This window comes from Paenibacillus sp. VTT E-133280, from assembly GCF_002264385.1.
GTDB lineage: Bacteria > Bacillota > Bacilli > Paenibacillales > Paenibacillaceae > Paenibacillus_AQ > Paenibacillus_AQ nitricinens.
Window position 1 is genome coordinate 1 of the sequence record NZ_NFUX01000043.1, and the last position, 57,671, is coordinate 57,671.

Here is a 57,671-nt window from a genome sequence, read left to right on the forward strand (position 1 = left end):
ATATTTCTCGCTTAAACGCTTACCGTCCTTCCAAGGACGCCGAAGGCGTATATGCTTGATAGGAACGCTGGGCAGTCACCGACCTTTTAAAGCCGGCATATAGTGTTGGTATACAGAGGAGGTGCATCTCCATGGTAGCCCAGTTGATATGGATTGCGGCTGTTTATGTATCCGCTGCAGTGATTATTCATATGCTGCATAATCGGCAGAAGGTGCGGCAGACACCGCAGTCCGTGAAATGGATTCATTATATTTTGATTACTCGCAATCATGCATCTGTTGTGGAATGGTACATTCGGACGCTGACATTTCAAGCATTTTTAACCGGAAAACGATTTCGAGTAACGTTCATGGATGATGGCTCGAGCGATGGAACCCTTGGAATTGTTTCCAGGCTGGCTGATAGTGGCTGCTCTATCGATCTTGCAACATCTACGTACACTTTTCAGATGAGTGAAGAAGAGCTTCAGCAACAAGGGATTGTGGTAGACTTGCGGTTGTCAGGGCAATCTGTTTCGTTGCCCTTTATGGGGATGGCAGGAAGTAGGGGATGCGAATCAAAGCGCGACAGATTTTAAGTGAATATGTGAGTAACGGGTGAAGCACACTCTCCAAGAAATGGGGGAGTGTGCTTTTTGCGTTTGAGGCAGGGAAAGTGGAGTGGGCAAAAGCGACTAATGGTGAGAGTTAAGAGTTAAGGAGGCGGTTTTTATGCGAGTGGGTGTGTATGTCTTGGAATGTAGAGGGATCTGGAGTGTTTGGATTTCTTTAGATCTTACAGTAGATGTATGGTGGTGGTCTGGGGCTGGATCAGAGAGTCAAGGTAGGGGCTTAATAACGGAGGACAAGCTGGTTTTATTATCTCCTGCGCTGCCACTGGGATGGGCGGTGAAGCTGCGCGATTATTTTAAACCAAGAGATGGAATGAGGAACTGGGGAGCTAAGGAATGGGGTGAATACGTAAGCACTGTTCTTGAGCCTGAGTTGAGGGAGGAAAGGGAAGCGGGAGGAATGGGAAAGGAAGGGTGGCCTAATGATGGGGTATCGCTATGGCGGGTTTCTGAACTAAGAAAGATTTTTATTGAACAGGATAAGAAGAACAATGAAGGAGGAAATTATTGCGGAGGAAATGATCTCGATTATGCTTTACTTGAATCGGAAGCAGAACAACTATCGTGGGCGGTGGCCGGCCGCTCTTTACTGCAGCCGGAAATAGAAGCGCTGCTGGCAGAAGGATTGCCGAAGCTGATGGGTCGTTGGCGCCAGGCGGCACAACTGGCGCATTTGCAGGGGCGGCTTACGTTTGCCGCCGCCGTTGGTAGTCACGCCCCGGCTACGCTTGGGGCGTGGGCCCGCCAGCTCCCTGCGGGTGCTGGCGCTCTGGCCCGTGCGGCGGCTAGGCTGCCGCACGTATTGTGGCGCGGCGCTGTCGCCCGCCGCGCGGTTTCGCGCTGCCTGCGCTGCGGCAGCGCCCCCACCGGCCGCACGGCATGCGCCGCGTGCGGCCTTATGGGCTGCGCCTACTGCGAGGCCTGCCTCGCACTTGGGCGCAGCCGGGCTTGTGCGCTGCTGCTGCGCAGTGCAGCGCTTTCGGCCGTGCGGTGCACGGCCGCCCTTGACCCCACCGCGGCCGCAGGCCGGTGGGGGCTTAGCCCAGCGCAGGCGGGAGCCGCTGGCGCTGCGCTGGGTTTTCTGGCGGAGCGGCGTGAGCGCTCCGCCAATTCGTGCCCAGAGCGGTTCCTGCTCTGGGCGGTGACGGGAGCCGGGAAGACAGAAATGATCTTCCCGCTCCTAGAGGCCGTGCTCGCCGCCGGTGGGCGGGCGCTCGTAGCGACGCCGCGCCGCGACGTCGTACTCGAGCTCGCGCCGCGGCTCGCTAAGGCTTTCCCGGCGGAGACTATCGCCGTGCTTTTCGGCGGCAGCACAGAACGCTGGGTGAATGGTCGCTTGACGCTCGCGACCACCCATCAGCTGCTGCGCTTCCATCGAGCCTTTGATCTCGTTATCATAGACGAGCTGGACGCATTTCCTTATCACAATGATCCTATGCTGGCTTATGCCGCTGAAGAAGCCTGTAAGGTAGACGGCTCTTTTATCTACTTATCAGCCACACCACCACAAGAAATGCAGCGGTTGGTACGCTCAGGTAGACTTCCACATGCCAGAGTACCTGTTCGCTTCCATGGTCATCCCTTGCCTGTACCGCAGCATTTGACTATGACATCCGTTCATACATGCCTAAAGCGTGGAAATTTACCTAGATCTCTCGTACATACGCTTCGTAAGTCACTCGAGCGCAAGGCGCAAATCTTTTGTTTTGTTTCTCGTATCGCTCATATTGACGGGTTGCTGGCTCTGCTTCGCCGGAGCTTTCCCGGCGTAGTTATCGAGGGGACTTCCTCCAAAGATTCATCCCGGGCAGAAAAAGTAATTGCTTTTCGTAACCGCGCTGTTTCCTTGTTAGTAACGACTACTATCCTGGAACGTGGAGTTACAGTACCACGCAGCGATGTATTTATTTTAGATGCAGACAGTGATCTTTTTGACGAAGCCTCATTGGTTCAGATGGCGGGACGTGCCGGGCGATCTAAAGATGATCCTGCTGGGCGTGTTGTATTCGCCTCTCCACAGTGGACCCGATCTCAGCGCGGAGCGATCTCTCAGATCCGTACTATGAACAAAATCGCTCGTAGCAAAGGATTTATTAGTAAGGAGACGCCGACATGAGTGCTATGTTCTCATGGTTAACCAAAGCTCAGTCACTCTTCTCCCCCTCGGCATCTCCATGTTTAACCTGCGGCAAGCGCATCTCTGGATCCTCACCATTTCCTGGAGTTTGCAGGATTTGCGCAGAATCTATTCCATGGATACGTTCCCCGCGTTGCTTGAAATGTGGTCGGCATGTGGGCTGTCCTGACTGTACCCGCAGCACCGAACCATCACCGATTATTTGTAACAGGAGTGCAGTTGCTTACAATAGTGTTATGCGAGAATGGCTAGGTCAGTATAAATATAGCGGAAATGAACGATATGCCCTTTTACTTGGCCTTATGCTGGATAGAGCCTATCTAACCCTAAAAAAAGAGAAGCAGAGCACTCTTTTATCCCGTGAACCATCCATCATCCATCGCTCTTGGTCTGCTGATTTGTTAGTGCCAGTGCCTGTCAGTGATTCCCGGCTTATGGAGCGGGGGTTTAATCAAGCAGAAAGATTGGCGGATGTGCTGTCTAGACGTAGAAAGGTTCAACAGCTTCCACTGCTAATCCGTACACATCATACGGGAAAGCAAAGCTTTAAGAGCCGGGCGGAACGACTAGCGGATATGAAGCACGCTTTTGCGGAGAATCCGGCAGTAACAACACAGTTTGCGGATTTGATGAAACGGGAGGTACCTCTAAATCGTCCTGTTCGGATTGTTATTGTTGATGATATTTATACAACGGGCAGTACCATTCGTGCATGCGCTGAGATCATTCAACAAATAGGTTCAGATTATGGTTATACGATAGAGGTATATAGCCTAACTTGGGCACGTTCCTGAGGAGAGCGAAATGCATGATTGTGAACAGCCCATTCACTTTTTGAAGAGATCCATGCCCGTAATAGCGTTTCTTCCGTCCCATAGACGAATTCTTTGCAATCATGTAATCTAGGAGCATAAGGATATTATGCATTGTACAGAATGTACGGAGAGGAGCGGCTGCTTGTTATGAATCTAGACAATTGTCCAAGGTGCGGCCGGTTGTTTGTTAAGAATCTTATGGGGTTGTGCCAGCCCTGCATCAAAGAGCTGGAGCATGAATATGAGATCTGCGTCGATTATTTGCGGGAGAACAAAGGAACCAACATTCAAGAGCTGTCCGATGCTACGGGGATTTCGATTAAGGAGATCACTCGCTTTATTCGAGAGGGCCGGATATCTATAGCAAATGCTCCTAATATGATGTATCCCTGCGAGGTGTGTGGAACACTGATTCGCGATGGGCATATGTGTGATAGCTGCCGTACTCGGCTTAGAAAGGATCTCACCAATGCCGCCAAGGAAAATGCTGCTGAGGATACTACCAAAAAGACAACAGACGGCGCATATCGTGCCATAGACAAGTTGCGTGACCTATAAAATCTGCAAAAAAACGTTTGCAGCTATAAAGTATGTTTCAGTCTACGCCGATAAACTTAGTAAAGATTATCGGCTTTTTTATATTAGGAGGAAGGTGAAGTTATGAAAATTAACGAGACCGGACGAATTAACGCGATGAATCCGTATCAACGCAGCGCGGATGCGCAAAGGCAGGAACAAATGAAGAAAAGTTCACGCAAGGATGAGGTTTCGATTTCTGATGAAGCAATTCAGCTCTTGCAAGCACAGAATTCTGGTAATGATGCTGAACGTGCACTTAAGATCGACAGTTTGAAGCAACAGGTCTCCGCAGGTACCTATCAAGTAGATGCAGCTAAGCTAGCAGAGAAACTCGCCCCTTACTTTAAGCAATCCTCCGAGAATTAGGTGAAACCATCCATGGCATTGACGACATTAATAGAACTATTGGAGCGGCTGGACGAAGTGCATAACCAAATGCTGGAGCTGGCCGCTGAGAAAAAACAGACGATTATGGACAACAAGGTGGATGCCTTAATCGACATCCTGAACCGTGAGTCCAAGTTAATGAAGCTGATTGGACAGCTCGAGGAACAGCGAATCGCGGCAGCATATACCGTTCTGCAAGGCGTAGGTATTCGTTCCAACCTGAACCTGAACCTAACTGAGCTGTCCAGACTTATATTTGACCCTGAAGATAAGGCACGACTGCTGCATATTCAGCAGAAGCTTTCTGGCACTTTGCACCGCTTGAAAGAAGCAAATGAGCTTAATCAGAAGCTGATAGAGCAGTCGCTTACTTTTATAGATTATTCTTTGGATCTGCTGGTCGGAAGACCGAATCAGGATATCACGTATCATCGTCCGTCTGACAAAGGCAATGGCGTAAATCGGTCGGGGATATTTGATGCACGAGGCTAGAATTGTACTGATGAAGTGTTCTGTCAGAGCAGAACATAAGGAGGAGTAAGCAGCATGACATCCACATTTCATTCAATAGAGACGGCGAGACGCAGCCTTTTTACTCAGACCGCAGCTCTTAATACGACTGGACACAACATCGCAAATGCGAATACCGAGGGTTATACTCGTCAACGTGTAAATATGAAGGCTGCTTTGCCTATTGAAGCGTACGGATTTAATAAATCTACCGTTCCTGGTCAAATGGGCACAGGGGTGGAATTCTCATCTATCGATCGGATTCGGGAAATGTTTCTGGATGATCAGTACCGTGGTGAGAATTCTGCATTTGGTAACTGGAAACTTCAAGCAGATACCCTCTCTAAACTAGAAGCGATTGTTAACGAACCATCGGATACAGGTATTCGTACAGTTCTAGATAACTTCTGGAAATCATGGTCTGACCTTAGTAAGAATCCTGAGGACCCTACTGCTCGTAAGATTGTAGTGCAAACTGCACAATCTTTGACCGATGCCATGAACTATATGAGCACGCAATTAGATAATCTTGATCGGGATCTAACTACTAATATTGACGTTAAAGCCAAAGAAGCTCAGGGTTACCTGACCGCTATCGCAGATCTGAATAAATCGATCTATAAGATTGAAGGTATGGGCGATCAAGCGAATGATTTACGCGATCAACGCGATCTGATGGCGGACAAGCTATCTAAGATTGCTAATATTACCGTTGTAGAGACGGAAGCTGGTTATAACGTTTCACTGGGTGGACAGCCACTGGTAGAGGGTGGAGAAGTTACTGCAACCGTAGATAGTGCATTCCTTAATAATGCTTATGCCGCTGGAACGTTGAAGGGCGGCGAGGCTTACGGAATGATTTTCTCCAAAAATACTTATGTTACCGACTACAAGAAACAACTCAACGATATGGCTAGTACGATTGCTACGGGTGACGTTGAAATTACAATACCGGCAGGTTCCAATCTTCCTGAGGGTACCATATTGATAAATGATGCCAAGATTAAGCAAGCAGATGGCACTGTAGTTACTCTGGCCGCTGGTCAAGCAATGCCTAAGGGAGCAACGATGTATGAGGACGCTAAAACCATTGTCAAAGGTTTGAACGGACTTCACAAGTTAGGTTATGCGATGGATGGAAGCTCCGGTCGTGATTTCTTTGTAACCTCTGGTGACGCTGGAACGATCAAGTTAAATCCGGAAATTGCTGCAGATGTTAGCTTATTCGCAACCTCGCTCCGTACAACTGTTGATGCTGATGGTAAAACGCAGGTCGTTAAAGGAAATAACACCTTGGCTCTTTTATTGACGAACCTCAAGGATAGCAAATTCACTACGCCAGACGGTAAAGTTAGCAATACTGTGGGCGGGCTTCTAGGCTCTATGGTTGGCCAATTGGGTATTCAATCGCAGGAGGCAGCGCGTCAAACTGATAACTCAGATTATCTGGTAGAGCAGGTTAACTCCCGTCGTCAATCAGTCAGTGGCGTTTCACTGGATGAAGAAATGTCGAATATGCTCGTATTCCAGCATGCTTATAGTGCCGCTGCGCGTTTTATGACTACTTTTGATGAACTGCTCGACAAATTGATTAATTCCACCGGCACAGTCGGCAGATAAAAGGAGATATAGCGTATGTTGAGAGTAACCTCTAACATGATGAATTCACAGCTTCTGCTTAACCTAAACCGTAATGCACGTACGATGAACGAGACACAGCTACAGCTTTCGAGCGGACGAAAAATTAACAAGCCCTCCGATGATCCGGTAGGGATTACGTATTCCCTGCGATATCGTGCGGAGCTTTCATCTAACGAGCAATATACCAAGAATGTAGATAGCGCACTCTCATGGCTGGATTATAATGATACAGTTCTAGGTCAAGCTGGGGACGTTGTACAGAAGATTCGTGAATTGACAGTAAAGGCTTCGACAGGAACTAACCCGCAGTCAGCACTTGATAGTATCAATTCAGAGGTTATGCAGCTGAAGGAACAGCTTGTGGATATTGCTAACAGTACGTTGAACGGTAAATATATTTTTAATGGTGAGCAATACAACACGAAACCTTATGATTTTGCTAAAGGTGCAGATGGTACATATGATGTATCTAAGCCAATTACAACAGATACCGGGCAGATTCAGTTTATTGTAGGCGAAGATGTGCGTATGCCTATCAGTACGACTGGTAATGACGTATTCGGTAAGACTGGGGATGCGGATAATCTGTTTGCAATTATTAATAATCTTTCAGTTGGGTTAAAGGCTGGTGATCTTAAGGCTGTATCTGGTCAACTTGATATAATCGATACGCGCATGGAGACTATTTTATCGGCACGTTCAGAAATAGGGGCAAAGACTAACCGCGTTGAATTGATGCAGGATCGGCTTAGTGATCTGAATATTAACCTGACGGATCTGCAGGCAAAGACAGAGGATGCCGATTACGAAGGATTGATTATGAATTCGAAGATCCAAGAAAATATCTATAATGCTTCCTTGTCTGTGGGTGCAAAGATTATATCAACAACCCTCGTAGACTTTATCAGATAAACGGAGGTGGTTTTCGTTGCTTCAGCCGATCTTGCAAATTCGTCAGACACCTGCTGTGATTGGGATTGATGCTGACCCGGGCACATACTCGATAACCCAGCCTAAGGCTGAGGTCAATGTAACAACCACTCCGGGGCAATTAACGGTTCAATCGACTCGGCCTGAGCTTACCGTAGATCAATCTCGAGCATGGGAGGCCTATAACGGTGGAAAGATGCTCGATATGAATAGAAGGATTTATTCTGGAATTCAGCAGTTGTATCTTCAGGGCATTGCCAGAAAGGTCGAGCAAGGGAATCGAATGGCTCAGTTTTTTAGACCGGGTAATACAATTGCAGAAGTGTATGGCACTGATACCGAGCCGAATTCGTTTCCAGAGATTCGTGGTCCAGCGTCCTACGATAATGTGGATATTCATATTGAAACGAGAGCCCCACGAATCGATTTTCGAGCTGCGAAAGTGGATATTCAGGTGGAGCGACGTAATCCGGAAATTGAATATACTCGTGGAAAGTTAAACATATATATGCAGCAATACGCTTTGATTCAGTTTATTCCCCCAGAATTGAATGTTCAATTGTAGCTTCTTAAGCTATAGATGTGCCAGAAAGCGCCTCTATAGCTTTTGTGCTATATATAATGTAATAGGATTTCTTAAGAAGCTAGTTTTGCACAGCAAAACTTTTGAGGAGTGGACAACTTGATTATAGAAACACTATCTTGGGGTGAACTGGAAGTAGATGCAGAGCAGATATATCATTTTCCAAAAGGATTACCCGGTTTCGATGAAGAAACAGACTTTGCATTGATTGCGATGGCGGAGATGCCCTTTTGGTATTTACAGTCAGTGAAAAATAAGGAATTATCTTTTCTGTTGGGTGATCCATTTGTTTTTCATCCAACTTATGAATTTGAATTGCCGGATGATGAGGCCGAAGAGTTAGAGATTAAATCTGATGTGTTCGTCCGTTGTATCATTACATTGAAAAATAATGTTGAGAAGTCTACAATTAATCTTCTAGCCCCCATTGTATTGAATCCTGTAGGGCGTTTTGGCAAACAAATCGTATTGCATAAAGCGCCTTATCATACGAAGCATAGCCTTCTGCAAGAGCAGTCGGTTATCGATGGAAAGGATGGTGGATGATATGCTCGTACTTTCCCGCAAAAAAGGGGAATCCATCGTCATCCAAGATCAGATAGAGCTGACGATCTTAAGTGTGGATGGTGACACCGTAAAGGTCGGTATTTCTGCACCGAAGCATGTCGATATATTTCGTAAAGAGGTATACCTTTCGATTCAAGAGGCCAACCGTGAGTCCGTTGCTCCACAGCAGACTGATCTGAATGCATTAATCCATCGACTTCGTGATATAAATAAGAATGATTAATTGGTATGTTGTATACACAGAATCCAAAACCTGGGACTGCTTAATCGCAGACTCAGGCTTTTTTATTTTATTTTGGAGAATTTGTCTTAAAAATTTCAAAAAAACTTCGAATTGCTCTAAACAGTTGGCTGTATGAAGTCGATATATGTAGTAGACGCTGACCCGGCAGGGCGGCCGACCTTAATGGATCGGCGTTTACCACATGGATGTGGAACTAACTTAATTTCAGGGAGGAAATATCAAATGATTATCAACCACAATATCGCGGCGTTGAACACTCACCGCCAACTGTCTGCTAACACTGCCAACACTAACAAAAATATTGAGAAATTGTCTTCCGGTCTTCGTATCAACCGTGCAGGTGACGATGCCGCTGGTCTGGCAATCTCCGAAAAAATGCGTGGTCAAATCCGCGGTTTGGATCAAGCTTCCCGTAACTCACAAGACGGTATCTCTTTGATTCAAACAGCTGAAGGTGCATTGAATGAAACTCACAGCATCCTGCAACGTATGCGTGAACTTTCCGTTCAATCCGCGAATGACACCAACACTGCTGGTGACCGTAGCGAGCTGCAAAAAGAAATGAGTCAATTGAATGAGGAAATCGATCGTATTCAATCAACTACCCAGTTCAATACGAAGAACTTGTTGGATGGCTCAATGGGGAATGCAGTTAATACTGCTGGAGCAAATGTTAACAAGAATGCTGCTTTAACAGCCGGAGCTGCAACAGTAGATACCGCAGGGGCAGTAGTACCACCACCGGCTGTAACTACTGGTACTGCATTTACTGCTCTTGCAGATAAAAACGGAAACAGTTTGGGAATCACAGCCACAGACAAAATTACTGTTTCTTATGTAAAAGACGGTACGACTATTAGTAATACCTTCGATGCTGGTACATTTACTCTTGCTGCCTTGGGAACTACTGATGGCACTACCGATGATACTAATGTTGATGCGTTAACTGTAAGTTCGGGCGCAGCGGTTCTTACAGCAACTACTGCAGGTACTGCTGGTGCTATCAATGGTCTTACAATAACTGTAAAAGATGCTAGTGGTAACGTTCGTACAGCTGCTACTAATGCATTGTCGTCCTTCTCTGAGACTACTGCTGCAACAAATAAGAGAACTGATGGAACAGCTAATTTCCAAATTGGTGCAAATACAGGCCAATCTATGAATCTTTCCATTGAAGACATGGGATCTTCCGCACTCGGTGTTAAAGGGCTGCAAGTCTCAACGCAATCTCAAGCAACAGTGGCTATTAAAGTGATTGATCAAGCGACTCAAAAAGTTTCCAGTGAACGTTCTAAACTGGGAGCTGTGCAAAACCGCCTTGAGCACACTATCAATAACTTGGGAACAGCTTCTGAGAATTTGACTGCTGCCGAATCCCGGATTCGTGATGTAGATATGGCGAAAGAAATGATGTCACAAACCAAAAATAACATCTTGGCTCAAGCAGCTCAAGCTATGTTGGCTCAAGCAAATCAACAACCGCAAGGCGTACTGCAATTGCTAAGATAAGATTCTATATGAATCTTTCGGCATTGATAAAGAAAAGTTATTACGACATAAAAAGCTCTGGCCCCACTTTGTGGGGCTATCTTTATTTATACATGTATTAGATAATTACTTCTTTGATTAGGGAGACTGAGAGATGAAATTAATAGATCGCAATATAGATGTTTTATCGCAAAATTCAGACCACTGGATCAGAACACACTCTAAAAATGAGTTTCCTCTTAAGTTAATAAGAAAAGACGAAGAGGGAAATGATATCATATATAATAATAGTCAAACGTTAGTATTGAGAAATGTTTTTGATAAGTCTAGTCAACCCAATTACTTGAAAAGAGAATTGATTTTTGTTTTAGGTGTTATATCTGCGGAGGAAATTAGGGAGCTTGTTCGAACCATGAGCAAAGAGTCTTTTCTGATCATTATTGAACCCAACAATGACTTCTTTACTTACGCATTAAGTGAAAAGGACTTATCCATTTTTGAAAGTCCTAATGTGATCCTCTTCGCTGATGATTTGAATAATTTATCGCTTTTTCTTGATAAAATATTCTCAACGAATCTTTTATATTATTTGAAATGTATTAAATTTTACTTTACGTATTTCTATAGACAGTACAATGTAGACAAATGTATCGAAGTTGTTAAGTTGATTAAAGAAACAGTAAAGTATAAAACGATGATGTATGGAAACTCTATCGAAGATAGTTTAACGGGTTTCAGACACAATATGAAAAACATTGAATATTTAGCGAGATCAAAAGATGTTTCTCAATTAAAAAATAGTTTTAAGAATGTACCGGCAATAGTAGTAGCAGCGGGCCCATCACTCAACAAAAATATTGAGCAATTAAAGGATATTAAAAATAATGCAGTTATAATTGCTGTAGATACTATTGCTCAACGACTTTGTGATGAAGGTATAATTCCTGATTTTATTTGTTCAATTGAACGGGATAGGGAAACCTATACTTATTTCTATGAAAATAAGACATACCCTGCGGAGACAACGTTAGTTGCACCGCTTGTGCTATATCCAAAGATTTTTGAGGAATTTCAAGGAGATATCATTATTCCGACAAGACAAAATGTAGGCGAATTCATATGGCTACAAGAAATTTTTGGGATTTCAGGTGATAATTCAATTAGTATTGGACAGTCCTGTGCACATGTCGCTTTTGGATTTGCAGAACACATTGGGGCTTCTCCTATAGTATTAATAGGTCAGGATTTAGCTTTTGGGAGTGAAGCAGAACAAACCCATGCGGCAGGTACTATATATGATAATGAAGAACTCGCTAATAAGTTCCCAATCGTACAAGAAGGGATTCTTGTAGAAGGATATTATGGAATAGATGTCCAGACCACTAATACATGGAATAATTTTCGAAAATGGTTCGAAGTAGAAATATATAAGGGGGATCTGGATGTTATAAATGCGACTGAAGGGGGAGCTAAAATCTCTTATACCCACCAATTAAGTTTAAAGGAAGTCTCTGAAAAGTATTGTTCGAAAGAGATAAAACCCATAAAAGAAGTTTTGGAGAATATAGCAGAGTATCCTCTTAATGAAATACAAATGAAGGTAGTATTACAAGAGCAAAAAGATTTATTTTCTAAGATGAAATTAGAGTTTGAACATCAATTGAGAGTTATTAGAAGTTTGAAAATAGCACATAAAGATTCTGAAAAAGATTTAGTTAAAACATTAAATAAGTTAAGTAATACAGACCCTTTTTATGAGTATGTTATAGGCAATTTGCTGTTGCGTCATAATTTACAGCCGATATTGATAAGTTCCTTTTGGGATCTTTACAGTTTAGAACAAGTACTTTCATTTACAAATTTAAATAGAAACAAAGAGATACAAGTTGAATTTCTTACTGCAAGTGTTTATGTAATAGGAGAAATTGTGAGGATATTGGAGGATAATTTAAACAACAAAAAATAGGGAATATTGAGGTGTGGAAATATGGGGGAGAATAAAAAAATACTAGTCACTGGTGCAGATGGTTTTATAGGATCACATCTCACGGAGAAGTTAATTGAAGACGGATATGAAGTTAAAGCCTTTGTATATTATAATTCTTTTAATTCATGGGGTTGGCTCGATCAGTCCCCATATAAGAATGATTTTGAAGTATTCGCCGGAGATATAAGAGATCCACATGGAGTTATGGATGCGATGAAGGGCTGCGACAAGGTTTTGCATTTGGCCTCCTTAATCGCTATTCCTTATTCGTATCATTCTCCTGACACTTATGTGGACACAAATATTAAAGGTACTTTGAATGTTCTACAAGCTGCCCGTCAGCTAGGTGTAGCAAAGGTCGTGCATACCTCTACGAGTGAGGTTTATGGTACAGCACAATATGTACCCATAGATGAAAATCATCCATTACAGGGACAGTCACCTTATTCAGCATCGAAAATTGGTGCCGACCAAATGGCCCTCTCTTTCTATCGTTCTTTTGAAACGCCAGTGGCGGTTATACGACCATTTAATACTTATGGTCCACGTCAATCCGCACGTGCAGTTATTCCTACCATTATTACACAGCTTGCATCAGGACAAAAGAAAATTAAGCTGGGATCATTAGCACCAACGAGAGACTTTAACTATGTTCAGGATACTGTAAATGGGTTTATTACGTTGATGAATAATGAGAAAGCTATCGGTGAAGTTATTAATATAGGAAGCAATTACGAAATTTCTATAGGGCAAACCGTTGAAGCGATTGCAGAAGTAATGGGCGTAAAGGTTGATATAGAAATGGATGATATCCGTTTGCGTCCTGAAAAAAGTGAAGTGGAACGGCTCTGGGCGGATAATTCAAAAGCAAAAAGTCTTCTAGGATGGGAACCCTCCTATGGAGGAAATGATGGTTTTAAACGCGGACTAAAAGAAACGATCGATTGGTTTATAAATCCGGCTAACCTATATAGCTATAAGGCAGATGTATATAATATATGAGTAATCAATGGCAGCATATCGCTAATAGTATAAAGTCCATATATGGAAATAAGGATTTCGTTCCTCTACATGAGCCTAGTTTTGGAGATAAAGAACTTCAATATGTAACCGACTGTATACAGACTGGTTGGGTTTCTTCTGTAGGTAAATATGTAGACGATTTCGAGAAACGACTTGCGGATTTCACAGGTGTTAAAAGAGCTGTTGCCATCGTCAATGGTACTGCTGCATTGCATATAGCACTGAAAATTGCTGGTGTTCAAGCGAATGACGAGGTGTTTATTCCATCATTGACATTTATAGCGACTGCTAATGCGGTTTCATATTTACAGGCTGTTCCGCATTTTGTTGATGTATCTAAGCAAACCTTAGGACTTGATCCTTATAAGCTCGAAGAACATATTCAAGCAATTGGCATCATTGATAATGGACAGTTGAAGAACAAGCGAACAGGTAGAATTATTCGTGCAGTTGTTCCTATGCATACCTTTGGGCATTCTGTTGATCTTGATCCGTTAATTGAAATCTGTGAACGTTACCATCTTGTTCTTGTTGAAGATGCGGCTGAGTCGCTCGGTTCATATTACAAAGGTAAGCATACAGGTGGTTTCGGACTCGTAGGAGCCCTCAGCTTCAATGGTAACAAGATTATAACTACAGGTGGCGGTGGGGCAATTCTAACTAATAATGAAAAGCTTGCTGACTACGCCAAGCATTTAACTACAACTGCGAAAAATCCTCACCGATGGGAATTTACTCATGATGAAGTCGGGTATAACTATCGGATGCCAAATATAAATGCTGCGCTTGGTTGTGCTCAACTAGAGAAGATAGTAGGATTTCAGAAATCAAAAAGACTATTAACAAAGCGTTATGAGAAATTGTTCGAAGGTGTAGAAGATGTCGAGCTGTTTACAGAGCCTTCTTTTGGGACAAGCAATTATTGGCTGCAAACTCTTCTAATTAATAAGGAACGCTACGACCGTGATTTTGTGTTAGAGATGCTGAATAGTGAAGGTGTCATGGCCCGCCCGATCTGGAAGCCGCTTGATGAGTTACAGCCTTATTTACATTGTCCAAAGGCGGATCTTACAATTACGAGAGAATTGAAGAATCGTGTAATTAATATTCCTTCAACTCCGCTGGGAGGAGAGTCTAATGAAAAAACGTAAGATTTGTATTGTTACAGGTACACGCGCAGAATACGGTCTTTTATTTCGTATTATGAAAGAAATTCAAGCAGATGATCAACTAGATTTGCAAGTAATAGCTACAGGCATGCATTTATCACCTGAATTTGGACTGACTTATAAACAAATTGAAGAAGATGGGTTTATTATTGATGAAAAAATTGAGATGCTACTATCTTCGGATACCCCTGTTGCTATTGCGAAATCGATGGGAATCGCCACATTAGGATTTGCGGAAGCATTCCGCCGGTTGAAACCTGATATACTGGTTCTTCTCGGTGACAGGTTTGAAATATTCAGTGCTGCACAAACGGCATTAGTCATGCGTATTCCTGTTGCTCATATTTCGGGTGGTGAACTGACGGAGGGAGCAATAGATGAATCCATTCGTCATTCTCTAACAAAGATGAGCCATATCCACTTCACAGCAAATGAAGAGTATACAAGACGTGTTATCCAGCTTGGGGAGCAGCCAAATAGAGTATTTAATGTAGGGGATCTTGGTGTTGAGAATATTCGGAAAATGTCTTTTTTATCAAAACAGGAGTTGCAAGAGTTCTTAGGCTGTAATCTTGAAAAACTCTTCTTAGTGACATTTCATTCCACAACACTTGAAGTTGAAACGGCTGAAGAACAAATGAAAAATTTGCTTTCTGCTTTTGATTTTTTTACGGATTATAATATTGTCTTCACAAAATCAAATGCAGATACGGATGGCAGAAGAATTAATGAATTGATTGATGAGTATACAGCTGCAAATCCTGAGCGGGTTAAATCCTTTTTTTCATTAGGTCAATTAAGATATCTAAGTACAATGAAGTACTGCAGTATAGTGATTGGAAATTCATCTAGTGGAATTATTGAAGCACCAGCCTTGGTTAAACCAACAATTAATATCGGTGATCGACAAAAGGGGCGCTTAAAAGCAGGTTCTATTATCGATTGTGCTCCTAGGACTATGGAGATAGTAAATTCAATCCAGAAAGCTCTTTCAGATGAGTTTCAACAATTATTAACGCAAATTGATTTGGAATATGATGGAGCGATGGCTTCTGAACTAATCAAAAACCATTTAAGTCTTACAAATCTGAATAGTATCATTAAGAAATCTTTCTATGACATAAGTTAGTTTCATATAAAATGATGTGCATTTATTTATTATTTCGTGGAGGTGGGCAAGTGAATAAAACATATATAATCGCTGAAGCCGGTGTTAATCATAATGGTGACATAGATTTAGCGAAGGAGCTAGTAGATATTGCGGTTAATGCCAAGGCAGATGCGGTTAAATTTCAAACCTTTAAAACGGAAAACGTAATCAGCATTCGTGCTCCCAAAGCAGAGTATCAAGTTAAAACAACAGGCAGTGAAGAATCACAATTCGAAATGGTGAAAAAGTTGGAGCTTTCATTTAAAGAGTTCAAAGAATTAAAAGCATATTGTGATAAGCTTTCCATTGAATTTTTATCCACCCCATTTGATTTTGAAAGTGCTGATTTTTTGATTGACGAACTGGATTTGCAAATAATTAAGATCCCTTCCGGTGAGATTACCAATGCTCCCTTAATAAATCACATTGCTCGGAAAAGTTCGAAAATTATTTTATCAACTGGTATGTCAACACTAAGTGAAGTAGAAGCTGCGCTTGCAGTTATTGCTTTTGGTTTTTTACGACGGGATGAACCTCCTACTACTGAAGCATTTAAGGCGGCGTTTATTTCTCAGGAAGGGCAGCGGTTATTAAAAGAGAGAGTTACATTGCTGCACTGTACTACTGAATACCCTGCACCTGTGCAAGATGTGAATTTATTGGCTATGAATACAATGCATAATGCTTTTGGATTGCAGGTTGGTTACTCTGATCATACAGAAGGAATTGCAGTGCCCATTGCTGCTGTTGCATTAGGTGCGACTATAATTGAGAAACATATTACGTATGATAAACAAGCAGAAGGACCAGATCATAAGGCTTCTCTTTCTCCGGAAGAATTGAATCATATGGTTAAAGGAATTAGACAAGTAGAATTAGCTAAAGGTTCAGGTATAAAGATCCCTTCGGAATCGGAGTTGAAGAATCTTAATATTGCTCGGAAGAGCATCGTTGCTCGGAAAGAAATAAGAGAAGGGGAAGCGTTCACTATAGAGAATTTATCGATTAAGAGACCTGGAAAAGGAATATCACCTTTTCAATATTGGGATATTCTGATGAAAACTGCCACAAGAGACTTCGATAAAGACGAAGGAATTAGCCTGCTATGATTGTATCGGCAGAAGAAGCAGTAAATATATTTTATAGCTTGCCGGCAGAAATGAGATCTTATTATTTTCATCCTCAATACGTAATTAATGATGCTTATAGTAAAGAGTTACAGCCAGTTTTCTTTGTTCATAAAAACGCAGAGTGTATTTTCTATCACGCTTTTCATCTTGGTAAAGTACCTGATACCTCTTACTTCGATATCCAATCACCTTATGGATACGGTGGGCCATTAATTTTAGGGGACGTTGGATTTATAGAAGAGTGTATCCAGAAGTACAAGAAATGGTGTCTGGATAATTCAGTAATGATCGAATTTATTCGATTCCACCCATTACTGAAAAATGAAATTAATTATTACGGACAAGTTTTCGAGAACAGGCAGACGGTGTATATTGATTTAACTTATGATGATTTGTTTACTCAGTTTAGTACTCGGGTCCGTAGGGCTATAAGAAAAGCTCAAGCTAACAATGTGAAGGTTGTTTTCTCGAAATCAGAAAAGTATGTTCAGTCTTTCTTTGCAATATATAATGACTTGATGAGAGAGAAAAATGCGAGGGATGAATATCTTTTTAATGAAGATTATTTCATACATTTATTACAAAGCGATAATACTTATTTAGTTTGTGCTGAGAACGAAGATAGAGAGGTGATTGGTGCTGTGATATTTTTTGCCTCCGGTCATATATCGGAATATCACCTCTCTGCTTCTAATGCGGAAGGGAAACTTAAGAAGGTCACAAACTTATTGATTTATGAATTTGGTGAATTTATAAAGGTGAAAAAAGTACGGTCTTTGTATTTAGGTGGTGGAACTGATGGTACAAATGAAAATTCACTTCTTTATTTCAAAAGGGGCTTTTCAAAAAAAGAAATACCTTTTAATATCGGTAAATTCACACATGATCCTGTAACTTATGACAATTTAAAAGCTTCGTTTGTAGAAAGAAATCCAAAAAAAGATCAATTAATTATATTCTATCGTTAAGGAATGAGGTTTGAATAATGGCTTGGGATCAAACATGGGAACATGTATTTAAAACACAAGAGTGGGGAAAGTACCCTTCAGAAGATCTAATCCGATTTGTTGCGCGTAATTTCTATGGAGCTCCTAATAGAAAAGAAATTAAAATTCTAGAAGTTGGCTGTGGTACTGGGGCGAATTTATGGTATGTAGCCAGAGAAGGTTTTTCAGTATATGGGATTGATGGTTCCAAGACGGCAGTGGAGAAAGCAAACGCCAGATTGAATAGTGAAATTCCTGGTTGGTCTGGAGAGTTATTAATCGGTGATATCATCTCATTGCCCTATAATGATGCTTCCTTTGATGCAGTAATTGATAATGAAGCTATCGCTACGAATTCTTATGATAATGCAGTAGAGATGTATAATGAAATATATCGAGTTTTAAAACCAAATGGAAAGGTTTATAGCAGATCGTTCTCAGAAGGGAGTTGGGGAGAAGGAAATGGCGAACAAGTCGGTCATAATGCGTGGATCCCTAACGAAGGCCCTCTAAATAATAAAGGGTTGAGCCGTTTTGCATCTAAAATGGATATGGAAGAACTCTTGAATAAATTTCACATTGTTGAGCTAGAAAGACTTGAAAGAACGTATAACAATTTGAATGAAAAAGTGATTGAGTGGATTGTAACGGGTGAGAAAATTTGATTGCTTAGATCTAAGGATAAATCATTTCATCCGAAAGGGGCGTAGCAGATGGATAACTGGCAGGAAATATTAATTGCGCCTGAGCTGACTGTTATTGAGACGATGAAAATTATTGATCAATCTTCTTTACAATTTGCAGTTGTTGTAGATAAAGATCGTAGATTGCTTGGAACGGTGACAGATGGCGATATTCGTCGAGGAATATTAAGAGGTGTCCCGCTGGACTCATCGATTGAGTTAGTAATGAATAGTTCACCAATATACGAAAAACAAGGAAAAAGGACATCTTTTTACAAAGAGATAATGAGAACTAGACAGTTACGACAATTACCTATTCTAAATAACAATCACCAGGTTCAGCGTATACTTTTTGCCGATGATATTACAGAAGTATTGCAAAAAGAAAATGTTGTCGTTTTAATGGTAGGTGGTCTTGGAACCCGTTTGCGCCCATATACAGATGACATTCCAAAGCCAATGCTTAAAGTTGGAGACAAGCCAATCTTAGAAATAATAATTGAAGGTTTTAAAAATTATGGGTTTACTCACTTTATTTTATCAGTTAATTATAAAAAAGAAATAATACAAGCTTATTTCCAAAATGGTCAGCACTTAGGTGTCAAAATAGATTACATTGAAGAGAATAAGAGACTAGGCACTGCGGGTGCTTTATCGCTTTTATCTGAAAAACCAGATGTCCCGTTTTTTGTTATGAACGGAGATTTACTGACTAAAATAAATTATGAGCAGTTATTAGAGTTTCATTGTGATACCAAATCAGCTGCAACAATATGTGTGAGAGAGTATGAATATCAGATTCCATATGGGGTTATTGAAACGGATAATCATCGTCTTCTTTCTATTGTCGAGAAACCGGTTCATAAAAGCTTTGTCAATGCGGGGATTTATGTGCTGGACCCTCATGTGCTTCGGTATGTGCCTCAGTACCAATTCTATGATATGCCCGACTTATTCAAGAAATTGATGGATATGAAAAGTGGGGTCTCAGCTTTCCCATTAAGAGAGTATTGGCTTGACATTGGGAGAGTAGATGATTATGAGAAAGCAAACGATGATTTTAGGGGAGTATTTGTATGATCGGTAATAAAAAAATCCTTGCGATCATCCCTGCACGCGGGGGATCTAAAGGTGTACCTCACAAGAATATAAAAAAAATAGCAGGAAAACCACTTATATCTTGGACAATAGAGGAAGCAAAAAAATCCAGATATATTGACAGACTCATATTATCTTCTGAAGACAATAAGATTATTGAAATTGCTAGATCACAGGGGTGTGATGTCCCCTTTATTCGTCCTAAACATTTATCGGAGGATGCAACTCCTGGGATCGATCCAGTTCTGCATGCTATAAATCAGTTGCCCGATTTTGATTACGTAATTTTGTTACAACCGACTTCTCCCTTAAGACTAGTGGAAGATATTGATGGATGTATTGAAAACATAGTGAATATGGGAGCACCTGCCTGTGTTAGTGTTGCAGAGACTAATGAATCGCCATACTGGATGTATACATTGAAAGAAAATAAAATGTTGAAGCAATTGATTGCCCAAGAAAAGGAAATAGAACGTCGCCAAGAACTACCTGATGTTTATTTTACAAATGGGGCTATATATGTAGCAGATGTAAATTGGCTCTTGAAAAATGGTACTTTTTTAGGAGAAGAGACAGTTGCATATGTGATGCCGAGGAATCGTTCTTATGATATTGATACGGAAGATGATTTCTATATTTGCGAGTACTTATTAGTTAAAAAGTTGAATGATAAAAATGGACAATGAATGATTTTATGTGGGGGTATAATTCTTTTGGCCATTGTAAAAGTGAAAAATCACATCGAGTCATATAAAATCAAATCATTTTCAGAAGATATTCATGACCTAAGTGGTAGAAACGACAACAAATTAACTATGTTTCGAAACCAAATTATTAAGAATAATATTCGATCATCTTTCGAAGATGTAGTTATTGATATTGGTTGTGGAGATGCAACTCTACTAAATAGCATTCAGCAAGAAGTTGGAAATGGATTTGGAATAGTACCTTCATCTGAAGAGAAAGTCAGACTTGAAAAAGAATACTATCATCCTAACATTCATTTTCTGGAAGGTTTATCAGTAGCACTTCCTATTAAAGATGAGATTGCAACAATAGTCATATGTAACGGCGTAATTATATTACTTGAGAGTGAAGATGATGTAATTAGAAGCTTACAAGAAATCAAAAGAGTTACTAAGAAAAATGGAACTGTTTGGATTGGAGAAGTACCCTTTCTTGATGAAGTGGAATATAACGGTAAAAATTACGGTGATTCCATCTTGAAATGGTTATTGTTCATTTATAAAAACAATGGTTTTATCAGTTTCATTAAAGCATCTAAAAGATTGATAAGAGCTATATTTTGTGGGGAGACTTTTCTCATAAACCCTAAAAAGATATATTTTATTAAACCTGAGAACTTTGTTGAATTATCTGAGAAAATTGGATTTGAGGTTATGAACTTTTTTAAAAGCAAAATATTGAACGACAATTTAGAAGAGGAAGATTCTTCGACAAGATACGATTATATTTTACGAAAGAGGTAAATTTTATCAATATAATGTATACCTCTTTTAAGGGATCAATATTATACATTATAATCTTATACAGGCAAGGCAAACGTAGAAATCCCTCAGCTTCCTCAGGCATGACCTATCGCATATAAATCAACTGATTCATTAAGTTCCTTAACAATTGCAGTAATATAATAGTTGTTTTGCAAAGAACTTGCTAAGCGAGCAAGTTTTTTTTGCATTAATTCTAACTGTGAGACTAATCTTTAATGAGTAATGATTCCTAATATAGAGATTTAGCCTAATATTATTGCACTAATCTAAACAATCCCAAGGTGTAGCCGATATATACTATATATAATTAAGGCTTTTTTTGGAGGTAGATGTTTGATGAATGTACAGTTCTCTCTTTCTGCTAGTTCTATTAGTAAAGGACAAGGTAGGTCGGAAGTGTTATCGGGCACTGGAACGACTACACAGGTTCCAGTGAATACTTCAAACAATGATACTGTGCCAGGTGAGTTTACTAGGGATATTAGGGATTTGAACCTCAGAGAGAGACAAGGAGTGAGTGTCTCTGTAGCCGAAGAACAACTAATAAAGACTATTGAAAGAGCGGTTAAATCTTTACAAGGACCTCAGACTACATTAGAAATCAGCATCCATGAGAAAACTCATGACATTATGGTTAAAGTGATGAACAAGGATACGGGTGAGCTAATTCGTGAAGTACCACCAGAGAAAACACTAGATCTGGTGGCCTCGATGATGGAAATCGCAGGTATATTGATTGACGAGAAGATATAGAATCAGAGGTGAAATACATTGGTAACTCGAATTAATGGTTTTTCGGGAATGGATATCGATAGTATGGTTAAGAGTATGATGGCTGCTAAAAAAGCTCCATTGGATAAACTGAATCAGCAGAAAACTATTTTAAATTGGACTAGAGATAGCTACCGAGAAATAAACAGCAAACTATATGACTTTCGCAGTAACAAACTTATAGATAAATACGGACGTAATGAAGCCTTAAACACCAATCAATCAGTAGTAAGTGGTAACACGAATGCCGTAAAAGCAACGGCCTTAGCTACAGCTAATGGAGTTGATATGGATGTCAGTGTAACACAACTTGCTACAAAGACTACAGTGAAGACTTCAGGGGCAGGTTCTAACTTTACAACTTCAACAACACTCTCACAATTACAGTCAAAGTTGGGCGGGACAGTCCCGACAGAAGGCTATAAACTAACAGTAAACGGTGAAGTTTTTTCATTTTCGGGAGATACCGCTATTTCTTCAGTTATCGCTAATATTAACAGTAGTACTGCAAATGTGACGGCTACCTTTGATGAGGTTACTGGACAGTTTTCCCTGGCTGCCAAAAGCAGCGGCCCACCAACGGAGGCAACACTCACAGCAGCAGCAAAAGGAAAGGTGGTTTTGGGAGCAGATACTTCCTTGCTGAATTTGTTTTCCAGCAAGAGTGACTCAACGACACTTGCCCAATTGCAAAATTCACTTTATGGTACAAGCATTACAGATGCTAACACACAAGATTTCACATTAAAGTTTGGAACTAATAACCTCTCCTTTAAGGGGAATCAGAGCTTATCGGATGTGGTTTCCTACATCAATACGAATACGGCTGCATTAGGTGGCGCAACAGCTAGCCTTGTTTCAGGCCAACTAGTAGTTACTTCTGGTGGAGTGGTACAGACTATCGGTGGTACTGCAGCTACTTTACTCAAAGGAACTGGTACTACCGAAGGTGTAGTGGCTAAATATACAATTAATGGAACTAGTTTAGAAAATGATAGCAACTCTTTTGCGGTTAACGGTGTTCAGTTAACGTTGCTTGCAACGACAAATATTAATGGTACGGACACTCCTGCCAAAATTACTAAACAAGTTGATACGGATAAGGCAGTGGCTACTGTAAAAGGTTTCATCGATGATTACAACGCGTTGATTACTTCTTTAAATGCTAAGATAGATGAGGCTAAATATCGTACCTTCACCCCATTGACTGATGATCAAAAGAAAGATATGAAAGAGTCTGATATTACGGCTTTGACAGAAAAAGCAAAAAGTGGCTTACTGAAGAATGACGATGTTATTAAGACAATCTTATCCTCAATGAGGATGGACATTACTGAAAAGCTGGGTGATCTTAGTGATATTGGTATTACTACAGGATCATACTTTGAAAAAGGTAAGCTGTACTTGGATGAAAGCAAACTGAGAACTGCACTTAATAATAATTCGCAAGGAGTCATGGACTTACTTCAAGGACCACAAAGTGCTCCTGATAATGGATTATTTGACAAACTTTCTACTAGAGTAAGCGATGCATTGAATAGTATTTCCGAAAGAGCTGGTACTAATAAATATTCAGGCGATCTTACTAGTAGTTATAAAGAAGAAAGTGTTATGGGTAAGAAGCTCAAAGGTTATAACACACGTATAAGCGATATGTTAACTATGTTGAATAATGCCGAAACACGCTATTACAAGCAGTTCTCAGCCATGGAAACGGCAATGAACAAGTTACAGTCACAGTCCAACAGTCTCTTCTCCACTTCAAGTTAAGAAATTTATAAAATAGAGGGTGAGATTATTGATTACATCTCCGTATGAGAAATACCGTCAGTCTTCTGTTCAAACCTCAACACCTACACAACTAGTACTTATGTTGTACGATGGAGCCATTCGCTTCGTGAGAACAGCGATGGATGGACTCAGTAAACAGGACTTTGAGAAGACAAATCTTAATTTTGGTAAAGCACAATCTATAATTAGTGAGTTAATGAGTACATTGGACTACTCCTATGAGGTATCTAATAATCTTTATTCACTTTATGAATATACAAATTTCTTGTTAGTGGAAGCCAACATCCGCAAGAGCCCAGAAAAAGCGGAAGAGGCCATTGGTTACCTTACAGAACTTCGAGAAACTTGGCTACAAGCATCCAAAATCGCTGCGGGCCAGGGACAGGCTGAAAGTGCTCATGGATGAGTTAATTCAGAGCCTGAAGGAACTGACCTTAGGCATCACGGACAGACTCGATGAGACTACCTATGAGGAGTTAGAGCTTTTTGTCGAGGATCGTCAGGAGCTTGTCGACTCTATTGCAGAACAAGCCGGAATTTGTAAGTCGACGCCTGCACAAAAACAAGAAATTAATCGAATTTTGGAGTATGACAATGTGATCCTAGACAGAATGAACGCTCTTCGTTTGGAAGCCCAAGACTGGTTGCAGAAGCGCAATCAGGCCAAGGTACAGCGTAGTGCCTACGAGGTTGCATACACTCCGGATAGCTTTCTAATGGATCGTAGAAAATAATTTATTTCGGTGTTTCACTATAGGAGTAGATGGGTATTAAATACCGTCTGCTCTTTTTTTTTGATTTTTACGCCGCAGTTATTTCTTGATTATGGTAAATTAAACGTCCTATTTTACGTGGTAAATTATTGCATGTAAACATTTACTTTTCCAATTGACAATGAAGAAGTTACGGTGGTATAGTCGATTTGTGAGCAAGACTCACGTTCATCTGATGACGAAGGGAATGTTTAATCAATGGAAGGTAAAGTAAAATGGTTTAACGCAGAAAAAGGTTATGGTTTTATCGAGACTGCAGACGGTGGCGACGTATTCGTACACTTTTCCGCGATTCAAACTGATGGTTTCAAGACTTTGGATGAAGGTCAATCCGTAGAGTTCGATATCGTTGAAGGCGCACGCGGACCACAAGCAGCTAACGTAATCAAATTATAATCATACGGCTAAGCCGACCTACATATAAGTAGATGGTTAGCAATTTAGACAGCGCTAGCAAGGATCTTGGGAATTCTCCCGAGATCCTTTTTTTGTGCTCATAAGCCTCTATTAAAGCTGTTAATAGAAAGAAAATAGCGTACTTTGTAAATTTATAATATGGAAAATGTTAGAACTCTCCGAAATGTGGGTAATAGTTGTACGTTGAGCTGTTTATCTTACCTCGACGCACACTATGTTAGCCTAGGCCAACACTTCCATGAGAGATTCAAATAGCCTAAGCTATCAAAACTTTTAGGAGGATGATTAGCAGGATGAAAAAGAAGTTGCGCGGTCTTATGACCGGAGTTTTAGGAGTTAGTATGTTATTAGGATCTCTTGGCAGTGTATCTGCCGCCTCCGTACCTAAGGATATTCAAGGTCACTGGGCTCAAGCTCAACTACAGGAATGGCTAGATAGAGGATACCTTGGAGGATACCCAGACGGTACAGTTAAACCAAACAAGGCCATTACGCGCGGTGAGTATGTGACTATGGTAAATCGCCTGTTTGGTTTTACAGCAAAAGCAACTGTAAGCTTTAAAGATATGAAAAGCACAAACTGGAACTACAGTGAAGTGGCTAAAGCCGTGGAAGCTGGTTATATCGGGGGATACGAGGACAATACGTTCCGTCCCAATACTCCGCTCACAAGACAAGAGGCAGCTGTAATGGCTGCGAAATTACTTAAATTGAGCACTAATACCACTACTAGCAAATTTAAAGACAATGCACAAATCGCAACATGGGCAAAAGGTGCAGTAGCCGCTGCAGCAGATAAGAAGATTATTAACGGTTATCCGGACGGAACCTTCGGTCCTAAGAGATCGTTAACACGTGCAGAGGCTGTAGGTATCATCAATACCTCGGTCATCTATTACCCAGGTAGCGGCACAGGTGGTGGAGTAATTCCTACCCCAACGCCAACTCCGACACCAACAGCTACCCCAACGCCAACAGCTACTCCAGGTGGTAGTACTGGTGGAGGAAGTGGTGGTGGATCTGGTGGAGGTAACGGTGATGGCGGAACTGTCACTACACCAACCGTAAGTGGGGCAACCTATGGTAACGTTGGTTCGGTAACAGCCGATGTATACCTGACATCTTCCGTAACAGGCTCAGTGTACTATGTTGTAGCCCCTTATACTGCTAACATAAGTGCACCGAGTGCATTGCAGGTGGAAAAAGGACAGATCAGCAATGGAACTGCAAGCGAAATTCATGGTAGTGTTGCAACTGTACCGAACACAACGGTTACATTCTCGGTTTACGGATTGAATCCTGGGACAGAATACGCAACATATATCGTAGCAGCGGATGCATCTGGTAATCTGTCTACTGTGACAACAGTTCGATTAACTACTGCTCAGGCAACTGAAAAGTCGATTACACTTTTTGAACCAGGACAAGCAGGTACTGTTACAGCCGATGTATATGTTAAATATGGTGTGACAGGTTACGCTCCAGCCCCAGTAAGATATGTAGTATTACCAGCTAATGAAAAAGCACCTAGCGCAGCACAAATTTCTTTAGGACAGAATAGTACTGGTACAGCGTTGACTGCTCCATGGACGAACACGCTTACGTTCGCTCCTGGTGTAAAACATACGCATACTTTGACTGGATTGACAGCCAATACTGCCTATAAGGTATACGTTATTACAGGATCGGGTACAGAATTGTCACCTGTCGAAATCATTCAAATTCATACCAAGTAACTTAATCTTATACTGTCTCAGTTTGGGAATATAAGAATGGAATTCGTACTATAATAACGACAGGTTTACAATTGGTCCGGTGAGGCGAATAGTTGCTCTTACCGGACTTGTTTTATTTGTGAACACTACGACAATATTTGTTATCTAATTGTAAGGGCTGTAAGGAATTACTTTTTACTTAGCCTTAACAATTTGGTATAATGAAGGTGTAACTAAAGGAGGAGTGGCCATGCAATTCACCATTCGAGGTCAACAAATTGACGTGACCGACGCTTTGAGAGAGTATGTTGATAAGAAGCTCAGCAAACTTGAGAAGTATTTCGAAGCACCCCCTACCTCTGAAGGGTCTGTGACGCTTGGCGTAGTTCGCGGCCTTCATACGGTGGAAGTAACCATTCCGCTTGCTGGTGTGACGCTTCGTGCGGAAGACCGCAGCGATGACATGTACGCTTCCATAGATGCCGTTGTGGACAAGCTGGAACGTCAAATTCGCAAACACAAAACGAAGATCAATCGTAAGTTCCGTCAAGAGGGACTCAAGACGCTGTTTGTGGATGGAGCTAGTACCGCTGTTGCTGTAGAAGAACAAGATTATGATGATTTAGAAGTTGTGCGGAACAAACGCTTTACGATGAAGCCGATGGATGTAGAAGAAGCTATTCTTCAAATGAACATGGTAGGACATACTTTCTTTGTTTTTTCCAATATCGATACCTCGGAAGTAAGCGTAGTTTACAAACGTGATGATGGTAAATATGGATTGATTGAACAGGGCTAAGATACAATGATGCCAGTTATGCTCTAAGTATAAAGGGCCTCGAGAGTTAGTCAGAACCTAAGAAATTTAAACCGAGCCCCTATTCGCTTGCAGCGAATAGGGCTCTTGTGCGTATAAGCGACTATATTTGAAAAATGTGGCTGATACACCTTGTATTGCGGCATCTCTTACAAACTGTTACAATTTATGAAGCAGCGGAATCGAATTTATAAATGGCCCTTTCAATTTTGTGAGGATGGGCTCGGTTCCACCATCTGTGTTGCATGAAAGGGGTTAACCATGCTAGGACTTGTAAAGAAAATATTCGGAGACACCAACGATCGTGACGTTAAACGTCTCATGAAGACAGTCGATGTAATTAATGGATTGGAACCGGAATTTGTAAAGCTATCTGATGAACAGTTACAAGCGAAGACAGCAGAATTCCGTGCCCGTATTGAAAAAGGCGAAACTCTGGAAGAAATTCTTCCTGAGGCATTTGCAACCGTACGTGAAGCTTCCAAGCGGACACTGGGTATGCGGCATTTTGATGTGCAGTTAATTGGTGGTATGGCTCTGCATGAAGGCCGAATCTCCGAGATGAAGACTGGTGAAGGTAAGACACTAGTAGGTACATTGCCAGTGTATTTGAATGCTTTGCTAGGTAAAGGCGTACACGTTGTAACGGTCAATGACTATTTGGCTCAGCGCGACAGCGCACAAATGGCACAAATCTATAACTTCCTGGGCATGACGGTTGGGGTTAACCTAAGCGGTATGGACCATGCTGATAAACAAGCTGCTTATGCCTGCGATATTACGTATGGCACGAACAACGAATTTGGTTTCGATTATTTGCGTGACAACATGGTGCTTTATAAAGAGCAAATGGTTCAGCGCCCTCTGTATTTCTGTATTATTGATGAAGTGGACTCTATTCTTATTGATGAAGCACGTACACCTCTTATTATTTCCGGACAAGCTGAGAAGTCTACAGAATTGTATTTTTCAGCAGACCGTTTCGTGAAAAAGCTTAAGGCTGAAGAAGACTACACAGTTGATATTAAGGTGAAGTCTGTAGCCTTGACTGAAAAAGGTGTGGCTACTGCTGAGCGCGCTTTTGGTATTGAGAACTTGTATGATCACAGTCATGTAACCTTGAATCACCATATCGTCCAAGCCCTAAAAGCAAATGTAATTATGCGTCGTGACGTAGACTACGTTGTAAACGAGGGTGAGGTCGTTATTGTCGATGAATTTACAGGACGTCTAATGTCAGGTCGTCGTTATAGCGATGGGTTGCACCAAGCGATTGAAGCGAAGGAAGAAATCGAAGTACAGAATGAGAGTATGACTCTTGCTACGATCACTTTCCAGAACTACTTCCGTATGTATCGCAAACTGGGCGGTATGACAGGTACTGCGAAGACTGAGGAAGAGGAATTCAAGAAGATTTATGGTCTTGAAGTTCTTCAGGTTCCTACGAATAAGCCGAACAAGCGCGATGATATGCCGGATGTCGTCTACAAGAGTGAGAACGGTAAGTTCAAGGCTGTTGTGGAAGAAATCGTAGAACGTCACAAAAAGAACCAGCCAGTCCTGGTTGGTACAGTGTCGATCGAGAATTCAGAGCTCGTTTCTGAAATGCTGAAGCGCAAAGGCGTTAGACACCAAGTGCTTAACGCGAAGCATCACGCTGCGGAAGCAGAAATCATTACCCATGCAGGTCAGCCAGGTACAGTTACGATTGCTACCAACATGGCTGGACGTGGTACGGACATCGTTCTGGGTGAAGGTGTGACAGATCTTGGAGGTCTGCATATCATTGGTACAGAGCGTCATGAATCGCGCCGGATTGATAACCAGCTGCGCGGTCGTGCGGGTCGTCAAGGTGACCCTGGTTCTACACAATTCTACTTGTCGCTTGGCGATGAGCTGATGAAGCGTTTTGGTGCTGACAACGTTCTGACTATGATGGATCGTCTCGGATTCGAGGAAGATCAGCCGATTGAGAGCCGCATGATCACGCGTGCTGTAGAATCTGCTCAGAAACGTGTTGAAGGCAATAACTTTGATATCCGTAAAGTCGTATTGCAATATGATGACGTGATGAATCAACAGCGTGAAATTATTTATAAACAACGCCGTGAGATTCTGGAGTCCGATAATATTAAAGATATCGTGCTTGAAATGATCAAGCCTGTAATTGAGCGTATCGTTCTCGCACACTGTAGCGATGATATTCCTGAGAACTGGGAACTGCAAGAAGTTGCTGATTACGTAAACAGCAAGCTGCTTGAAGAAGGTGCTTTGACCCGTGATATTCTATGGGGTAAGGAAGCTGAGGAGATTATCGAGTTTATTTTCGAACGTGTGCTTGAGAAATATGCAGCACGTGAAGAACGTCTGGGTTCAGAACTCGTACGTGAATTCGAGAAGGTAATCGTGCTTCGTTCCGTAGATAGCAAATGGATGGATCATATTGATGCAATGGATCAATTGCGTCAAGGGATTCACTTGCGTGCCTACGGTGGTACGGATCCACTTCGTGAATATCAATTCGAAGGCTTTGAGATGTTTAATACTATGACTGCTACGATTCAAGAAGAAGTAGCTACTTATATTATGAAGGCTCACATCGAAGCGAATCAGGAACGTCAATCCGTTATTGATGAAGACAAGATCTCTACAAACAGCGAACCTGTTGAGAAACGTCCGGTTCATGTTGAGGCTGTGACTGGCCGTAATGATCTTTGCCCTTGCGGAAGCGGCAAGAAGTACAAGAATTGCCACGGTCAAAACGCATAAGACAAACATTTAGAAATACACCATATTTAGCGAACTAAGGTATAGATAAAGTTGGTGTTTGATTGAGGTTTTCTCTGCTCTTGCCATTTATCTAGTCCTTATTATCGCTTCCATGGGTATACTATCCATAAAGAGCGGCTGGGCCCGGGGGTATCCCCCGTTTACGGCCCAGTCGCTTTTTTGGATCTTTAGTAGTTTGGTGATCATGGAGCGGAGCAGGCGGAATTGTTCTGTAGAAGCGTAGCGTTCGCCTTTGTTTCCGGATTCCAACCGCGATGCGGTTATCCATTCAAGGAATCTGGAAACAACAGCGATCGGAAGAATAATCCGTAAGGCGTAAGCGAACTTTGATCACTATATCCCACTAAATCTCCAATAGAGCGACGACCGTAACACTATTTTGAAAGGTGAAGTGACCTATGATAGAACCAAATGTAAAGCAGGATTTGCGTGAAATAGGCAAGAAACTAACTGACCTTAGGGGGTCTCTTTGACTTAGATCTTAAGCAAGAGATGATTTCTAACTTTGAAGAGAAAATGGCGGCTCCAGGATTTTGGGATAATAGTGAGCAAGCGCAAAGCGTAATCGCCGAGATGAATGCTGTGAAGTCTTCCGTAGATCAATACGAGAAGCTTCAACAGGATTACGATGATGCTGCGATGATGGCAGAGCTTGCGGATGAAGAGGGCGATGCAGATCTGGCGGCAGAAATTGGGGAGACAATTAGCAGCCTAGGCAGAAAAGTGGATGAATTTGAGCTGCAATTGCTGCTTAATCAGCCATACGACAAGTTGAATGCTATTCTAGAGCTTCATCCGGGTGCAGGCGGAACGGAATCCCAAGACTGGGGACAAATGCTACTGCGTATGTACACGCGCTGGGCTGAAAAACGTGGATTCAAGGTTGAGGTGTTGGACTATTTACCGGGTGATGAAGCAGGAATTAAGAGTGTCACGCTACTTATTAAAGGCTTCAACGCCTACGGATACCTAAAAGCTGAGAAGGGTGTCCATCGGCTTGTACGGATTTCTCCTTTTGACTCTTCGGGCAGAAGGCATACTTCTTTTGTATCCTGTGATGTCGTTCCGGAAATTGCCGATGATGTAGACGTTGAGATTCGTACTGAGGATCTGAAAATCGATACGTATCGGGCGAGCGGCGCTGGTGGACAGCATATTAATACCACGGACTCTGCGGTACGGATTACTCACTTGCCGTCGGGTGTGGTGGTAACCTGTCAGAACGAACGTTCACAGATCAAAAACCGTGAGCAAGCGATGAAAATGCTGCGTTCCAAGCTGTATGAGCGCAAGCTGCAAGAACAGCAGCAGCACTTGGATGAGATTCGCGGCGAGCAATCCGATATTGCCTGGGGCAGTCAGATTCGCTCCTATGTATTTCATCCGTATAACATGGTCAAGGATCACCGCACTTCCGTAGAAACAGGGAATGTGGGTGCAGTCATGGACGGAGACCTGGATGCATTCATTGATGGTTACTTACGTAGCCAGATCAAGATTGAGGCGGACTAAGGGATTTTTTCGGGAATATAGGAAAGTATAAGGTTACTCCATACTATCTTTATATTGATTTTTTGAGGAAACGGATCCCATTCTTTGATATGGATGGTGTACCCGTTTCTTCTTACGTAAAGCAAGATGACACTTTAAGGAGCGCCTTGAAATGCAAAAAATCAATTCACGTAATAAACCCCCACTAATTCCTCTAAATGGACCACTCCGACATGTAGTGGATACAACGCTAATTCTGCTCGGTTCGTTAGTGACAGCGCTGGGGTTTAATCTCTTTTTTCTGCCGAATCATATTGCTTCTGGTGGTGTATCCGGTCTGTCTGTATTGGCTGAAGCCTGGTTTGGAGCTGAACCGGCTTACACGCAATGGGCACTTAATATTCCACTGTTTGTGCTCGGGGTAATTTTCCTAGGTAAGCAATATGGAGTACGCTCACTGCTTGGGAGTTTTGTACTGCCGTTGTTCATCCTTGTGACGAAAGATTTACCTGCACCTACAACCAATCCACTCTTAGCCTCCATTTATGGCGGTATCTGTGTCGGAGTGGGACTAGGTCTTGTGTTCCGTGGACGTGGATCGACAGGTGGACTCACGATTTTGGCGCAGATTATTCAAAAGATATCCGGTCTCAGCTTCTCGATTTCTGTAGTGCTGCTAGACGGGACAGTCATTGTGTTAGCTGCATTTATACTCGGTATGGAGCAAGCACTGTATGCGCTGATCGGATTATTTGTGACAGGTAAGGCCATTAACGCGATAGAGGTAGGCTTTCGTTATACGAAGGTTGCGTACATAATCTCTGACAAGACGGAAGAAATATCTGAAGCGATATTAAATGATTTAGATCGTGGTCTGACGAAGCTGGACGCACATGGCGGGTATACTGGTGATGCACGTACCGTTCTGATGGTAGTGGTAGGCCAGAATGAAGTGTCGAGACTGAAAGCGATTGTCCAATCTGTAGATACAAGTGCATTTGTGATTATTACCGAAGCTCATGAAGTGCTGGGCGAAGGGTTTAAAAGGGAAGCGTAATCTCACCTACGGGGGAGGCGGCGCTTCTCTTTTTTTGTAAATGAGGTTATATTTAGGAGGAAATAAAGTTCACATAATATGTTGTATTTATATTAATTGGGATGTATAATAATACATATTTCTAAGACGGTATGCATTATATTAAATAATATATTCATGATAAGCAGGAAGTGGGGATGACAGTGGAAGGCAAGCTGAGGGCGGCGATTGTTGGATCAACGGGTTATGGAGGCGTAGAGCTGATTCGGCTACTACAAAGTCATCCTAAGGTAGAGATTACTTCGGTGATTTCCTCATCAAGTGCAGGGGATGCGATAGAGGAAGGGTTTCCTCATTTGACGGGCATTATTGACCGAAGGCTGGATGGCGTTGATCCGGCGCAGATGGCTGAGCGGGCGGATGTGGTTTTTACGGCTACACCGTCTGGTGTAAGTGCAAAGCTGGTGCCGCAGCTGCTGGAAGCTGGACTAAAGGTCGTAGATCTATCCGGTGATTTCCGATTGAAGGATGGCGCAGAGTATGAACACTGGTATAAACATACGGCTCCGGCTGATGAGTATCTAGAGAAGGCTGTTTACGGACTTTGTGAGGTGTTCGGAGAGCGAGTGGCTGGGGTTGATTTTATATCTAATCCAGGCTGTTATCCTACGGCTACACTTCTTGGACTAATTCCTGCGATTCAGGCAGGCTGGATTAAGCATGACAGTATTATTATTGATGCCAAATCCGGGGTTACCGGAGCAGGACGCGGAACGAGTCTGATGGTGCATTATGCAGAGATAAACGAGAACTTAAAAACTTATAAAATAAATAAACATCAACATATACCAGAAATCGAGCAGACACTCACGGAGATTGCTGGAGAAAAGGTAACCGTAACGTTCACCACACATCTCGTGCCGATGAGCCGAGGCATTATGAGTACAATGTATGCAGGAATGACGGGCAATTATACGGAGCAGGATTTTGTGAATTTATATCGTGAATATTATGCGGGCAGACCTTATGTGCGGGTGCGCGATGCAGGTGTGATTCCAGCGACAAAAGAAGTTAGCGGCTCTAATTATTGTGATATCGGATTTGCAACAGATGCTCGTACAGGGCGGGTGACGATCGTCTCCGTCATTGATAACGTTGTAAAAGGTGCGGCAGGTCAGGCAATACAGAACCTTAATTTGATGATGGGATGGGAGGAAACCCTTGGCCTCGGCTACACACCTGTGTATCCATAAGGATCAGCGGTACAAATAACATGAGCGAGATTGAATTATTTACTACCTTGGAAGGTGGCAGCATTACTTCACCTAAAGGCTTTAAGTCCGGAGGACTGCACTGTGGTCTGAAAAAAACAGATCGCAACGATCTCGGAGTGATTGTCTGCGAGGTTCCGGCAACGGCGGCAGCTGTGTATACGACGAATGTTTTTCAAGCGGCTCCTCTGAAGGTGACACGGGAAAGTCTTTTGAACGGAACGTTGCAGGCGGTAATCGTGAACAGCGGGAATGCTAATGCCTGCACAGGTGAACAAGGTGAGGCCGATGCTTATGAGATGCGCGCTGCTGCGGCTCAACATTTGGGCGTAGAGGTTAATGATGTTGCTGTCGCTTCGACTGGTGTGATCGGTGAGCTGCTGAAGATGGATTGCGTACGTAGTGGTATTACTGCACTGCCAGAGAAGCTGGACGGTGGGGCTGCTGGAGCGGAAGAATTCTGTCAGGCCATCCTTACAACTGATTTAGTTAAAAAAGAGGTTGCCGTAAAGGTGCTTGTTGGTGGTGTAGAAGTTATTATTGCTGGAGCCGCGAAGGGCTCCGGGATGATTCATCCTAACATGGCTACCATGCTCGGTTTTATGACTACAGATGCTGATATTTCAGCGGAGGATTTACACAGTCTACTTCGTTCTGCTACGAACGTTACTTTTAATATGATTACAGTTGATGGAGATACAAGCACGAATGATATGCTAGTTTCGATGGCTAGTGGGCTTGCAGGTAATGAGAAGCTGACTCGGCTTCATCCGGATTGGGACGCTTTTGCCGCTGGCTTCACGTATGTCTGCCAGACGCTTGCCAAAGCGATTGCGCGGGATGGCGAAGGTGCGACTCACCTGATCGAGGTGCAAGTGAATGGGGCTGTTCATGATGAGGCGGCAGCAGCGATTGCCAAGACGGTGGTGGGTTCTAGTCTAGTGAAATCTGCTATTTTTGGAGCGGATGCGAACTGGGGACGAATTATTGCAGCGGTTGGACGCGCGGGTGTGCCAGTATCGCCAGAACGTGTAAATATTTCGTTAGGTGAGATTGAGGTGCTCTTGCACTCGAAGCCAGTTGCATTTGACGAGGAAAAAGCTTTGGCCTATTTGCAAAAAAGTGAAACTGTGCTGATCACTGTAGATTTGCATGATGGAACCGGAAAGGCTACAGCTTGGGGCTGTGACCTAACTTACGATTATGTGCGGATTAACGCTGCATATCGTACCTAATTTGTGACGGCTTTAAGCCCACAAGGGAAGGATACCGATCATATGACGCTAAACAGCGAGCTTGAACTTATAGATGCATTAGATGGCAGTGGATTGTTTGTGATGAAATGCGGCGGCAGTACGCTGGCGGCGCTTCCTGACTCTTTTTTCGAGGATTTGCGAGATTTGCAGCAGGATGGCATTCAGCCTGTAATTGTTCATGGCGGAGGGCCAGCTATTTCAGAGAATCTAGCAAAATTGGGCATTGAAAGCAGCTTCGTGAACGGTCTGCGAGTAACTACTGAAGCCGTGCTAGATGTCGTTGAGATGACGTTGGCAGGGAGCATTAACAAGGCGATTGTAAGACGAATTCAAGAAAGTGGCGGTCTAGCTCTAGGGCTATCCGGCATTGATGGAAATATGATTACTGCTAGACCTGTAGCTAATAGCGCTGAAGTAGGTTTGGTAGGAGAAGTAACAGAAGTAAAGGCTGAGATTGTAACCGGAATTATTGGCATGGGTTATATCCCAGTCATTGCGCCTATCGGAGTTGATGCTGCAGGTCAGCGCTACAATATTAACGCAGATACAGCAGCAGGGGCAGTCGCTTCTTATGTAGAGTCTCCCCAAATGATCGTAGTCACAGATGTCCCTGGCATTATGAGTACGGTGGAAGGCCAAAAGGTTGTACTTCCATCCGTTACCGTACAGGAAATCGAAGCCTTAATCGAAAGTGGAGAAATCTACGGCGGCATGATCCCAAAAGTACGGGCAGCTATCGATTGCATTCAAGGCAGCGTTTCAGAGGTTATTATTGTGGATGGAAAAGAACCGCGGGTGCTTAGCCGAGTACTGCAAGGTGAAGCGATAGGCACACGTATTATTCGTTCGTAGAATCATAGATGAATATCATTTAGAGGTGCAGCCTGGTACACAGGAGCACAAGATGGGAGAGTGACTTAGAATGAGCAAGCTTACACAAACGGAATTGGATTCGCAAGCAGGGGCACAGCAGACCGATACCGTAGGATCAGGTACACCGGATGTTGCAGCAGGCAAGCTTAGCGCGGTATTCCCTTCTTACGCCAGATATGATCTTAGCTTAGTTAAAGGCAAGGGCACCTGGGTATGGGATGATAAGGGCAATAAGTATCTTGATTTTACAAGTGGATTAGCTGTGACCAGTCTAGGTCATGCTCCTGAAAAAGTCGGTGCGAAGCTGAAGGATCAGATTGACACGCTCTGGCATGTCTCGAACCTGTTCCATATTCCGGGACAGGACAAAGTTGCAAATCTTTTGACAGAGAATAGCTGCGCTGATCAAGTATTTTTCTGCAATAGTGGGGCAGAAGCGAATGAGGCTGCTATTAAGCTGGCTCGCCGTTACCACCAGAAGGTAAAGGGTGCTGATCGTTATGAAATCATTACGTTTGAACAATCTTTCCATGGTCGTACGCTAGCTACACTGACTGCTACAGGTCAGCAAAAGGTAAAAGAAGGCTTCCTGCCGCTTCCAGCAGGCTTTAAGACTGTACCTTTGCATGATCTCCCAGCGTTAGAGGCTGCTATTGGCGATCACACAGCTGCTATTATGCTGGAGATGGTACTTGCAGAGGGTGGCGTGCTTGAGGTAGAACCTGAGTTCTTGAACGCTGTTGTGGCGCTATGTGAGAAACACGGACTGCTTCTAATTGTAGACGAAGTACAGACCGGTATGGGACGTACAGGCAAGCTGTTCGCTCATCAGCATTATGGAATTGAACCGGATATTTTCACCTTGGCTAAGGGGATTGCTAGTGGGTTTCCAGCAGGCTTAATGCTTGGCAAAGGCTATTTGCGTGAAGCTTTCTCACCGGGCAGCCATGCGTCCACCTTCGGGGGAACACCGCTCGCAACAGCGGTTATGGCAGCGACGATTGAAACGATGCTGGAGGATGAGCTTCCACAACGTGCCGAAGAAATGGGTAAGTACCTGACAGGTCTTTTGAAAGAGAAGCTGGCGGACTGTTCTTTTGTGAAGGATATCCGTGGTAAAGGACTGTTGATCGGGATTGAATGTCAATCACCAGCGGGCGATATTGTATTGGCTGGACAAAAGAAAGGCCTGTTGTTCGTGACTGCGGGTCCTAATGTCCTTCGCCTGCTGCCTAATCTATATGTAAGCAAAGAGGAGATCGACCAGGCGGTGGACATCCTATCCGAACTCATTCATACTTATGCTAAACAAGCAAACGGGGAGGTAAGCTCATGAGTCAGGGCGTACAGAGTAATAAGATCACCATTGCACAGCAACTGAAAGGCCGTGATTTACTGGAGCTGAACGATTACAGCCCGGAAGAAATTACGTACTTAATAGATTCTGCGATTGAGCTGAAGAAGAAGCAGAAAAATGGCGAAGAATTCCAGCCGCTGAAAGGGAAGACAATCGGTCTTATTTTTGAAAAATCCTCTACTCGTACGCGCGTGTCGTTTGAAGTTGGAATGTATCAGCTTGGAGGGCATGCCCTTTTCTTGAGCAAAAATGACATTCAGCTTGGACGCGGTGAAACCGTTGGAGATACAGCACAAGTAATGTCGCGTTACCTCGACGGTATTATGATCCGTACCTTCGGTCATGACAAAGTAGTGGATCTGGCTCGTTATGCTTCTATTCCTGTAATCAACGGCCTCAGCGATCTGGCGCATCCTTGCCAAGTGCTGGCGGATTACCAAACGATATATGAGCACAAAGGAAAGCTCAAAGGCCTGAAGCTGGCTTACATCGGCGATGGCAACAATATGGCGCATTCCTTAATGATTGGCGGAGCTAAGCTGGGTGTGGACGTATCTATCGCTGGACCGGAAGGTTATGAGCCGGATGCAGCGGTTGTAGCAGAAGCTCGTGAGATCGCTAAGGAAACCGGAGCGAAGATTGTGGTCACTCACAGCCCGCAAGAAGCTGTGCAAGACGCTGACGTCATCTATACGGATGTGTGGGCGAGCATGGGCTTCGAAGAGGAGCAAAAGGCGCGTGAAGCGGCATTCAAAGACTATCAGGTCAATGAGGAGCTTGTAAAAGGCGCGAAGAGCGATTATCTTTTCCTGCACTGCCTGCCAGCCCACCGTGAGGAAGAGGTCAGCACAGGTGTGATTGACGGCCCTAACTCGGTGATCTTTGATCAGGCTGAGAACCGCCTGCATGCGCAAAAAGCTTTAATGGCTGCGCTGATGAGTTAAGGAATTTAAATAATATAAAATATAAATCACTATATAAATTGAATTAATGTTGGGCGAAGTTAGGTTTTGGACGATGGAGTAATGGAGCGGAATTTTTGGAACTGTAGGAGCGTAGCGTTCGCCTTTATCATCAGATTTCATCCGCATAATGCGGTTTGAAATAAAAGAAATCTGATGATAACAGCGACCGGAAGTCCAAACATTCAGCGTAGTTGCGAATAATCGTTAAAGTGCTAGCGAGAGCACGGTTATTTTAATTTATATAGCCCACACGAAAGGAAGTTGCCACACCATGGCTAAAGAAAAAATTGTACTCGCCTATTCCGGCGGACTAGATACATCCGTTATTTTGAAATGGCTTAAAGAAACCTATGACGCGGAGATCATCGCCTTCACAGCCGATATCGGCCAGAAGGAAGAGCTCGACGGTCTGGAAGAAAAAGCACTAGCAACCGGCGCATCGAAAGTATACATCGATGACCTGCGCGATGAATTCGCTAGCGATTTCATCTACCCAATGTTCCAATCCGGCGCACTCTATGAGGGTCAGTACTTGCTTGGAACTAGTATTGCTCGTCCGCTGATCGCTAAACGCATGGTGGATATCGCCATCGCTGAAGGTGCAACAGCTATCGCACACGGCGCGACAGGCAAAGGGAATGACCAAGTCCGTTTTGAGCTTGGTGTAGCTGCTTTGGCACCAGACATCAAGGTAATCGCACCTTGGCGTCTGGAAGAATTCCGCAATCAATTCCCAGGCCGTGCGGAAATGATCGCTTATGCGGAAGCTAATGATATTCCTGTACAAGCATCTGCGGCTAAGCCGTATTCGATGGACCGTAACCTGCTGCATATCAGCTATGAGAGCGGCGTATTGGAAGATCCTTGGTTTGATCCAAGTGCACCGGAGAACAAAGGAATGTTCCTACTGAGCAACGCTCCTGAAGATGCTCCGGATGAAGCGGAATATTTGGAACTCGATTTCGTTAAGGGAGACTGCGTAGCCCTGAATGGTGAGTCCTTATCCCCACTGCAAGTGATGGATAAACTGAACGAGCTAGGCGGAAAACACGGTATCGGACGTGTGGATATGGTTGAGAACCGTTTTGTCGGCATGAAGAGTCGCGGTGTGTATGAGACTCCGGGTGGAACCATCCTGTTCGTCGCTCATCGCAAAATGGAATCCATCACGATGGACCGTGAAGTGATGAACCTGCGTGACAGCCTGATCACTCGTTACAGCACTTTGGTGTATAACGGTTTCTGGTTCGCACCAGAGCGTATTGCACTGCAAGCTCTTGTAACACAGAGCCAACAAAATGTAACGGGTACTGTTCGTCTTAAACTGTACAAAGGCAACATCATTGGCGCTGGAGTGAAGAGCCCGGTCAGCCTGTACAATCCTGAGATTGCAACGATGGAAGCTGATCCTACACAAGCTTATGATCAAGGGGATGCAACTGGTTTTATCCACTTGAACGCATTGCGCCTTAAAGTTTCTACAGGTGTAAATGGAGCTTCGAAATAGAACGATAACATAAACTTAAACGGGCATTCCGAAGGCCGTTCCTCCCGTCAGGATAGGAGCGGCCCTCTGGCGTCCAAGAGGAGGAAACTATAGGTGAGCAAGCTTTGGGGCGGACGGTTTACTAAAGGAACGAACAAACTGGTGGAGGAATATACGGCTTCCATTGGATTTGATAAGGCTTTGGCTAAAGAAGATGTACAAGGCAGTCTGGCGCATGTCACGATGCTGGGCAAATGCGGAATCCTTCCACAAGAAGATGTGGAGACGATTAAGCAAGGTCTGAACAAAGTATTGGACAAGGTTAACGCTGGTGAGGTTGTTTTCTCCGTAGCGGATGAAGACATCCATATGAATATTGAAAAACATCTGATCGAGGAAATCGGTCCGGTCGGTGGTAAACTGCACACAGGACGCAGCCGTAACGATCAGGTGGCAACGGACATGCATCTATATTTACGTGGCCGTGTAGTTGAGCTAGTTAGCTTGCTGCATGAATTGCAGGAAGCTTTGATCGAGCAAGCTAAAGACAATGTAGAGACGATCATCCCTGGTTACACGCATTTGCAGCGGGCACAACCGATCCTCTTTGCTCACCACTTGCTTGCTTACGTCTCCATGTTCCGCCGCGATGCGGAGCGTTTGACGGACAGCTACAAACGGATCAACGTTCTGCCGCTCGGAGCAGGAGCGCTTGCGGGAACGACCTTCCCGATTGACCGCCATTTTGTAGCGGAACAACTGGGCTTTGACAGTGTATATGAGAACAGTCTGGATGCTGTCAGCGACCGCGATTTCATCGTGGAGTTCTTGGCGAATGCAGCCCTTGTAATGACCCACCTTTCCAGACTTAGTGAGGAATTGGTGCTGTGGAGCAGTACAGAGTTCAGCTTTGTAGAACTGGATGATGCTTTCTGTACAGGCAGCAGCATTATGCCGCAGAAGAAGAACCCGGATGTACCAGAATTGGTACGGGGCAAAACAGGTCGTGTATACGGCAACCTGGTTGGCTTGCTGACTGTTCTGAAATCTTTGCCACTAGCGTACAACAAGGATATGCAGGAAGATAAAGAGGGCATGTTCGATACTGTTACTACGCTGACTGGTGCGCTGCAATTGTTCGCGCCGATGATTTCCACCATGAAGGTGAACAAGGGGCGTATGCGTGAAGCCGTGAACACGGACTTCTCGAATGCAACGGATATCGCCGACTTCTTGGTAGGCAAAGGTCTTCCTTTCCGCCAAGCACATGAAGTCATCGGAAAAACAGTGCTCTACTGCATTAACGAAGGCAAGTTCCTGCTGGATCTGACGTTGGAAGAGTTCATGCAATTCTCACCGCTGTTTGACGAGAATATCTATGCTGTTCTTCAACCGGAAGCGGTAGTTAACGCCCGTAACGTTTATGGCGGCACAGCTACTGTTCAGGTGAAAGCTGCAATCGAACGCGCGGAGCAGGCACTGCACGAAGCTAATGAATGGGTTGTAAAACACGGTGACGCTATATTGTAAACCGTATCAATACCGAATCTCGCCTCAGACTGTTATAGGTCGCAGGCGGGATTTTTTTATCTAAAAGGGCTCTAAGTACAACATAACTGGATTCGCAGTGTTCTTTACGGTTATCCTTAGAGTAGGGATAGGAGGGGGCGTAAGTATGAGTAGAGAGCAAATCCTAGACGAGCTTAGATCCCAATTAGAGCTGGGCAATCATATTATTGGAGTAGCCACAGGTGCTGGAATAACCGCAAAGTATGCGAAGCAGGGTGGTGCTGATTTTCTACTGATGTTAAATTCGGGTAAATTCCGCCAGATGGGGAGGAGCTCTCTTGCTGGGATTTTGCCTTTTTGTAATAGCAATGATATGGTGATGGACTTTGCATCTAGGGAGATCATCCCTTTGGTAAGAGACATTCCTATTATTTTTGGCCTTAATGCAACCGATCCGACAAAAGATATGGAGAGCTATATCAGTGAAATAAAGAATAAGGGATTTTCCGGAATTAATAATTACCCCACGGTTGGCTTGATAGATGGTCAATTTGGAGAAGCGCTGGAAGAAGAGGGAAATGGTTATCTACTCGAAGTAGAAGCTATAAGGATTGCCCATGAAAAAGATTTGTTTACCATAGCCTTTGTATTTGACGAAACTCAAGCTGCTCAGATGATAGAAGCTGGAGCGGATGTGATTTGTGCACATTTAGGCTTAACGGAAGGGGGATTATTAGGAGCCAGGAAGGTATTCTCTCTGGAAGCTGCCAAGGCTAAGGCGGACAAGATTTTTAATAGATGCAATGCGCTAAAGCCAGATTTAATTAAATTGGTGTATGGTGGTCCCGTGAAAACGCCAATTGATGTGCAGTATATGTACAGTAATAATCAAAACTTGATGGGGTATATCGGGGGCTCTGCTTTTGAAAGAATTCCCTCGGAGAAGTCCATTACGAATATAACCAAAGCTTTTAAAGTATCGGGGACGCTGGATGAAGATGATTTTATGGTCAAAATGTTAGACGGCATCACCAAGCACTATGATTATGTTGAATTTGTAAAAGAATACATAGCTCAAAATTATAGGAATGAGATTTTGTTTGCAGATTTAGCTAAGGTGGCCCATGTATCCCGAAGTTACTTAAGTAGCTTGTTTACCAAAAAAGTAGGCTGCAGCTTCCAAACGTATCTCGTGCAATTTCGGATGGATAAGGCAGCGGAAATATTACATAGAGACCCTATCCAGTTATCTGAGCTGGCGCCATTAGTTGGCTACCAAGACTATGCGCAGTTTAGCAAAATGTTTAAGAAGTATAAAGGTTATTCTCCCAAACAATATAAATCTAACATAAACACAAAAACATAAGACATAAAAGCGTTTTCATTCATAATTCAAAGAAGTATGATTAACTCATAAGTTGATCATGCTTTTTTGAAATATAAGAAAGTATAAGTTTCACATTATACATTATCCTTATATTTCTCGTTTAAACGCTTGCCGTCCTCAAAAGGACGCCGAAGGCATTTATACTTGTTGCAGATATCTGAAGAGGAGGTTGAAGAAATGAAGACGATTGCCATTGCCGGAACTTTTGATACCAAGGGTGAAGAATATCTCTACATTAAAAATTTGCTTGAAAGCTTGGAGTTAGGTACGTTTACGATTCATACGGGTGTGTTTGAGCCCACTTTTACACCGGATATCTCTAACCGAGAAGTAGCAGCAGCCGCGGGTGTAAGTATAGACGAGCTCGTTGTCAAGAAAGATAGAGCGTTAGCGACAGAATTATTAGCTAAAGGTATGGAAAAATTAGTACCTGAATTATATAAGCAAGGCAAGTTTGATGGCATTATCTCCTTTGGGGGTACTGGAGGTACCTCGCTTGTCACTCCTGGTATGCGGGCACTGCCTATTGGTGTACCAAAAGTGATGGTTTCGACCGTAGCTTCAGGGAATACTGCTCCATATGTAGGCACTAGTGATATTGTCATGATGCCATCTGTAGTAGACGTTGCAGGACTGAACTCCATTTCGACGAAGATTTTTACGAATGCAGCCTTCGCCATCGCCGGTATGCTTAAATTTGAGAATAAACAAGTGATAGAGAAAAAACCATTAGTAGCTACAACAATGTTTGGGGTAACAACCCCCTGTGTGACGGCAGCCCGTAACTATCTTGAAGCTAGAGGATATGAAGTGCTTGTATTCCATGCAACAGGTGTAGGTGGCCAGTCCATGGAAGCACTAATCGAGGCTGGTTTTATTGAAGGTGTATTGGATCTGACCACAACAGAATGGGCGGACGAAATTATTGGTGGTGTGCTAAATGCTGGACCTCATCGGTTAGAAGCTGCTGGAAAACATCATATTCCACAGGTTGTGTCGGTAGGTGCGCTTGATATGTGTAACTTTGGTCCTTATGATACGGTACCCGAGAAATTTGCTGGACATAAATTCTATAAGCATAACCCTACAGTTACTTTGATGAGAACAACAGTAGAAGAAAATGAAGCCATCGGCAAAAAGCTTGTCGAGAAATTAAATATGGCCAAAGAGAAAACGGTGTTAATGCTGCCGCTTAAAGGGATATCTGGCATTGATGTCGCAGGGGAAGCTTTTTATGGGGTAGAGGAAGATCAAATGTTATTTGATACCTTAAGAAATGGTGTAAACAGAAATGTTGTAGAGGTTATCGAAATGGATTGTGCCATTAATGATGTGGAGTTTGCAGAAGCTGCCGCACAGAAGCTAATAGATCTCATGAGCAAATAACACTAACACAGAACATTTAATTAATGATGGAGGCGTTTCACATGAACAAAAATACAAGAACTGAAATCATGGAGAAGTTTAGAGAAGAAGTAGCAAATGGAAAAATTCTTTTAGGCGTGGGAGCCGGTACAGGGATTACTGCAAAGAGCAGTGAAGCTGGCGGAGCGGATATGCTAATTGTTTATAATTCAGGAAGATACAGAATGGCAGGTCGTGGATCATTGGCAGGGCTACTATCTTATGGAGACGCCAACCAAATCGTAGTCGAAATGGGCTCTGAAGTATTACCTGTTGTGAAAAATACTCCTGTTCTAGCAGGCGTGTGTGGAACGGACCCTTTTAGAGTGATGGAGGTGTATTTGAAACAGCTTAAGGATCAAGGTTTTAGCGGCGTGCAAAACTTCCCAACCGTTGGTTTGATCGATGGCGTATTCAGACAGAACCTGGAAGAGACCGGGATGGGATATGGTTTAGAAGTAGATATGATTAGAGCAGCGCATGAATTGGATATGCTCACAACTCCTTACGTATTTGATCCTGAGCAAGCAAAAGCCATGGCAGAAGCAGGCGCAGATATTTTGGTGGCACATATGGGATTGACTACTAAAGGTACAATTGGAGCGAAGACGGCCCTGACATTGGATGATTGTGTAGAAAGAATCGAAGCGATTATTAAGGCAGGGAAAGCAGTAAATCCAGATATTATGGTGATTTGCCACGGTGGACCGATTGCAGAGCCGGAAGATGCGGCGTACGTAATTGAACGGACAGAAGGCATAGACGGATTCTTTGGTGCATCGAGTATTGAAAGATTTGCTGCGGAAAAGGGGATTACGGAACAGACAGGATTATTTAAAAAGATCACTAAATAAAAGGCATAAGGCAACAAAAGAACCCTCCGAAGAGGGCAATCTGCATAGCACAGATATTAAGGTGTAGCTTATGGCTGCACCTTTTTGTTGTCTATTAGAAAAAGCTAATTATTACTTAACGGCAGCCATGCCAGTACATCACGGATCTTGGTATCCCAATAGCCCCATTCATGAGTCCCTGGACCTTCCTCATAGGTTAAAGAAAGTGAGGTTGCTTGGCAGGCATCGCGGAATGTCAAGTTATCGGTATATAGGAAATCTTCTGTGCCACAGCATTGATACAACGCTGGCTTTGGTCCCGTGGAGTGGTTTACTTCCTCAAGCAACCATAAAAGGTCTTCGGGCGTTCCGGCGATATCTTCTTTTCCGAAAATCATTTCGTATTCTTTGCTTCTGACGTTTGGATTTTCCCCGTTCATAAAATTATGCGCCATATCCAGTGCTCCCGACAAACTAGCTGCCGCTGCAAAAGACTCCGGTTTACGCAGTCCCAGCTTGATCGCTCCATAACCACCCATGGATAACCCGGCTACAAAGTTTTCCTCGCGTTTATCCGATAACGGGAAGAATGAACGCGCCAGCATCGGAAGCTCCTCACTAATAAAGGTCCAATAACGACCGCCAACCGCCATATCTGTATAGAAACTGCGGTGTACATTCGGCATTACTACAGCTATCCCCATCTCTGCTACATATCGTTCTATAGAAGTCCGGCGCAGCCAGATCGAGTCATCGTCTGACAAACCGTGCAGCAAATATAGCGTAGGGTGAAGTTCGCCTCTAGTCACGTTGCTCATCCCGATTTGTGTGGTTGTTTTTTGCGGCAGAATTACAGTCATTGAGGTATTCAATTCTAGCGCTTCCGAATAAAATTTGCATTCTATTAAAGCCATTTGACACATCCCCTCTCTTTCCAAATCATAGCATAGACCAAAAGTGAGAGATATTGTAGAAATATCTGAATTATAAGGGTTTTGAGGATTGCTGTAGCTCGATATGAGAGAATATAATGGAAGTAGAAAAATAAGGAAGAAACGTGCAAATGCGAAATTATTTTCATAGGCGGGAGGAAAAAAGTAGGATGAAATCAGGCCTAAAGCAGGAAAATGGATTTACATTGATCGAAGTGCTGGCCGCTATTGTGATCTTATCGATAGTTTCACTGGTACTTACGTCTTACTTTACAAACGCCATGAGTTACTCTAAATCGAACCAGAACAAGACAATTATGGTCAATTTAGCGCGGAACGCGCTGTTTTATGTGGAGAAGCAGGATTTTGAGAAGATGAGTGATTATTTTATAACAGATCCAGTAGAACATCAAAAACTATTAGAAGATGGCAAAGGGGTACCCCTCATCGGGGCTTCAGAATGCACAACCCAACTAAGATGCGTTTACAACGATATCTTTGTTAATTCCAAGTCACTGCCAGATGTACTGAATCCTGTCATTAACAATATCGAGTATAAGATTAATATTCGCTACCAGTTCCAGCTTCATCAAGAGATGCGATTGGGAAAGGATGACAGTGGAGTGGTCGATCAGCGGAAGGTTGAAATGGCACCCTATCTTATACCTGTTGAGGTGGAAGTTAGTGGGAATGGGGGGCCAGGAGGAAAAGCTTATAAAACGGTAGTGGAGGGATATATTACGGATGAAAAGATTCGCTAACCGTTTAATAAATCAGCAGGGCTTTACCTTAATTGAAATGATAGCCGCGATCACTCTTTTCTCCATGATTGTTGGACTTATCTCTACGGTGACAATGTTTGGATTTCGAAGTTATCACAAAATAACAATTGAGAATTCTTTACGTGAAGAAGCAGATTTGATTATGTCATCAATTATAACTGAATTATATGTATTTGGTCCTAGTAAAGTAGAAAATACGGAAAATGGATTGGTTCTAATAAAGGATGTTGATGGCGTGATCTCTTCACGGACTATTCAGTTCGTTAAAGAACAGCCTGGTGAAGGAGAGGACAACCTCATTACCAAGCTAACTATTAATAGCACTGTAACCGATCCTCGCACATCGATAGATTCAGATCTTACGGGTTCTACGATTGTCTCTAAAAATTCAAATGGTATGGACTGTAAGCTGGGTACCCCTTGTGGGAGTGGGCTAGTCGATATAAAGCTCCTTTTAACACAGTACTATGATGGAAGGATATACGATATTGAGATGGTGAGCAAATTTGGTTTCTAGGAGGTATTACATAATGAAAGAAGAGAAGGGCTCGGCACTGGTATTAGTAATGTTTATTCTACTACTTCTCACTATCCTGGGGCTAAGTGTAATGAGTGCAACAATGGGGGGCGCAAAGCGAACAGAGACGCGAAAAAATGATGTACAAAGTCTGCATTTAGCTGAAAAAACGCTTGATGAGGCTGTGGCTTATATTACATCTAGCCTAAATAAGAAGGTGCAAGGTAATGTGGATATGAGTCCAGAAGAACTGGATCTGGCTATTGAGAAATATTTGGAGTCTATCTCCTCAGGTCTTAATGCAAGCACTAACTTAGTTAACGCAAGCGGGATAATCACTGATATCGATTATAAAAAGGGGCAAATGCTGAAGAACGGAAAGTCAGCCAAATACATAGTGTCCATTACGTCAGAAGCCGAAGTGAACGGAGTTAAACGTAATCTTAAGCAAAGAATATTTATTGATACTTTCCCCGATTTTCTAAAATACACTTTAGGCTCAGAAAAGAATCTTACGATTAATGGGGCTCCTTCAATTATTGGAAATATATACGCAGGAGATAAGCTAATTATCAGTGAGAAGGCCGAGTATACGTATAAAAATAAATTTCACACCCTTGTATCCAATCCATTTGAATTAGATGGTGAGGCACATGTGCAATCACTTGATAAGCTGATTTATCGACAGGAAAATAATAGTGAGATAAAAGGTTCAGAAATCACCAAAGAAACATCTATGGTAGGTAAGATTCCTCTGGATAAGGTGGGTATAAGAAGCCGTCGAACCTTTGTAGAAGTTAATGTGGAAAGTTCTTTTATAGATAAAGTAGCTGAGGCAATAGGCCCTGGAGCTAACAGAACTATGATTCGGAATAAGCTGACTGAGGGGAACTTAGCATCCTATTTAATGGGTATGAATCTTAATACTTTTGATGCGGTTATTCAGAGTGACCTGATGAAGCCAGTTCTTCAGGATGATTCATCTGAATCGCTAGCGACATTTAATGAGAAGATGAATGAATACAATGCAAAAGTAAACATCATAAAGCATCCAAGCAAATCTGTAATTTATAAAGGGGATTTGAGTTTGGACGGCAGTGGCGACTTTCCAGGTATCTTATATTCAGAGGATGATAAAAACTCAACATCAGCTCGAAAGTGGCTGATTGTAGATGGAAATCTAATCATTGATAATTATGGTAATCCACAACCTATACAAATACGTGCTAATATGTTGGTGACTGGAAAGGTAGAGATTCGGGGCAACGTTCAGATTGACTCCACTATGTTTGTACTCAAAGCATCTTCGACTATTAATGGGATTCCCGAACATACCACATTGGTAGAAGATGCAACACTTCAAGGATTGGGTGGTAAGGAACTGGTATTAATTTCCAGTGGGCCTATACTTATTAATCGCTTGGCCGCATTTAGTAATACTCCTACTCAGCTAGAAGCATTCTTCTATACAGACTCTGATGCAGATTTATATGGCGTAGGATCTATATTTTCGCTGAGTGGTGGATTCTTTGCGAAAGGAAATCTTACTATAAATGCTGTTCGAGGAATAGCATTTGGGAAAGATAATGAAATTGGAATAGACAACAGCAGCAATTTAATACGATTTAAAGCAGCTTATAACGATCAGATCTTTGAGCATCAAAAGGCTGGACTTCCCCGTGTAAAGACTATAAATATTAGCGTAGAAGACATGCAGTTGGAGTAGCCTAGAATATAATATGAAAAACCCCCAAAACGTAGTATAGGCTGCGTTTCGGGGGTTTTGTTTTTTAGTAACGATCCTCGTTCTCTACAGTGATCTCCACAGAGTCTTTAATTGTAGGGTCCTCAGAAAAAGCAACCGTAACCGTGGCTTTTCCTTTCTTCAGTCCGGTTACTAAACCATCAGGAGATACGGTTAAGATCGCTGCATTGCTACTTGTCCAGAGCAGCTTGTCTTTAAATTCATTCTTCTTCAAACTAGTTGGCCAAACCTGAAGTCCGTCATTAAATAAATCTCTAGCGTTATAAGTTCCAACGCCTATCCTAAATGGTTTAGGCAAGGTCAGCTGAGTTAATTTAATCCCTATTTTTATGTCTTTATAGGCTTCAATAATAGGAGAGGAGCCTATTATCAGCACTTTAACCCTAACTGATTCGGTGTACACATTGCCTTTTAACTTTATAGCTTTGTTATCTGGAGTCAATACGATTGTTGCACAATCGCTGCCGTTACCTTCTATGCTCCACACGTATTCAACCGGATCGGAATTCTCTACAGGTTGAACGACAGACACATTTAACGGTATTTCATTTCCGATGTTCACAAAAGAATCCCCATTAATTTGTATCTCACGAACAGGATTTGTAATTGTAACGGTATGTTCTTTTGAATAGATAGCACCGTTAGGCTTCCGATCAGTTTTGACTGTGGCCACAATTGTCACTGATCCAGATCGATTAGCCAGCAAGGTTGCTTTACTTCCAATAGATGGATCGGTATTTTTAGTTATTGTAGCATTGGCTGAATTCGCCCCTGGTTTGATGGACCATTCGTAGCCAATTATGGTTTCATCAAAGGGCTCATAACTAGCTTCGAAGGGTACTTTCTCACCGACTATAGCGTCCTTAGCTCCTGTAATCGTTAAATCAGCTGAAACGACTTTTACTTTTGCAGTAGTAAAGACGTGGCTACCATCGCTTCTTACATCTCTAGCTGTAACCACTAATGTTGCTTCTCCGGCTTTTAGACCTCTTATTACTCCGGTGTCACTAATAGAGACTATATCCGGCTGTTTAGACAACCAACTGACTTCTTTATTGTTGGCATCTTCAGGTGTTATGACCGGTAGCAGTTTCAGTTCACTATCTACCCGAATCACTGTATCTTGAAGTTGAATGTTCGCTACTTTAACGATAGCTTCAAAGGAAATCGGAGAGAAACTTATTGTTACCCGTTCTCGGGTGACTGGTGTAGGGTTCGGTAAATCTCCGGTGAATGGAGACAGATCGATACTGTGCCCACCATTATAACCTGAGATTGATTTTCCGATAAATGAGCCAACAATATCACCAGTGAAAGATATATTTGCCAATGGAGCCAGAACAGTACCATATAATTTGTATCCGCGTAGGCTAAATGATGTTGCTTCATAAAAATTGTATAACACGTTTTTACTGCTTACACCTGTAAGGGTGTTGGTGCCATTGCTGATGGTTACATTTTCCCCGGAAATATTGACAACAGTAGTGGAAGTGCTTGGAGTATCAATGCTCAGGCTATTAATACTTCCATTGGTTGGATTTAAATGAAATACGTTAAGTTTAGGATCGGTTCCCTTTAGAGTAATGGTCTGATATAGATCGGTTGATTTGGACGTCTCCGGTATTGCTGCATAATACAATGAACGATTTTTAAGTTTTTTCCCAACCTCAGTAAAATCAATATAGTTGTCTTTATGCTGAGTTTGATTAATAAGGTAGGCTGGAGCCGTTATATTGCCACCGTAATAGGCCATCCCTTTCATTGAACCACCATTTAAGGTCAAGTTTCTACCTGCCACAACAGTTGCAGTAGTATCGGCATTTGTTAATGAACCTCCTAAACTAAATGATGCAATATTTATATTCCCACCTGCTGCTATACGCCAATTATTTGTGAATCCATTGTTTGGGAAATCAATGTTCTCTAGCATAAAGATTGAATAATCATTAGCTATACCCAGTGATGAGACTGGAGCATTGGAGCCAGGGAATGAAGATGTCGCTGCATGGATTTCATCATAATAAATCTTAGAATTATCCAATAGGTATGTCTTCTTTTCTTGTGGAATTGCAGTAAGACTAAAAGTGTTAGCAGAATTGTTTATCGGTGTATAAGATTTGACGTTGTTACTTTCTGTTAACTTATAGTTAATGTTCCCTAAATTTTTAGATAAAGTATATCCCTCGATTAAAGTACCGCTTTTACTCATGCCTTCTGGAAGAGGATCACTAAATTCCAGATTAGGCGGAAATTTCTCTTCAAATTGAACGTTTGAGATCACTAGATCTTCAATCCCTTGCTCACCTGGATCAACAGCAAGATAAGGAACAGCGTTTGGCGTTACTGTGTACGTAAAAGTGATCGGATTCCCTTTTTCAACAGTAGAGTTAGACTGTGTACGTTGAATCGTAAGGTTTGATTCGATTTTTTGAACGGTTACATTTATAGTTTTAGTAGAGATTGCACCTTGTCTGTCCCTGGCAGTAATCTCAATTTGAAGATTTCCCCCTGCAGGAAGAGGATTGTTAAAAGTTTGCGTAACGGTATCTCCAGATAAAATTGCTTTCTCGTTCATTGTATAGCCGGTAATTACATTATCGTTTTGTTTAAATTTAATACTGGTAAATAGGTTCTTGTCTTTCAAATCCCAGTCATCGACTGTATAGCTGACGACCAGTTGGTTCTGGTAAGAAGGTTTAATGCTTTTGTCCATAGGTGTATGCACAGTAATTTCTGGAGCATGATTGGCACCTGTAAATGCACGGTACATCGTGTTTACGAACAACTTTTGTTCCCATTTTGGGAAAGAGGTTGCTTGAGTTCTATTATAAGATGTTCCGATGATGTGTCCGGTTCCTGAGTAAGTTACACTCCCTTTAGAGTACGTATAGTAGTGGTTCCAGCTGTCGTTAATATCCCGATTACTTCCAGTAATGTTGTACCAAGGAATGACAGTGGAATCTTCTAAGTCAAGGGTAAAGTATTGATTATGTGTGTTGGCTACCTTATTCTTATCATCTTGCTCGCTTAAATTAAAAGGATATTGAGTTAGCAATCCATCGTTCACAGGAGTAACAGAGGTTGATATACTCGGAGCATTTAAGCCCAAATTGGTTTGAGGGCTGGTTTGACCTGTGATTCCTTGGAACTTATTAATCCATTGGCTACTCTTGTTGTTGCTGGCAATATAAATAGTATCGTGCGTGAACATAACACTTTGCTTGGTATCATTGATGAAATTTAATACAGCATTCGAGGAGAGCTCATCAATTAGAGCTTTTTCATTGTATACATCCCGGAATCCAAACAGGAGCATATCATATGTGCCATTCAAGCCGTATTTTGGAGTAGAGTTTTCCTTACTTTTAATGTATTCATTGAACTGAGTCATTGATTTTGTTTCGATAACTAGTTCGTAGTCCTTAGATACGTTTTGTAGATAGCTAGGATCCATAACTAATTCATTATTAATAAGTTTGCTGTCATTATTTCCATCTGGTAAGATCTGCAATACATTGACCACTGTCTTCTTGCCCTTAAATTGAATAGTACCGGTAGTGAAATCGCTTAGAGATTTTTGATTCAGAGAATCTACTGCTTCTAGCTTCCAATAAAGTAGGCCTGAATAAGTCTTGGGAAGTTTGTATTTTATTTCTCCGGTTGTCGAAGTACTTAAGGAGGTGGTTGCAACGACTTGATCTTCAGTCATTTTTATGGACTTATCTAAGCCCAGATAGAGCTTAACAAGTATAGGATTCGTTCCTAAATTAACATTTGAAACATTGAACTTGAATGTGAGCTCGTCGCCGGGCGTATAGATCTTGGGCACAGTCGCACCGTATTCGATAATTTGACTCTTGTTAGTAATCTCTAGTTGAGGTCTTTGCTTCATTTTGGATAAATAAGTGGAATTACTTTTTTTCAATTCGGAGATAAAGGCATTTAACTCAGAGTCATTACAGAATAGAACATTGGATTTTGGGGTTAATGCCTGGTATGTATTAAAGGTATTATATAAAATTCCGTTCTGTGTTGGAGCTAAGAAGGGCTGCTTGTGGAAAATTACATATAACCCTTTATTAACAAAAAAATCGGTGATTTCTTTCGCTTTTAAATTAGTTATGTCATTCATAACTGCTTTGGTATTATGATCTTTTCCGGAAACTCCACTTTTATTGTAAGTCCCCTTTCCGATATAAATCGCATCGTATTTTCCATCCAGATCATCCCGCAGCGCCACAAAGCGCTTCATACTCATCGTATCAATGGTAAGGCCAGATATTCCCGTTTTTAGAGACGCAAGCTCACTAACCCCACTCTCCGTAACCTCCAACATTCGAATCTGATAATCATTTGAACTGGCTTCGACATTCGTGAAGTGATTTTTGAGTGGCAGAACAAGCAGAAGGAGAAGCAAGATCGTTACTGTAAAAAGATAGATCCTTTTGTTACTGGCAAATTTCATGTTCATCTCTCCCTGATTGTTAACTATTGGTAGATATGGTCGAATTGTATGTTGTGTATGCTAGTTTCCGACAGCTTTTTCAGCTGAATTCGTTGTAAAATTATCCAATCTATGTTATATACATTCTAGGACATTCAGCATTGATAGACAACATAAATCTATTGAATTATACCTATAAATTCATTACTAAAGTCCCAAGTATATTGAAAAATACGCTAGTTTGACAAAAATGATGAATTCGTATTATGGAAAAAATAATTTTCGTATTTTGCAGAAATAGAACTGGTAATTTATCTTTGGTTATTCCTATTATTATCCATTATTGATGTCAGTGTAAAAGTATAACCAATAACGGCATATGGAGCTGAACGGGCATGGCCATTGCGAAAAAGAGACTTGGAGATTTGCTGGTAGAAAATAATATTATTTCGCAGGAACAGCTGCTTGAAGCACTTGCGGAACAGCGTAAAAGCAAGCGTAAGCTTGGTGATCTGCTAATTTCTCAAGGCTATATCACGGAGCAACAGCTGATTGAAGTGCTTGAATTCCAGCTCGGTATTCCGCATGTCAGTTTATTCAAATACCAGATTGATCCTGCGATCACGCAGATTATTCCTGAAAGTATGGCAAAGCGATACCAAGTTCTTCCCTTCTTAAAAGAAGGCGGTAAGCTGATGGTTGCGATGGCCGATCCTCTGGATTATTTTGCGATAGAAGATTTGCGAATGAGTACAGGGTTCCGGATTGAACCTGCTATTTCTACGAGGGATGAGCTGCAGCGGGCGATTGCGCGTCATTATGGGATGCGTGATTCTATGAATCAGATGTTGGTAGAACTCCCGACACAGGAAGAAATAGAAGAAACAGAGATTACAGACGAAGACTCTCCAATTGTTCGTTTGGTCAATCAGATGATTCAGCAGGCAGTAGCCCTGCGGGCGTCTGATATACATATGGATCCAGGTGAAAATAATCTAACCATCCGCTACCGCATTGATGGAACTTTACGGACAGAGCGGATTATTCCTAAGCAAATGCAGGGCTTTATAACCGCTCGTCTGAAAATAATGGCCCGACTGAATATCGCAGAACGGCGTTTGCCACAAGACGGCCGAATCAAAATGCAGTTTGATTTCAAAATGGTAGATATTCGCGTGTCCTCATTACCTACGATGCACGGAGAGAAGATTGTGCTGCGGTTGCTAGATTTAAGCACTGGGGTTAAATCTGTAGATGCTTTGGGATTCAGTGAGGGGAATGCGGAAGCTTTTAAGGAAATGATCGCTCGTCCTTATGGAATTCTGCTAATCACTGGACCTACAGGTAGTGGAAAAACAACGACTTTATATTCAGCACTGAATCAACTCAATGTAGAAAGTGCAAATATTATCACGGTTGAGGATCCAGTGGAATATCAGCTTGAGGGCGTAAACCAGGTGCACGTAAACTCAGCTATTGGGTTAACCTTTGCGGCGGGACTACGTTCGATTCTCCGACAAGATCCGAATATTGTAATGGTGGGTGAAATACGGGATGCAGAAACTGCTGAAATTGCAGTTCGTGCCTCATTAACAGGTCATCTAGTGCTGTCTACTTTACATACAAACGATGCGATTAGCTCCGTCTCTCGCTTGCGAGATATGGGGGTGGAGCCTTACTTGATTGCCTCTTCACTAATAGGTGTGGTAGCGCAGCGGCTCGTTCGTAAAATCTGCACCGACTGCAAAGAAACCTACAAACCGTCTGAGCAGGAAGCGATTATGCTACGTAGCTTGGGGTTGCCAGCGGACGAATTACATCGTGGTCGAGGTTGCGGTAGCTGTAGCAGTTCCGGTTATCGTGGCCGAATAGCGATTCATGAGGTACTCAGTATTGACGATCATTTGCGGCAGCTTATTACGAACACTGCTTCGGTAGAAGAACTACGTATCGCAGGAAAAGCGCGTGGACTTGTTCAACTGATGGATGACGGACTACTCAAAGTTAGTCAGGGAATCACGACGTTACAAGAGGTCATGCGCGAGACGGTCTCACATTAGGATTTATAAGGTGTATTGCATTTTAATCTAGGGGGAGCAGCGGATGCCAACGTATACGCGGGATATTAGACAGCTTTTGCAGACGGCTTACTCCTCCAAAGCTTCCGACTTACATATCTCTGTAGGCTCGTCTCCGGTGATACGTATGGATGGAACGCTTCACCCACTTGAGGGTGCACCAGTAACAGCCGATGAAGCGGCAGAAATGGCAGAAGCGCTGCTTGGCAGTGAACGAAATGAAGTGTTTCGAAATGCAGGTGAGGTAGATTTCTCTTATCCGCTGGATGGCGGCGTAAGATTTCGGGTGAATGTCTATCGTCAGCGGGGTGAGATTAGTATCGCTGCCCGGGCCATTCCCGCAGAGATTCCGAGTCTGGAACAGCTGTCGATGCCTCCGATTTTGTCCACTTTGTCAATCAAACCACAAGGTTTGATTCTTGTTACAGGGCCTACGGGCAGCGGTAAATCCTCTACGTTAGCAGCTATGCTAAATTACATTAACAAGACCGAAAGCAAGCATATTGTGACACTTGAAGATCCTATAGAATTTCTGCATAGTCATGGAACCTGTTTAGTCGATCAACGTGAAGTGGGCAACGATACGGCAAGCTTTGCGAGCGGACTTCGTGCCGCGTTACGTCAGGATCCGGATGTTATTCTCGTTGGAGAGATGCGGGATTTGGAGACCATTACAGCAGCAGTTACTGCCGCGGAGACAGGTCATCTTGTGATGGCCACCTTACATACAACAGACGCACCACAGACGATTGATCGAATTATTGACGCTTTTCCGGGTCATCAGCAGGGACAGATTCGTTCACAGCTAGCCTCAGTATTACTGGCAGTTGTCAGTCAGCGGTTGTTTCCAAGAGCAGGGGGACGGGGGCGGATATGTGCAACAGAGATCTTAGTGAATACACCTGCCGTAGCCAATCTCATTCGTACCGAAAAGACACATCAGATTAAAAATGTAATGCAAACCGGACGCGCGCAAGGTATGCATACGTTGGACATGAGTATCCGCGACTATTTATCTCAAGGTCTGATTGACTCGACTGCCGTAAAAGCATTTATGACGGAGGTGGGTAACTGATGCCTCTTTTTGAATATCAAGTAAAGACAACCGCAGGTAAGTCCATTAAAGGAAAGCTAACCGCAACAGATAAGCCTACGGCGATGGAAGAGCTGCGTAAGCGGGGGCTTACAGTGTTCTCGCTGATCGAGCGAAAAACAACGATTCTATCGATGGACATTTATATCGGTAATCCGGTTAAGCCGCTTCATTTCATTATTTATTGTAGGCAGTTCGCCACGCTAATGCGTGCTGGAGTGTCGATTGTGGATGCAACGCGTATTCTAGCAGAGCAAACAGAGAGTAAACCACTACGTAAAGCGCTAGTAGATGTGAACGCTAGCCTGATGCGCGGGATCTCGTTCTCACAAGCCGTTCAGGATCATAAAAAAATCTTCCCGCAGCTATTTGTCAGCATGATCCGAGCAGGTGAAGAATCCGGTGATATTGAGGGAACTTTGGACAGGCTGGCGATGTTTTTTGAGAAACAGCACACCACGACAGAGAAGATCAAGTCTGCGCTCACTTACCCGATTACGGTCGGGGTTATGGCGATTGGAGCGGTTATATACCTACTCTGGGCGATTGTTCCACAGTTTGTAACGATGTTCGAATCGATGAATGCAGAGCTTCCGGCGATTACAAAGATGGTATTGGCACTGAGTAAAAGCATTCAAGGGCAATGGTATTTCTGGATACTCGGAGTTCTTCTCCTAGTGATAGCTTTTCAGATTACAAAACATACAGAAAAGGGTGCCTACGCACTCGATTATGCCAAGCTTAAGATTCCGGTGTTCGGCAAGCTGAATCAAAAAGGCTCGATTGCTCAGTTTACGCGTACTTTTTCTTCTCTTTATGCCAGCTCAGTCCCGATTCTGCAATCCTTGGTGATTGTAGAGGAAGTAGCCGGAAATAAGGTGATTGGGAA

Annotated in this window: 50 protein-coding genes (1 of these 50 running past the window's edge); 48 read left to right on the top strand and 2 right to left on the bottom strand. The window is 42.7% G+C overall.

From position 1 onward, the window contains the following. Positions 1-131: 131 nt before the first annotated feature. The 42 genes from CA600_RS18365 to CA600_RS18570 all read left to right on the top strand — a co-directional run bounded on the left by CA600_RS18365 (position 132) and on the right by CA600_RS18570 (position 45,192). Positions 132-578, top strand: a complete 447-nt coding sequence (locus CA600_RS18365) for a glycosyltransferase family A protein (RefSeq protein WP_094871889.1) — start codon at positions 132-134, stop codon at positions 576-578. Between the two features lie 133 nt (positions 579-711). Further along, positions 712-2,727 carry a DEAD/DEAH box helicase gene (locus CA600_RS18370; RefSeq protein ID WP_094871890.1) on the top strand — a complete coding sequence of 672 codons (2,016 nt, stop codon included), beginning with the start codon at positions 712-714 and terminating at the stop codon, positions 2,725-2,727. Further along, positions 2,724-3,542, top strand: a complete 819-nt coding sequence (locus tag CA600_RS18375; protein ID WP_256989901.1) for a ComF family protein — start codon at positions 2,724-2,726, stop codon at positions 3,540-3,542. The genes CA600_RS18370 and CA600_RS18375 overlap by 4 nt, the downstream gene beginning before the upstream one ends. A gap of 168 nt (positions 3,543-3,710) precedes the next feature. Continuing rightward, entirely contained in the window at positions 3,711-4,121 is a 411-nt protein-coding gene (locus CA600_RS18380) for a TIGR03826 family flagellar region protein (protein WP_094871892.1), read from the top strand. A 102-nt stretch (positions 4,122-4,223) separates the two neighbouring features. Further along, positions 4,224-4,508, top strand: a complete 285-nt coding sequence (gene flgM, locus CA600_RS18385; RefSeq protein ID WP_042192418.1) for a flagellar biosynthesis anti-sigma factor FlgM — start codon at positions 4,224-4,226, stop codon at positions 4,506-4,508. Positions 4,509-4,520: 12 nt separating this feature from the next. Further along, a complete protein-coding gene (locus tag CA600_RS18390; protein WP_042192416.1) occupies positions 4,521-5,021 on the top strand; it encodes a flagellar protein FlgN in 501 nt (166 codons plus the stop codon). 54 nt (positions 5,022-5,075) lie between these two features. Beyond that, positions 5,076-6,659, top strand: a complete 1,584-nt coding sequence (gene flgK / locus CA600_RS18395) for a flagellar hook-associated protein FlgK (RefSeq protein ID WP_094871893.1) — start codon at positions 5,076-5,078, stop codon at positions 6,657-6,659. Between the two features lie 15 nt (positions 6,660-6,674). Then, entirely contained in the window at positions 6,675-7,592 is a 918-nt protein-coding gene (gene flgL / locus CA600_RS18400) for a flagellar hook-associated protein FlgL (RefSeq protein WP_179281657.1), read from the top strand. 16 nt (positions 7,593-7,608) lie between these two features. Beyond that, on the top strand, positions 7,609-8,175 hold the full coding sequence (locus CA600_RS18405; protein WP_094871895.1) for a DUF6470 family protein: 567 nt from the start codon (positions 7,609-7,611) through the stop codon (positions 8,173-8,175). 108 nt (positions 8,176-8,283) lie between these two features. Continuing rightward, positions 8,284-8,739, top strand: coding sequence for a flagellar assembly protein FliW (gene fliW / locus CA600_RS18410; RefSeq protein ID WP_256989902.1), 456 nt, complete (start codon positions 8,284-8,286; stop codon positions 8,737-8,739). 1 nt (position 8,740) lies between these two features. Continuing rightward, the gene (gene csrA, locus CA600_RS18415) at positions 8,741-8,983 is read left to right on the top strand and encodes a carbon storage regulator CsrA (protein ID WP_094871898.1); all 243 of its coding nucleotides are present in this window, start codon (positions 8,741-8,743) and stop codon (positions 8,981-8,983) included. Positions 8,984-9,226: 243 nt separating this feature from the next. After that, complete coding sequence (locus CA600_RS18420; protein ID WP_094871900.1) at positions 9,227-10,513, top strand: flagellin N-terminal helical domain-containing protein; 1,287 nt, start codon at positions 9,227-9,229, stop codon at positions 10,511-10,513. A gap of 133 nt (positions 10,514-10,646) precedes the next feature. Then, positions 10,647-12,458, top strand: a complete 1,812-nt coding sequence (locus CA600_RS18425; protein WP_094871902.1) for a motility associated factor glycosyltransferase family protein — start codon at positions 10,647-10,649, stop codon at positions 12,456-12,458. A gap of 21 nt (positions 12,459-12,479) precedes the next feature. Next, complete coding sequence (locus CA600_RS18430; RefSeq protein WP_094871904.1) at positions 12,480-13,481, top strand: NAD-dependent 4,6-dehydratase LegB; 1,002 nt, start codon at positions 12,480-12,482, stop codon at positions 13,479-13,481. Further along, positions 13,478-14,653 carry a LegC family aminotransferase gene (locus CA600_RS18435; RefSeq protein ID WP_094871905.1) on the top strand — a complete coding sequence of 392 codons (1,176 nt, stop codon included), beginning with the start codon at positions 13,478-13,480 and terminating at the stop codon, positions 14,651-14,653. The genes CA600_RS18430 and CA600_RS18435 overlap by 4 nt, the downstream gene beginning before the upstream one ends. Next, positions 14,640-15,800 carry a UDP-N-acetylglucosamine 2-epimerase gene (gene neuC / locus CA600_RS18440; RefSeq protein ID WP_094871907.1) on the top strand — a complete coding sequence of 387 codons (1,161 nt, stop codon included), beginning with the start codon at positions 14,640-14,642 and terminating at the stop codon, positions 15,798-15,800. Before CA600_RS18435 ends, neuC begins: the two co-directional genes overlap by 14 nt. A gap of 50 nt (positions 15,801-15,850) precedes the next feature. After that, positions 15,851-16,930, top strand: a complete 1,080-nt coding sequence (gene neuB / locus CA600_RS18445; protein WP_143812163.1) for an N-acetylneuraminate synthase — start codon at positions 15,851-15,853, stop codon at positions 16,928-16,930. Further along, positions 16,927-17,919 (top strand): GNAT family N-acetyltransferase, encoded by a 993-nt coding sequence (locus CA600_RS18450; protein WP_094871908.1) that lies wholly within the window; start codon positions 16,927-16,929, stop codon positions 17,917-17,919. Before neuB ends, CA600_RS18450 begins: the two co-directional genes overlap by 4 nt. A 17-nt stretch (positions 17,920-17,936) precedes the next feature. Continuing rightward, positions 17,937-18,602, top strand: a complete 666-nt coding sequence (locus CA600_RS18455; RefSeq protein WP_094871910.1) for a class I SAM-dependent methyltransferase — start codon at positions 17,937-17,939, stop codon at positions 18,600-18,602. A gap of 48 nt (positions 18,603-18,650) precedes the next feature. Next, positions 18,651-19,700: a nucleotidyltransferase family protein gene (locus CA600_RS18460; protein WP_094871911.1), complete on the top strand. Its 1,050-nt coding sequence runs from the start codon at positions 18,651-18,653 to the stop codon at positions 19,698-19,700. Then, on the top strand, positions 19,697-20,404 hold the full coding sequence (locus tag CA600_RS18465; protein ID WP_094871912.1) for an acylneuraminate cytidylyltransferase family protein: 708 nt from the start codon (positions 19,697-19,699) through the stop codon (positions 20,402-20,404). The genes CA600_RS18460 and CA600_RS18465 overlap by 4 nt, the downstream gene beginning before the upstream one ends. Before the next feature lie 27 nt (positions 20,405-20,431). Beyond that, positions 20,432-21,208: a class I SAM-dependent methyltransferase gene (locus CA600_RS18470; protein ID WP_179281658.1), complete on the top strand. Its 777-nt coding sequence runs from the start codon at positions 20,432-20,434 to the stop codon at positions 21,206-21,208. Positions 21,209-21,562: 354 nt separating this feature from the next. After that, positions 21,563-21,982, top strand: coding sequence for a flagellar protein FlaG (locus CA600_RS18475; RefSeq protein ID WP_373455894.1), 420 nt, complete (start codon positions 21,563-21,565; stop codon positions 21,980-21,982). A gap of 18 nt (positions 21,983-22,000) precedes the next feature. Beyond that, positions 22,001-23,770 carry a flagellar filament capping protein FliD gene (fliD, locus tag CA600_RS18480; protein ID WP_094871916.1) on the top strand — a complete coding sequence of 590 codons (1,770 nt, stop codon included), beginning with the start codon at positions 22,001-22,003 and terminating at the stop codon, positions 23,768-23,770. Positions 23,771-23,798: 28 nt separating this feature from the next. Beyond that, positions 23,799-24,197, top strand: a complete 399-nt coding sequence (gene fliS / locus CA600_RS18485; protein WP_094871918.1) for a flagellar export chaperone FliS — start codon at positions 23,799-23,801, stop codon at positions 24,195-24,197. Next, positions 24,190-24,525 (top strand): flagellar protein FliT, encoded by a 336-nt coding sequence (locus CA600_RS18490; protein ID WP_094871920.1) that lies wholly within the window; start codon positions 24,190-24,192, stop codon positions 24,523-24,525. The genes fliS and CA600_RS18490 overlap by 8 nt, the downstream gene beginning before the upstream one ends. A 237-nt stretch (positions 24,526-24,762) precedes the next feature. Then, the gene (locus CA600_RS18495; protein WP_019915069.1) at positions 24,763-24,960 is read left to right on the top strand and encodes a cold shock domain-containing protein; all 198 of its coding nucleotides are present in this window, start codon (positions 24,763-24,765) and stop codon (positions 24,958-24,960) included. A gap of 314 nt (positions 24,961-25,274) precedes the next feature. After that, positions 25,275-26,717 (top strand): S-layer homology domain-containing protein, encoded by a 1,443-nt coding sequence (locus CA600_RS18500; RefSeq protein WP_179281659.1) that lies wholly within the window; start codon positions 25,275-25,277, stop codon positions 26,715-26,717. A 229-nt stretch (positions 26,718-26,946) separates the two neighbouring features. Further along, positions 26,947-27,495 carry a ribosome hibernation-promoting factor, HPF/YfiA family gene (gene hpf / locus CA600_RS18505; protein ID WP_094871923.1) on the top strand — a complete coding sequence of 183 codons (549 nt, stop codon included), beginning with the start codon at positions 26,947-26,949 and terminating at the stop codon, positions 27,493-27,495. A gap of 279 nt (positions 27,496-27,774) precedes the next feature. Continuing rightward, positions 27,775-30,282 carry a preprotein translocase subunit SecA gene (secA, locus tag CA600_RS18510; protein WP_076285677.1) on the top strand — a complete coding sequence of 836 codons (2,508 nt, stop codon included), beginning with the start codon at positions 27,775-27,777 and terminating at the stop codon, positions 30,280-30,282. Between the two features lie 419 nt (positions 30,283-30,701). Continuing rightward, a protein-coding gene (prfB, locus tag CA600_RS18515) for a peptide chain release factor 2 (RefSeq protein ID WP_143812165.1) occupies positions 30,702-31,815 on the top strand; the annotation gives its coding sequence in 2 pieces (ribosomal slippage) (positions 30,702-30,773 and positions 30,775-31,815; 1,113 coding nt in all). Positions 31,816-31,966: 151 nt separating this feature from the next. Then, a complete protein-coding gene (locus CA600_RS18520) occupies positions 31,967-32,851 on the top strand; it encodes a YitT family protein (protein ID WP_094871927.1) in 885 nt (294 codons plus the stop codon). Between the two features lie 176 nt (positions 32,852-33,027). After that, a complete protein-coding gene (gene argC / locus CA600_RS18525; RefSeq protein ID WP_094871929.1) occupies positions 33,028-34,083 on the top strand; it encodes an N-acetyl-gamma-glutamyl-phosphate reductase in 1,056 nt (351 codons plus the stop codon). A 20-nt stretch (positions 34,084-34,103) separates the two neighbouring features. Further along, positions 34,104-35,336, top strand: coding sequence for a bifunctional ornithine acetyltransferase/N-acetylglutamate synthase (argJ, locus tag CA600_RS18530; RefSeq protein ID WP_094871932.1), 1,233 nt, complete (start codon positions 34,104-34,106; stop codon positions 35,334-35,336). A 42-nt stretch (positions 35,337-35,378) separates the two neighbouring features. Continuing rightward, positions 35,379-36,209 (top strand): acetylglutamate kinase, encoded by an 831-nt coding sequence (gene argB / locus CA600_RS18535; RefSeq protein WP_094871935.1) that lies wholly within the window; start codon positions 35,379-35,381, stop codon positions 36,207-36,209. Positions 36,210-36,279: 70 nt separating this feature from the next. Continuing rightward, positions 36,280-37,566 carry an aspartate aminotransferase family protein gene (locus CA600_RS18540; RefSeq protein WP_094871936.1) on the top strand — a complete coding sequence of 429 codons (1,287 nt, stop codon included), beginning with the start codon at positions 36,280-36,282 and terminating at the stop codon, positions 37,564-37,566. Next, positions 37,563-38,531, top strand: a complete 969-nt coding sequence (gene argF, locus CA600_RS18545) for an ornithine carbamoyltransferase (protein ID WP_094871938.1) — start codon at positions 37,563-37,565, stop codon at positions 38,529-38,531. The genes CA600_RS18540 and argF overlap by 4 nt, the downstream gene beginning before the upstream one ends. A 292-nt stretch (positions 38,532-38,823) precedes the next feature. Continuing rightward, positions 38,824-40,059 carry an argininosuccinate synthase gene (locus CA600_RS18550; protein WP_094871939.1) on the top strand — a complete coding sequence of 412 codons (1,236 nt, stop codon included), beginning with the start codon at positions 38,824-38,826 and terminating at the stop codon, positions 40,057-40,059. Positions 40,060-40,152: 93 nt separating this feature from the next. Next, on the top strand, positions 40,153-41,568 hold the full coding sequence (gene argH, locus CA600_RS18555; protein WP_094871941.1) for an argininosuccinate lyase: 1,416 nt from the start codon (positions 40,153-40,155) through the stop codon (positions 41,566-41,568). 145 nt (positions 41,569-41,713) lie between these two features. Further along, positions 41,714-42,913: a phosphoenolpyruvate hydrolase family protein gene (locus CA600_RS18560; protein WP_094871942.1), complete on the top strand. Its 1,200-nt coding sequence runs from the start codon at positions 41,714-41,716 to the stop codon at positions 42,911-42,913. Positions 42,914-43,111: 198 nt separating this feature from the next. Continuing rightward, positions 43,112-44,320 (top strand): Tm-1-like ATP-binding domain-containing protein, encoded by a 1,209-nt coding sequence (locus CA600_RS18565; protein WP_094871944.1) that lies wholly within the window; start codon positions 43,112-43,114, stop codon positions 44,318-44,320. 41 nt (positions 44,321-44,361) lie between these two features. Beyond that, entirely contained in the window at positions 44,362-45,192 is an 831-nt protein-coding gene (locus tag CA600_RS18570) for a phosphoenolpyruvate hydrolase family protein (RefSeq protein ID WP_094871945.1), read from the top strand. A 104-nt stretch (positions 45,193-45,296) separates the two neighbouring features. Here the strand turns inward: CA600_RS18570 and CA600_RS18575 are convergent, their stop codons facing one another. Next, the gene (locus CA600_RS18575; protein ID WP_094871947.1) at positions 45,297-46,085 is read right to left on the bottom strand and encodes an alpha/beta hydrolase; all 789 of its coding nucleotides are present in this window, start codon (positions 46,083-46,085) and stop codon (positions 45,297-45,299) included. Between the two features lie 188 nt (positions 46,086-46,273). Here CA600_RS18575 and CA600_RS18580 point away from each other — a divergent pair, with 188 nt between their 5' ends. From CA600_RS18580 to CA600_RS18590, 3 genes are read left to right on the top strand one after another with little or no spacing between them, the layout of a single operon-like run. Further along, positions 46,274-46,864, top strand: coding sequence for a type IV pilus modification PilV family protein (locus tag CA600_RS18580; RefSeq protein WP_256989903.1), 591 nt, complete (start codon positions 46,274-46,276; stop codon positions 46,862-46,864). Next, positions 46,848-47,402, top strand: coding sequence for a PulJ/GspJ family protein (locus CA600_RS18585; RefSeq protein WP_094871950.1), 555 nt, complete (start codon positions 46,848-46,850; stop codon positions 47,400-47,402). Before CA600_RS18580 ends, CA600_RS18585 begins: the two co-directional genes overlap by 17 nt. A 13-nt stretch (positions 47,403-47,415) precedes the next feature. Further along, positions 47,416-49,128 (top strand): hypothetical protein, encoded by a 1,713-nt coding sequence (locus tag CA600_RS18590; protein WP_094871951.1) that lies wholly within the window; start codon positions 47,416-47,418, stop codon positions 49,126-49,128. A 64-nt stretch (positions 49,129-49,192) separates the two neighbouring features. Here CA600_RS18590 and CA600_RS18595 read toward each other — a convergent pair whose 3' ends face one another. Beyond that, positions 49,193-53,632 carry a DUF5057 domain-containing protein gene (locus CA600_RS18595; RefSeq protein WP_179281660.1) on the bottom strand — a complete coding sequence of 1,480 codons (4,440 nt, stop codon included), beginning with the start codon at positions 53,630-53,632 and terminating at the stop codon, positions 49,193-49,195. Positions 53,633-54,006: 374 nt separating this feature from the next. Here CA600_RS18595 and CA600_RS18600 point away from each other — a divergent pair, with 374 nt between their 5' ends. The 3 genes in view from CA600_RS18600 to CA600_RS18610 are tightly spaced (at most 43 nt apart) and all read left to right on the top strand, a layout consistent with a single transcriptional unit that may run on beyond the window. After that, positions 54,007-55,671 carry a GspE/PulE family protein gene (locus CA600_RS18600; RefSeq protein WP_094871955.1) on the top strand — a complete coding sequence of 555 codons (1,665 nt, stop codon included), beginning with the start codon at positions 54,007-54,009 and terminating at the stop codon, positions 55,669-55,671. 43 nt (positions 55,672-55,714) lie between these two features. Continuing rightward, positions 55,715-56,764, top strand: a complete 1,050-nt coding sequence (locus tag CA600_RS18605; RefSeq protein ID WP_094871957.1) for a type IV pilus twitching motility protein PilT — start codon at positions 55,715-55,717, stop codon at positions 56,762-56,764. Further along, a protein-coding gene (locus CA600_RS18610) for a type II secretion system F family protein (protein WP_094871959.1) crosses the window boundary here: on the top strand, positions 56,764-57,671 show its 5' portion. Its footprint extends 298 nt past the window's final position; 908 of the gene's 1,206 nt are visible here — the first part of the coding sequence; its start codon is at positions 56,764-56,766; its stop codon lies off the right edge, out of view. Before CA600_RS18605 ends, CA600_RS18610 begins: the two co-directional genes overlap by 1 nt.

Coding starts and splice junctions, on each gene's coding strand:
- CA600_RS18365 (WP_094871889.1), top strand. CDS start 132: ATGGTAGCCCAGTTGATATGGATTGCGGCTGTTTATGTATCCGCTGCA.
- CA600_RS18370 (WP_094871890.1), top strand. CDS start 712: ATGCGAGTGGGTGTGTATGTCTTGGAATGTAGAGGGATCTGGAGTGTT.
- CA600_RS18375 (WP_256989901.1), top strand. CDS start 2,724: ATGAGTGCTATGTTCTCATGGTTAACCAAAGCTCAGTCACTCTTCTCC.
- CA600_RS18380 (WP_094871892.1), top strand. CDS start 3,711: ATGAATCTAGACAATTGTCCAAGGTGCGGCCGGTTGTTTGTTAAGAAT.
- flgM (WP_042192418.1), top strand. CDS start 4,224: ATGAAAATTAACGAGACCGGACGAATTAACGCGATGAATCCGTATCAA.
- CA600_RS18390 (WP_042192416.1), top strand. CDS start 4,521: ATGGCATTGACGACATTAATAGAACTATTGGAGCGGCTGGACGAAGTG.
- flgK (WP_094871893.1), top strand. CDS start 5,076: ATGACATCCACATTTCATTCAATAGAGACGGCGAGACGCAGCCTTTTT.
- flgL (WP_179281657.1), top strand. CDS start 6,675: ATGTTGAGAGTAACCTCTAACATGATGAATTCACAGCTTCTGCTTAAC.
- csrA (WP_094871898.1), top strand. CDS start 8,741: ATGCTCGTACTTTCCCGCAAAAAAGGGGAATCCATCGTCATCCAAGAT.
- CA600_RS18420 (WP_094871900.1), top strand. CDS start 9,227: ATGATTATCAACCACAATATCGCGGCGTTGAACACTCACCGCCAACTG.
- CA600_RS18425 (WP_094871902.1), top strand. CDS start 10,647: ATGAAATTAATAGATCGCAATATAGATGTTTTATCGCAAAATTCAGAC.
- CA600_RS18430 (WP_094871904.1), top strand. CDS start 12,480: ATGGGGGAGAATAAAAAAATACTAGTCACTGGTGCAGATGGTTTTATA.
- CA600_RS18435 (WP_094871905.1), top strand. CDS start 13,478: ATGAGTAATCAATGGCAGCATATCGCTAATAGTATAAAGTCCATATAT.
- neuC (WP_094871907.1), top strand. CDS start 14,640: ATGAAAAAACGTAAGATTTGTATTGTTACAGGTACACGCGCAGAATAC.
- CA600_RS18450 (WP_094871908.1), top strand. CDS start 16,927: ATGATTGTATCGGCAGAAGAAGCAGTAAATATATTTTATAGCTTGCCG.
- CA600_RS18455 (WP_094871910.1), top strand. CDS start 17,937: ATGGCTTGGGATCAAACATGGGAACATGTATTTAAAACACAAGAGTGG.
- CA600_RS18460 (WP_094871911.1), top strand. CDS start 18,651: ATGGATAACTGGCAGGAAATATTAATTGCGCCTGAGCTGACTGTTATT.
- CA600_RS18465 (WP_094871912.1), top strand. CDS start 19,697: ATGATCGGTAATAAAAAAATCCTTGCGATCATCCCTGCACGCGGGGGA.
- CA600_RS18490 (WP_094871920.1), top strand. CDS start 24,190: ATGGATGAGTTAATTCAGAGCCTGAAGGAACTGACCTTAGGCATCACG.
- CA600_RS18495 (WP_019915069.1), top strand. CDS start 24,763: ATGGAAGGTAAAGTAAAATGGTTTAACGCAGAAAAAGGTTATGGTTTT.
- CA600_RS18500 (WP_179281659.1), top strand. CDS start 25,275: ATGAAAAAGAAGTTGCGCGGTCTTATGACCGGAGTTTTAGGAGTTAGT.
- hpf (WP_094871923.1), top strand. CDS start 26,947: ATGCAATTCACCATTCGAGGTCAACAAATTGACGTGACCGACGCTTTG.
- secA (WP_076285677.1), top strand. CDS start 27,775: ATGCTAGGACTTGTAAAGAAAATATTCGGAGACACCAACGATCGTGAC.
- CA600_RS18520 (WP_094871927.1), top strand. CDS start 31,967: ATGCAAAAAATCAATTCACGTAATAAACCCCCACTAATTCCTCTAAAT.
- argC (WP_094871929.1), top strand. CDS start 33,028: ATGACAGTGGAAGGCAAGCTGAGGGCGGCGATTGTTGGATCAACGGGT.
- argJ (WP_094871932.1), top strand. CDS start 34,104: ATGAGCGAGATTGAATTATTTACTACCTTGGAAGGTGGCAGCATTACT.
- argB (WP_094871935.1), top strand. CDS start 35,379: ATGACGCTAAACAGCGAGCTTGAACTTATAGATGCATTAGATGGCAGT.
- CA600_RS18540 (WP_094871936.1), top strand. CDS start 36,280: ATGAGCAAGCTTACACAAACGGAATTGGATTCGCAAGCAGGGGCACAG.
- argF (WP_094871938.1), top strand. CDS start 37,563: ATGAGTCAGGGCGTACAGAGTAATAAGATCACCATTGCACAGCAACTG.
- CA600_RS18550 (WP_094871939.1), top strand. CDS start 38,824: ATGGCTAAAGAAAAAATTGTACTCGCCTATTCCGGCGGACTAGATACA.
- CA600_RS18560 (WP_094871942.1), top strand. CDS start 41,714: ATGAGTAGAGAGCAAATCCTAGACGAGCTTAGATCCCAATTAGAGCTG.
- CA600_RS18565 (WP_094871944.1), top strand. CDS start 43,112: ATGAAGACGATTGCCATTGCCGGAACTTTTGATACCAAGGGTGAAGAA.
- CA600_RS18570 (WP_094871945.1), top strand. CDS start 44,362: ATGAACAAAAATACAAGAACTGAAATCATGGAGAAGTTTAGAGAAGAA.
- CA600_RS18575 (WP_094871947.1), bottom strand. CDS start 46,085: ATGGCTTTAATAGAATGCAAATTTTATTCGGAAGCGCTAGAATTGAAT.
- CA600_RS18580 (WP_256989903.1), top strand. CDS start 46,274: ATGAAATCAGGCCTAAAGCAGGAAAATGGATTTACATTGATCGAAGTG.
- CA600_RS18585 (WP_094871950.1), top strand. CDS start 46,848: ATGAAAAGATTCGCTAACCGTTTAATAAATCAGCAGGGCTTTACCTTA.
- CA600_RS18590 (WP_094871951.1), top strand. CDS start 47,416: ATGAAAGAAGAGAAGGGCTCGGCACTGGTATTAGTAATGTTTATTCTA.
- CA600_RS18595 (WP_179281660.1), bottom strand. CDS start 53,632: ATGAAATTTGCCAGTAACAAAAGGATCTATCTTTTTACAGTAACGATC.
- CA600_RS18600 (WP_094871955.1), top strand. CDS start 54,007: ATGGCCATTGCGAAAAAGAGACTTGGAGATTTGCTGGTAGAAAATAAT.
- CA600_RS18605 (WP_094871957.1), top strand. CDS start 55,715: ATGCCAACGTATACGCGGGATATTAGACAGCTTTTGCAGACGGCTTAC.